Here is a 55254-nt window from a genome sequence, read left to right as displayed (position 1 = left end):
TGCTTGACGGTGGGGCGCTTGTGCGGCGCCCCCTTGCGCACTGTCGATGGCGCTGCCTAGCGCCCGGCAGGGCTCCCGTAAAATGCACCAGTGCGGGGATTCGAAACGATGTAGGTATTGCGTCTTGCCCAAGTCTGGGCAGCCATGAAGACTTCAGGCTCGCGCTGGCTCCAGTCACTCGTCATGAGTGGTGCAGCCTCCTGCTCCGTCGTGGCATACACGACGGCCTGGTGAAGGGCGGCCCGGCCTTGGCTTCCTGGAATGGTAATGGTGCGAATCGTCACGCGCATCGTCAAAGGCCTCAACGTGTTTGGACTGCAAAGTATGGCTGCCTTTCAAGGACAGATTTGTGACAGCGTAGTGTCCTGATCTGCACTGGAAGGCTGCGCCATGGGGGCTTGGCGAAGCCGTGACAATCTGGTTTGCGGCCTCGCGGTGAATAGGGAGCATCCATGCCCGATCATACGCGCAAGCACTATTCGGGCCAACGACATCTGTTGTGGCGCGTCGACAGGCTGGGAACAGCCCGCGGCGGGCGCCGCGGCTATTCGGTTTCAGGGTCCAGCGGGGTTCGTGGCCGGTCTGGGCGAAAAATAGATTATCCGGCACATTTCCACCCGCTGCTAAGTGCGATCTCCCCCGCCCGCGCTCGCGACTAAAGCGCCGCTTTGTCGATCGCCATGCCGAGTTCGCCCGCCATGCGCTCCACCAGCGCCTGGAGCCGGTTCACCTTTTCCGCCAGTTCCTTTTGCTCGGCTTTGAGCGACTCGAATTCGGAGGGCGAGATGCTGTCGTCGGTGCCACCGCGCTCGGGGATATCGTCCACGCTGACTTCGCCGCATAGCAGGTGCATCCAGCGGTTCTCGCGTCCGCCGGGAGCGCGCGGCAGCTTGACGACGAAGGGTGGCTCGGCGGCGGCCAGCTCTTCCAGGAATACCTCGACCGATGAGATGTCGGCAAATGCGTGCAGGCGCGCGGAGTTCAGCCTCAGTTCCGCGGCCGTCTGGGGCCCGCGCAGCAGCAGCGTGGTGAGCAACGCGACCGACTGGCTCGGCACGCCCAGCACGCGTTTCATGTTCTGCTCGAATCGCGGCACGCGGCTGCTGCTGCCTTCCATGGCCAGGCTCAGGCGTTTCAGGCCATCGATGGCAGTGAGGATCTCGGCCTCGGAGGCATTCATCACCGGTGAGCGAGCGGTCTTCTGGTTGCAGCCGGATGTCAGTGCGTTGAGCGACAGCGGATAGGTGTCCGGCACCGTGTGCTGCTTTTCGACCAGCACGGCCAGCACGCGCCCTTCAAGCTGCGTCAGGGAACGGATGGCTGGGCGTGCGGGGGTGTCGGGATTGGGATTCATGAGTGGTATCGCTAGGTGAAGCTGCTTGCCCCGGGCCGATCCGCGGATCCGCTGATCGTGGGCCAGCCGGGAGCGCCTTGTTTGGTGGGCATATGATATCCGGTCAGGGGACGGGGCAATGTGAGTTTGCGCGAACCTGGCGCCCGTCCCGCTTGCCCCTACGGCTGGCCGGCTTCCTGCAGGGCGTTGGCGATCAACGTGACCGCCGGCGCAATTGCCGCATCCCGTTGGGTAATGAACACCATCCGCCCGGAGGCGAACGGCGTGCGCAAGCGCACCTGGTGCACCATGGACGTCTGCGCGTAGTGGCGCACGGCGCTGGCCGGCGCAATCGTCAGGAAGCCACTCGCGGCAACCATCGACAAGCTGCTGTGAAATGAGATCGATTCGATATGCGGCACGGGCGGCAACTGGCCGCTATCGAGAAACGGCTGCTCGAAGATCTCACGCGTGTGAGTGCCGCGCGGCGGCAGGATCCAAGGTCCTTCATGCAATGCCGGCAGGCTGACCTCGCGGCGCCTGGCCAGGGGGTGGTCCCGCGCGCAGGCAATGGCCAGGTGTTCGTCCCATAGCGGCGTGATGGCCAGCCGTTCCCGCGGCTGCGCGGGATGACCGGTTTCCAGCCGGCCTATGACGCAGTCGAGCTCGCCACTGGCGAGCAGCCCGAGCAGGCCGCTGACGGTGTGCTCCCTTACCTGCAAGCGCGGCAGCACACCCTGCCGGCTCAGCGTGGCGATCAGCCTTGGCAGCACGTTGACCCCGACCAGCGGCAACACGCCCATGCGCACGAGCGGGATCTCCGGCCGGGCCGCCAGGGCCTCGCTGGCCGCATCCAGGGCGCCCAGCGCTATGCGCAAGCGCTCCAGGGCGCGCTCGCCCGCCGGGCTCAGGCGGCCACCGCGCGTAGTGCGCTCGATCAGCGTGCAGCCGAAGGCTTGCTCCAGCTCCTGCAGCATCTTGGTCACTGCCGGCTGGCTGATGTGCATGACCTCGGCGGCGGCGGTCAGGGAGCCGGTTCGCGCCACCAGGTCCAACAGCCGCAGATGGCGGATGCGCAGGCGATCGATCCGGTTCGGATGGGCGGCGCGCGCCGCAGCCACGCGCGAAGGGGAAACCGTTGCCATAACCAATCCTGATGGATTTATAAGAACTGGATCATTGTCTCGAATGATGGCGCGGCGTGACAATCGGGCAAAACCAGAAAGGAGACCTGAGATGCCTGCATCCACCCTCCGCACGCGTCGCCTGATGCTGCGGACCCTGCTGACGCTGCCCGTTGCGGCGGCATCCGGCTTGCCAGCTTCGGCGTTTGCCGCGGACAACTACCCCAACCGCCCGATTCGCCTGGTGGTGCCGTATGCCGCTGGCGGCGGCCCGGATATCCAGGCGCGCAAGCTGGCCGAAGTGCTGGGCAGGGAGCTTGGCCAGCCCATCGTGGTGGAGAACAAGGTGGGCGCGGCAGGCATCCTTGCCGCCGAATCCGTGGCGCAGCAGCCGGCCGATGGCTACACCTTGCTGCTGGGCGCCTCCACCCATGTCGCGCAGAAACTCCTGCAGCCATCCGTCAAGTTCGATCCCGCGGCGTTCACTCATGTGATCCGCATCGGCGTCAGCCCGGCGGTGCTGGTGGTGGGGGCGAATTCGCCGTACCGCACCGTGGGTGAACTGGTAGCCGCCGCGCGGCGCTCGCCCGGATCGTTGAACTATGCATCGGGCGGCGTCGGCTCGGCCGCGCATATCTGCGGCGCAGCCTTTGCGTCGGCGACAGGCATCAACGTGGTCCATATCCCCTACAAGGGCTCAGTGGAGATCGTCCCGTCGCTGATCAAGGGCGACACGCAATTCGGCTTTCCGGTAGCGGCCACCGCCGTGCCGCAGATCGGCAATGGCAAGGTGCGTGCGCTCGCCGTGACCTCGGCGCAGCGGATCCCCGGGCTGCCAGGCGTGCCGACCCTGAACGAGGCGCTTGGGCGCAGCGATCTCACGCTGGATTCCTGGAGCGGCATCTGGGCCCCGGCAAACCTGCCGAAGCCCTTGGTGGCGCGCTTGCATGCCGCCATGCTGAAGGCACTGGCGGATCCCGGGCTGCGCCGCTTCTATGCCGAGACCGGGGCGCTCATCGATCCGAGCCCCACGCCCGAATCCTTCTCCCGCCTTGTCGCCGATGAAACCGCCAGGATGCGGCAGGTGATCGAGAAAAACCACATCACGATCGAGTGAGCTTGCCATGCCTATCACCGCTACCCATTCATTCACCCCGCTCGCGGGCATCCGCGTGCTCGATTTCTCGCACGTCATCGCCGGTCCCTTCGCCACCTTCTTGCTGGCGCAACTCGGGGCCGACGTGACCAAGGTGGAAAACGCCAACGGCGGCGATGTCATGCGCCGCGCCGGACGGGGCCGCGAGGGCTTCGTCGCGCTCAACGCTGGCAAGTCGTCGCTTGCCCTCGACCTTGGCACCGAGCAAGGGCGCCAGCGTGCGCTGGAGCTCGCCGCCACCTGCGATGTCTTCGTCGACAACCTGCGGCCAGGCGTGCTGGAGCACTTCGGGCTCGGCTTCGAGGCCGTGCTGGCGCTGAATCCGCGCGTGGTCTATTGCAGCATCTCCGGCTTTGGGCGCGGCGCGCCGGCATGGCGCGGCCGTCCCGCTTATGACCACGTGGTGCAGGCCGCAACCGGCATGGCCTACATGGCGGGCAACGAGGGCGACCCGCCCATCAAGACGGGGTTCCCGGTCATCGACTCCGCCACGGGGCTGCTCGCCGCCTTCGCCATCCTTGCCGGCGTACGCGACAGCGAGCGCACCGGGCGCGGCATGCTGCTCGATATCTCCATGGCCAGCGCCGGCATGCAGCTGATGTACCCCATGACCTGCGACGCGCTCACACGCGGGGCCACGCCGCCCCGGCAGGGCAACCAGGGCTACTCCGGCAGCCCCTCCGCCGATTTCTTCCGCACGCGCGACGGCTGGCTGGCCATCGGCGCGAACACGCCAGCCCAGTTGCTGGCATTGCTCGAAGCGCTGGGTCTTGGCCATCTTGCGCGGGATCCCGCCTTGTTCAATCCGCCGCTGGAGCGCAGCGGCCTGCCTGCCTTTGTGCGCTCGCTCGATCCGGGCGCGCTCAAGGACGCGCTCGCCGCCGCGCTGGCCGATGGTCTGGCCACCCAGCTGGAAGCGCGGCTTAGCGCGTGCGGCATTCCGGCGGCGCGCCTGCGCACCATCGCCGAGTTTGCCGCCGAATCCCGGGACAACGGCAGCCTGGAAACCATCGAGCTGCGCGATGGCGATGCCGCCGTGGTGTCGCCGGGGCTGGGCTTCCGGGTGTGCACCGGGCGCTAGGCCGGGGCGCTTGGCTGCAACCGTGCGTTACCGGTCTTGAGCCCCGGGATGGACGGGCATCACGACCTGTTCATCTCCTTTTCACAATACGAAATCGTGCGCTATAAGGCTGGCGGGTGGTCGATCCGTTTACCTACACTCCGCTAATCGTGTGGATCAGGCTAACTGACGTAGTCCACGGGCGGGGGGATGGAAGATGCGATTGACCATGGCGAAGGCAGGCTTTGCGGGCTTGACGTGTCTGGCGCTGAGCGCGGGGGCTTATGCGCAATCGGCGAGTTCTTGCAGCGGGGGCAGTTGCAACAACTTCAACTACAACAGTAATCGCGGCCAGCTTCTCGATCACAGGACCACGCTGCGCCTGAGCGCGGCCGCGCTGGCCGGCGTTCTCAATGCGAGCGATTCAGGCCGGCAGCTATTGCAGATCGCCGGCACCCCAGCGTGCGACCTGGAGATCGTCTATTTCCGCTACCGCACCATCGGCGGCGCCAATGAGCCCACCACCGCGAGCGGCGCGCTGATGATTCCAAGCGGCGGGCGCGCATGCAGTGGGCCACGCCCGGCGCTGATGTACGCGCATGGCACCACCACCTACCGCAAATATAACCTTGCGGACCTGACGCAGAAGGACCCGGGCAATGGTGATGGCGCCTCGGAGGGCATCAGCGTTGCGGCCATGTATGCCGCGCAGGGCTATATCGTGGTGGCGAGCAACTATGCGGGTTACGCCGGCTCCGAGCTTTCCTATCATCCCTACCTGAATGCCCAGCAGCAATCGGCGGACATGATCGACTCGCTGCGGGCCGCGCGGGTTGCGCTGGCCGGGACGGACTCGGGCAAGGCGGCGCGGGAGAATGGCAAGCTCTTTATCACCGGATATTCGCAGGGCGGCCACGTTGCCATGGCCACGCATCGCGCGCTGCAGGCGGCGGGCATCAACGTGACGGCGGCTTCCACGGGTTCGGGGCCCTATGCCATGGCGGCCACCGGGGACGCGCTGATCGCGGGTGAGGTGGATCTGGGTTCCACCATCTTCACGACCTTGGTGGCGACCAGCTACCAGAACGCCTATGGCAACATCTACCGCAGGCCGGGCGACCTGTTTGAGCCAACCTACGCGCGTGGCATCGAGGATCTCTTGCCGAGCGTGACACCAATCGACACGCTGATCGGCAACGGAAAACTGCCCGCCACGGCGCTCTTCAATCCTTATCCGCCGGCCCCGCAGTTTGCCTCGCTGACGCCGCCCGCTTCGCCCCCGCTGACGCCGCCTGAGCTGACGCCGATCTTTGCCCTCGGGTTTGGCAAGGGCAACCTGGTGCGCAACAGCTTCCGCCTGGGCCTGCTGGAAGACGCGCTGGTGAATCCGGATGGCGCGTTCCCGTACACCACGGTGGCGATGGCGCCGGCGGCCAACCCGGTTGCGCCGCTGCGCCAGGCGTTCAAGCGCAATGACTTGCGCAACTGGATCCCGCGTGCCCCGGTGCAGCTTTGCGGCGGTCGCTTCGACCCGACGGTGTTCTTCTTCAACGCGACCGTGCAGCAGGCTTACTGGCAGAACGCCAAGGTGCCGGCGGGGCTGACTTCGGTGCTGGATGTGGATGCGCCGGTGGCCGGGCCTGCCGATCCGTATGCCCCGATCAAGCAGGGCTTTGCGCTCGCCAAGGCTACGCTTGCCGCGCAGGCCGTGGCGGCGGGCGCGACCGATGGCGGTGCGTCGGCGGTGATCGAGGCCTACCACGGGAGCCTGGTGGCGCCGTTCTGCATGGTCGCCGCGCGCGGGTTCTTCGGGAATTTCTGAGCAAAGCGGCGCGGAAAAGACAGCGGCCAGTCATTGCGCATGACCGGCCGTTTGTCTTGTCGTGGCCGGGTCAGTCGCGGGCTTCCATCTTGCGATTGATCCACAGCGCCAGCAACGTGCATGCCACGCCGGACAGCAGGTAACCGCTAACGGCAAACAAGCCGAACTCCGCCGACAGTCCCAACGCCACCAGCGGCGCAAAGGCGGCGCCGAACAGCCATGCAAAATCGGAGGTCAGCGCCGCGCCGGTATAGCGAAAGCGCGATCCGAAGTTTGCGGTGACAGTGCCCGCGGCCTGCCCGTACGACAAGCCCAGCAAGCCGAAGCCGATCAGGATGAACAGGTCTTGCCGCGCCGGGGTGCCGTTCATCAGGTACGGCGCCAACAGGCCGAAGATGCCGATCAGGACTGCCATCAGCGCCAGCGTGGTGCGCCGCCCGATGCGGTCGGCGATCCAGCCGGAGGCGATGGTGGCCGCCATGGCGATCCCCGCGCCGATGATCTGGATGATCAGCACGTCATTGATGTCCTGCGTGGCGTGCAGCGCGACCCACGACAGCGGGAACACCGTGACCAGGTGGAACAGCGCATAGCTGGCCAGCGCGGCGAAGGCGCCGATGAACAGGTTGTAGCCCTGGGCGCGCAGTATCAGCACCGGGCTGATCGGCTCCAGCTCGCCTTCTTCCAGCAGTTGCGTGTACTCCTGGGTTACCACAAGCCGCAGGCGCGCGAACAGCGCGACCACGTTGATGGCGAACGCCACGTAGAACGGATAGCGCCAGCCCCAGTCCAGGAATTCGTCGAAATCCAGGTTGGCGCGCAGGTAGAGGAACAGCGAGCCGGCAAGGAGAAAGCCGATTGGCGCGCCGAGCTGTCCCAGCATCGAGTACCAGCCGCGGCGGTGCGCCGGCGCGTTCAGTGCCAGCAGCGATGGCAGCCCGTCCCATGAGCCGCCCAGCGCAATGCCCTGCAGGATGCGCAGCGCCGCCAGGATGACGATGGCGTGGTTGCCGAGCGCATCGTAGCCCGGCAGGAACGCTATGCCCGCCGTGGCGGTGCCCAGCAGGAACAACGCGGCCGTCAGCTTGATGCTGCGTCCCCAGCGGTGCTGGATCGCCATGAACAAGGTGGTCCCGAACGGCCTGGCGATGAAAGCGAAGGAGAAGATCGTGAAGGAGAGCAGCAGCCCTTCGAGTTGCCTGACGAACGGGAAGAACACGCTGGGGAAGACCAGCACCGAGGCGATGCCGTAGACGAAGAAGTCGAAATACTCGGACGCTCGCCCGATGACGACGCCGGCGGCGATCTCGGCTGGCGCCACCTGCGCCCGGTGCGCAGCGTCTTGCGCGGGCGTGGGGGAGGACGGTGACGGCTGGTGCTGGTGCGCAACGCCGCCGCTGCTGCTGCTGCTACTACTGGACATCGTCAGGCCCTCTCGTCTCTCGTTGTTCGGGGTGGCGTTTTGTGTCACTCCTTTAAGAATGGCACTTCTTTGACTACAGTGCCATAGGAAATGTTGAGTTTCCGCGGCCAGCCCACCGGCGTAGTTCCAACGATCACTTCCACGGCTATGCAATTTCGCATTCGGATAGTGCCATCCCGCTACGCGACGCGCGGATGTCTGTTGTTTGCTGCCATCCTGCTGCTGACGGGCTGCAATGCTGTCTTGCTAGCCCCGGCCGGGGATCTCGCGATCCGGCAGCGTGATCTAATCATCATTTCAACCGGGCTGATGCTGTTGATCATCGTGCCGGTGATTGCACTGACGCTGCTCTTTGCCTGGCGCTACCGCGAAGCCAACAGGCAGGCCATCTACGAGCCCGACTGGGACCATTCCACCTTGCTGGAACTGGTGATCTGGGCCGCCCCGCTCTTGATCATCATTGCCCTGGGCGCGTTGACCTGGGTCAGCACGCACAAGCTCGATCCCTACCAGTCCTTGAGCCGTATCGACGCCGAGCGCCCGGTGCCCATGGGCATGGAGCCACTCACCGTGGAGGTGGTGGCGCTGGACTGGAAGTGGCTCTTCTTTTACCCCGAGCAGGGCATCGCCACCGTCAACGAACTGGCGGCGCCGGTGGATCAGCCGATCCGCTTCAAGATCACGGCGTCCACCGTGATGAACTCCTTCTTCATCCCGGCGCTGGCGGGGCAGGTCTATGCCATGCCGGGCATGGAGACCAAGCTGCATGCGGTGATCAACCAGCCGGGTGTCTACGAGGGTTTTTCCGCCAACTACAGCGGCGCGGGCTTCTCCGGCATGCGTTTCAAGTTCCATGGCATGAGCGCCGAGGAATTCGCGCGCTGGGTCCAGCAAGCCAAGGCCGGCGGCGGGGCCCTGACCCGCGACGCTTACCTGCAGCTCGAGCAACCCAGTGAGCTTGAGCCGGTGAGGCGCTACGCCAGCGTGGCGTCGGGCTTGTACGACGCGATCCTGAACCGCTGCGTGCAAGCCAACCAGCCTTGCATCAGGGACATGGCCATGAGTGCGAGGCAGGGCCAGGGCAAGGGCAAGGACAAGCCACGGGCCTTCAACGTGGCGGCGCTCGAACGCGGCGCCGCTGGCGCGAGCCCGGGCGCCATCTGCACGGCAGGCGACCCTGCCGGCATTGGCAACGGCCCCCGCGTGGCGTCCGCCAGGACGTTGCCGCAATGACATTGCCCGATGACTTTGCCCGATGATGTTGCAACAATGACCCGCTGCTCCCCGATTCCTGAAACAACGCCCTTGCGGCCCTGGTGACACAATGCCCGAGCACCTCGACCTGACGCAACTGGTATTCGGCCGCCTCACCTGGGAGGCAATTCCCTATCACGAGCCCATCCTGCTGGCGACCTTCGCGGCCGTCGCGATCGGGGGCCTGGCGCTGGTTGGCGCACTGACCTACCTGCGAGCGTGGGGCTACCTCTGGCGCGAGTGGTTCACCAGCATCGACCACAAGAAGATCGGCATCATGTATGTCGTGCTGGGCATCGTCATGCTGCTGCGCGGCTTTGCCGATGCGGTCATGATGCGGCTGCAGCAATCGGTCTCCTTTGGCGATTCGCTGGGCTACCTTCCGCCGCACCACTATGACCAGGTCTTCACCGCGCACGGCGTGATCATGATCTTCTTCGTGGCCATGCCGCTGGTCACCGGGCTCATGAACTTTGTCGTGCCGCTGCAGATCGGCGCGCGCGACGTTGCCTTTCCTTTTCTCAACAACTTCAGCTTCTGGATGACGGTTGGCGGCGCCGTGCTGGTGATGATGTCGCTGTTCGTCGGCGAGTTCGCGCGCACCGGGTGGCTGGCGTATCCACCGCTGTCGGGCGTGCTGCAGAGTCCGGACGTGGGCGTGGACTATTACATCTGGTCCTTGCAGGTCGCCGGGCTGGGCACGTTGCTATCGGGCATCAACCTGCTCGTGACCATCGTCAAGATGCGCGCGCCCGGCATGACCATGATGAAGATGCCAGTGTTTACCTGGACCGCGCTGTGCACCAACGTGCTGATCATCGCCGCCTTCCCGGTGCTCACCGCCGTGCTGGCCCTGCTGGCGCTGGACCGCTATGCAGGCACCAACTTCTTCACCAACGATCTTGGCGGCAACGCCATGATGTACGTGAACCTGATCTGGATCTGGGGCCACCCGGAGGTGTACATCCTGGTGCTGCCCGCGTTCGGCATCTTCTCGGAAGTGGTTTCCACGTTCTGCCGCAAGCGCTTGTTCGGCTACGCGTCGATGGTGTACGCCACGGTGGTGATCACCGTGCTCTCCTACCTGGTCTGGCTGCACCATTTCTTCACCATGGGATCGGGCGCCAGCGTCAATTCGTTCTTCGGCATCACCACCATGATCATCTCGATCCCGACCGGGGCCAAGATGTTCAACTGGCTGTTCACCATGTACCACGGGCGCATCCGCTTCGAGGTGCCGATGCTCTGGACCATCGGCTTCATGGTCACCTTCGTGATCGGCGGCATGACCGGCGTGCTGCTCGCCGTGCCGCCAGCGGATTTTTCCTTGCACAACAGCCTCTTCCTGATCGCGCACTTCCATAACGTGATCATTGGCGGCGTGCTGTTCGGGTTGATGGCGGGCATCACCTACTGGTTTCCCAAGGCCTTCGGCTACCGGCTGGATCCGTTCTGGGGCAAGTGCTCGTTCTGGTTCTGGCTGGTTGGCTTCTACGTTGCCTTCATGCCGCTTTACGTGCTCGGGCTGATGGGCGTGACCCGCCGCATGAGCCACTTCGAGGACGCGTCCCTGCAGATCTGGTTCCAGCTGGCGGCATTCGGCGCGTTCCTGATCGCGCTAGGCATCGGCTGCTTCCTGATCCAGCTGGTGGTCAGCTACCGCCGGCGCGAATCGCTGCGCGACACCACGGGCGATCCGTGGGACGGCCGCACGCTGGAGTGGTCGACCTCATCGCCGCCGCCGCAATACAACTTTGCCTTTACCCCGGTCATCCATGACAACGACGCGTGGTGGCAGATGAAAGAGCACCACTACCAGCGGCCACAGCAGGGCTTTATTCCGATCCACATGCCGAAGAACACCAGCGCGGGCATCATCCTGGCAGGGCTGAGCACCGTGCTCGGCTTTGCCCTGATCTGGCACATGTGGCTGCTTGTGATCGTGTCCTTTGTTGCCATCCTGATCGTGGCGATCGGCCACACCTTCAACTACAAGCGCGATTTCTACATCCCGGCCGACGACGTCGTGCGTACCGAGGCAGAGCGCACGCGCCTGCTTGCCACCCATGGTTGATACCACCGCCCCCTATGGCCCCGGCGATGTGAGCATGCCGGACACCCCGCGCCAGAGCGAGCTAAGCTTCTACGCGACCAGCGAGGTGCATCCGCAGAACGGCACGTTGCTCGGCTTCTGGCTGTACCTGATGAGCGACTGCCTCATCTTCGCCAGCCTGTTCGCCGTGTACGGCGTGGTGGGGCGGCGCTACGCCGGCGGCCCCACGGGCGCCGAGCTGTTCGAGCTGCCGCTCGTGGCGCTGAACACCACCATGCTGCTGCTGTCGTCGATCACCTACGGCTTTGCCGTGCTGGAGATGCAGAAGGCGCAGGTGCGCACCACCCTGATCTGGCTCGGCATCACCGGCTTGCTGGGCGCGGCGTTCATCAGCCTGGAGCTCTACGAGTTCGCGCACCTGGTCCATGACGGCGCGGGGCCGCAGCGCAGCGCGTTCCTGTCCTCATTTTTCACGCTGGTGGGCACCCACGGGCTGCACGTGACGGTTGGCATCGTCTGGCTCATCACGCTGATGGTGCAGGTGGGGCAGCACGGGCTGATCCCGGAGAACAAGCGCCGCCTGATGTGCCTGTCCATGTTCTGGCACTTTCTGGACGTGGTCTGGATCGGTGTGTTTACCTTCGTCTACCTGATGGGAGTGCTGCCATGAACGCGCATGACAATGCCCTTGCAGGCGATCCCCATGGCCACGGGCATGGCCATGACGACCACGGCCACGATGGCGAGGTCAGCCATAGCACCTTCAAGGGCTACATGACGGGCTTCGTGCTCGCGGTGGTGCTCACGGCGATCCCGTTCTGGCTGGTGATGGCCAAGGTTTTCGATAAATCCAGCACCACCGCGTTGTTCCTGCTGGGCTGCGCCGCGGTGCAGATCGTCGTCCACATGATATATTTCCTGCATATGAATGCGAGGTCTGAGGGCGGATGGACCATGCTGGCGTTGATCTTCACGATCGTGCTGGTGGTCATCGCGCTGAGCGGCTCGCTTTGGGTAATGTTCCACCTCGACCAGAACATGATGCCAATGCACGACATGAAGAACCTGCCTTGACGGCCCGGCAGCAGGGCGTAGCCCAATCCAACCCGCCTTCCCGCAAGCGCGCCACTGGCGCGCTTGCGGCGTTTGCCCTGCTCGCCATCGTGGCGGTAGCCGGGCTGCTCTCGCTTGGCGTCTGGCAAGTCGAGCGCCGCGCGTGGAAGCTCGACCTCATCGAACGCGTGAACGCGCGCGTGCATGCTCCCGCCACGGCTGCGCCCGGCGCGGATCAGTGGCCGCGGCTCACCAAGGCCGCCGACGAGTACCGCCGCGTGCAGCTCACCGGCACCTTCCTGAACGACAGCGAGACCCTGGTGCAGGCCGTGACGGAGCTCGGTGGCGGCTTCTGGGTGGTGACGCCGTTGCGCACGGCGGACGGCAATGTGGTGCTGGTCAACCGCGGCTTTGTGCCGCCTGAGCTGAGCGAGCGCGCCAAGCGCGGCGGGGGCGACCCCACCGGCGAGACCACCGTCACCGGCTTGTTGCGCTTCAGCGAGCCCGGCAACGGCTTTCTGCGCACCAACGATCCGGCGGCCGGGCGCTGGTACGCGCGCGATGTGCCGGCCATTGCCGCCGCGCGCGGCCTGCGCAACGTGGCGCCTTACTTCATCGATGCAGACGCGGCCGTGCCGCTCGGGGACGCCAGCAAGCGCACCTGGCCGGTAGGTGGGCTGACCGTGATCACGTTCAACAACAACCACCTCGTTTATGCGATCACCTGGTTTGCGCTGGCGCTGATGTTTGCCGCCGGCGCTGTCTATGCCGGGCGGGAGGCGTACCGCCGGTCGCGGGCCAGCGATACACAGGATGCGCAGGGTGAGGGCAAGGCGGGACGGCGCACGCAGTAGGCGCAGGTCCCCGCTACCCCACGGACGCTTCGAACACCCGGCGGTAATTGCCGCCGAGCACCTTGCCAGCTTCCTCTTGCGTGAAGCCTGCCGCCAGCAGCGCGGCGGCCAGCAAGGGCAACTGATCGTAGGTCCGGAGCACCGGCGGCGAGATGAAGCCGAGCATGTCAGTTCCCACGCCCACATGATCCACCCCAACCACGTCGGCCATGCGCTTGATGCCTAGCGCCATCGCAGGCAGGTCGCGGAAGGTGCCCGTGCTGGGCCAGACCCCGATCACGCCACCGGTGCCCGCGATCACGCGTGCGTGATCGGGCGTGATCAGCCGGCTGCGCAGGCTGGGGCGCGTCGCCAGCGCGGAGTGCGAAATCACCAGCGGCTTGGTGGAGATGGCGGCGGCGCGCTTGACCAGGTCATAGGTGCCGTGCGCGACATCGACGACGATGCCCAAGGTATTGCAGCGCCGCACCACATCCGCGCCGAAATCCGTCAGGCCCCCGTGTACCGGCGCCTCCGTCTGGATGTCGCCCAGCTCGTTGACGCGGTAGTGCGTGAGCTGCAGGTGCCGCAACTGGTGCATGCCGTACGCTTCGTCCACACGCTCCAGCCTGCCCTCCAGAAAGTCCGCGCCCTCCGACGCGATGATCACGCACGGCCCGGCCGGCGCCCGCGTGGCCAGCGTAGCCGCATCGGTCACCACTTGCATCTGCTCACGCTCCACCAGCTGATGCGCGCGCGCGAATTCGGCCACGCCAAGCGCGTAGAGCTCGCCTTCGGACGGGGTTCGCCAGGCTTCGAAGCGCTTGTGATCGGCGGACACACGCGTGACGATGGTATCCGTCACAATCGCCAGGCAGATCACGTTCACGCCGCCCGCGCGCATCGGCGCGGCCAGCGGAAGGAAGGGCCGGTCCGCGCCGATGGCGGGATCGCGCGACACGATCACGCGGCCGGCATGGCTGTGCATGTCGATGACCAGCGCGGTGGGGGAGGGCTTCCAGGCGGAGGCGTCTTTGACGCTGTTAGCGTCTTTAGCGGCCTTGGTGCCGGCTGAACCCTGCGGCTGGGTGTCGCCGGTAAAGCGTCCCTGTGCACAGGCGGCTAGCGCCAGTGCAGCACCTGACGCCAGGAACGCGCGGCGGCTGATGCTGCCCGGTGCCTGCCCAGGCGGCGCATCGGCATCGCCGCCACGGATCGTCGTCCAGTCAATCTGCATCGTCGCTCCACGCGTTTGTGCACCCACCATGATATCGCGGCGCAAAGTGCTTCAGGCGCGCCGCTTGTAGGACGCCGTCCCATTGCCCCGGGCCTGCGCGCTGCCTAACCTTCCTGTAACGCCCGCAGCCGGAGAAACAGATGCTTGGCGATTTTGTAGTGTTCCCCGCACGCGGGGGCTGGGCATTGAAGGTCGACGGGGCCGCCACCGCGATCCTTGAGTATGAAACGCGGGACGAAGCGGCAAGCATCGGCGCCCTGATGGCCGCCAGGCGAGGCGTGTCGCTGGTGATTCGGGACGAAGACGGCGTCTGCGCGCAAGCCTGCGCTCCCTTGGAGTCCGTGGCCTTCACAACACAGGAGATCGACGATGACAATCGAGAACGCCGTGCCTGATGCCAGGCAACGGGCCAAGCCTCGCGCCTGTGGCCATATCGAGCAGCCGGGAGAAGACCGCAAGACCACGCAACCGGGCGAACGCGACCCGCAGAGCCGGCAACCTGCCGATCCGGGGAATACATCCGCCCAGCCGCCGCAGGGGCACTAGCGCAGGCCGCGCGCCAGGGGCGGCATCCCGGCCCTTGGCGGTGCAAGTACAATGCTGGGCGTTGTTCCATCCTGTCCGGGCTCGTCTCGCAATATCCCATTCCATGTCCAATCTCATCGTGCACGGCGGCAAGCCGCTCCGGGGGCGTATTAGCCCTTCCGCCAACAAGAATGCAGTGCTTCCTGTGCTCTGCGCCACGCTTCTGACCGATGAGCCCTTGCGCCTGCATGGCGTGCCCGACATCACCGATGTGCGCAAGATTCTCGACATCTTCCGTGCTTTGGGCAGCAAGGTGCATATGGATGACGCAAGCGGCACGCTGTCGCTGCACCATCAGGAGACCGTATTCGACGCGGCCCGCCATCGCCTGCCGGAAGAGATGCGCTCCTCCATCATGCTGGTGCCGCCGCTGCTCGCCCGCTTCGGCGTGGCCCGGCTGGAGGACAACGTCAAGGGCTGCACGCTTGGCGTGCGCGAGATCGATCCCCACGTCGATGTCTTTCGCCGCTTCGGTGGCGAGGTGGAGCGTGCCGATGGATCGCTGCTGGTGCGCAGTGCCGGCCAGCTGACACCCACCGACCATTGGCTTGACTATGCATCGGTCACCACAACGGAGAACTTCGTGCTGTGCGCGGCCGCAGCGGGTGGCACTTCCACGCTCACCAATGCCGCATCGGAGCCCCATGTGCAGGAATTTTGCCGCTTCATGGCGATGATGGGCGTGCGCATCGAAGGCATGGGCACCTCGCGCCTGACGGTGCATGGTGGCAACAAGCTCACGGGTGGCGACTTCACCTTCGATGAGGATTTTCACGAGATCACCACCTTCCTGGCGCTGGGCGCCATCACCGGCGGCGATGTCGTGGTGCGCAACAGCGCGCCCGGGAATTTCCCGCTGATCGACCGCACCTTCGCCAAGTTCGGCGTGCAGATCACGCACGAAGATGGCTGGTCCCGCGCCACCAGCGCCGGCCCCCTGAAAGTGCAGACGCCGTTTACCAGCAACGTGCTGACCAAGGTCGAGGCCGCGCCGTGGCCTTACTTCCCGGTTGACCTGCTGCCCATCTTCATCGCGCTGGGCGTGCGCGCGCAGGGCAACGCCATGTTCTGGAACAAGGTGTATGACGGCGCGCTGGGCTGGACCGGCGAGCTGTCGAAGTTCGGCGCCCATGTGTTCTCGTCCGACCCGCACCGGCTCATCACCTTTGGTGGCAATCCCCTGACGCCGGCGGTGGTGGAAAGCCCCTACATCATCCGCGTGGCCATCGCCTTGCTCATGGTGGCCGCGAGCATCGACGGCCGTTCGGAGATCCGCAACGCCGCGCCCATCCGCCGGGCCCATCCGCGCTTCGTCGAAAACCTGCGCAGCCTTGGTGTCGAGGTGGAGTGGACCAGCGAGGAGTAACGGATATCGGCGGCTACTAGCGGCTACTAGCGGCTGCCAACGGCCGGTGTGGGTCAGGTCGCCGGCCTGGCAGGCAACAGGCGGTCGAACTCACGTTTGACCACCGCGTAGCATTCGCAGGCATGCTTTTCCAGCGCCGGCCGGTCGAGCACCGCGATATGGCCATGGCTGTAGCGGATCAGCCCGGCGCTCTGGAGTTTCAAGGCCGCCTCGGTCACGCCGGAGCGGCGCACGCCGAGCATGTTCGAGATCAGCTCCTGCGTCATCGTCAGTTCATTGGACGGCAGCCGGTCAATGCTCAGCAGCAGCCAGCGACAGAGTTGCTGCTCGATGGAGTGATGCCGGTTGCAAACCGCGGTCTGGGCCATCTGGGTGATCAGCGCCTGGGTGTAGCGCAGCAGCAAATGCTGGATGGGGCCGCCGCGCGTGAATTCCTGCTTCAGCACTTTGGCGCTCAGGCGATAGCCATGGCCGGCACTCTGCACGATGGCCCGGCTGGGCGTTGTCTCGCCGCCCATGAACAAGGCAATGCCGACAATGCCCTCATTGCCGACGATGGCGATCTCGGCGGAGGCGCCGTCTTCCATCACGTAGAGCAGGGAGACGATCGCCGTGGTCGGGAAATACACATACCCGAGCTGGTCACCGGACTCATACACCACATGGCCCAGGGGCAACTCGCTCAGGATCAGATGCGGCGCAAGGCGCAACCACTCCCCTTCGGGCAATACGGCAAGGAGTTGATTGGCCCTCGGATCGTGAATGGATGCCATCCTTTGCCTCCCAATGCTGAATTGGGTTACGTGCCAGGCAATTTGCGCCAGCCGCGCAAGTGAGAACCCCGGAACGATCCCGGAGCCACATATAAAAATATAGGTCGGCAAAGTGGTAGATCAAAGGCGCCGGCGGCGGGCGGCCAGGCAACGTATTCGTTGCCTGGGAGGTTTGCCTGCTTGCCCAGGCCTGTCCTGGCTAGCGGAACGGCAGAGGGAAGAACAGGCTGATGCCGGGCGCGGGCTGGGGCACGTAAGCTACCGGCGGCGGCGCGTAGACATAGCTCTGATTGTCATAGTAGTTGCCGTGATAGCCGTGATAGCCGTGATAGCCGTGATAGCCGTGATAGCCGCGATAGTCGTGGTGGTCACGGGAGTGATCGTAGTGTTGGTTGCCCTGCCCGTTGCCGTTGTGTCCCTGATAGGACGACACATGCTGGTTGCCATGGTTCCGGCCGGAATGGTGGTCGTCGCCGAGGGCCGGCGTCGTCGACACGACGCCCAGTGCCAGCGCCAGGCCGAATGCCGCGGCGGCCTTCATGGTCGCCGCGCGCATCCAGCCTGATCGCGTTGTTGAGGTGTTCATCTTGCTCTCCTGTTCTTGAGCGAAAGCCCGAACCGTGCCGCGTCGCTTGTACCTGCGGCTGCCGTCCGGGCCCGGGCCTTCAGTTCTTCATCGACGCATGCTGCTGCCGGTTCCGGAAGATCAGGTCGGCATTCTTCTTCTGCACATCTGACATGCTGTCGTACAGATCCCGGAACACGGGGGTGAGCTTCCTGATGCCATCGGCATGCGCATCGGCGATCTCCCCGTAGGACTTGAGGTCGCCGACGGCGGTCATGCCCTTGGCATCCTCAGTGCGCTCCTGCCTTAGCGAGTCCATTTGTCTGTCCGGCACCGGACAAGGATGAACAGAGTGGGGGGGCGTTGCGGCCGTCGCGGTGCGCAAGCTCACCAGCTAAAGCGGTAGCTCCCGGAGGGGTGAAGCGCGCGCCCATTCCCCATTGCCCCTCAACTCCAGCACCTGCTGGTGATACTTCAGTAGAGTGGGACGGTGGCTGACGCTGACCAGCGTTGTCGAACCCGTCGACAGCTGGAAGTAAAGGCGTTCCTCGTTGCCGATGTCGAGCGCGCTGGTGGCCTCATCCAGCATGGCATGGCGCGGTTTGGCGAGCAGCACGCGGGCAAAGGTCAGGCGCCGCTGCTCTCCCGCCGGCTGCCTGGATGGCCCGGCCAACCTCGAGTTCGCCAGAGAGGACGCGGGAAGCCACAGTGGCACTCGGCAGCATGATGGTGAGAAATGCATAGCCATATTGGAAAAGATTAAGGTTCAGCCGCCATCGGATCAGTTTGTTGAGGTTGGTGAAGAGATTGTCGAAACGGCCCCGCACGTGCTGGGATTCCTGGGTCTCGCCGCGATGAAAGGTAATCGACTCGGCGTTCTCGCGCCCCCGGATCAAGCTAAAGCGAAAATCCGCCTCTCGCTTCAGCTGATGGAAATTCAGCCCGATCAGGATCCGACCGAACAGGAAGATCGAGATCGACGTGCCAGCAATCGCATAGACAACAAGAAAAAGCACCAGCTGCCTGGAGATCGACCAGAGCACACCGCTGAACGCAATCAGCTGCAAAAGCGCCCCCAGACTGAGCAAGAGAAAATACAAGGATTGATTTGCAAACGTGTCGATGTCTTCCGAGATGCGCTGGTCCGGATTGTCGATCGAGGCGCTGGCGTTGAGCTTGTAGAACGCATGATTGCTGAAATACTTATCCAGGTAGTGGCGGGTCAGCCGGCGCCGCCAGTGAACGCCAAGCGTGTTCCTGACGAAGTAGTAGAAGGCGTAGACCGGCACGGCGGCGATCAGCACATAGACGCAAATCAGAATGGAGTGCCAGAATCTGCCGGCATCCCTGGCGGCTAGTGCCGATGTGAACTCCCCCGATTGTTCATTGAACAGTACGTTCGCCCCGGTTTGCCCAAGCAGTAACAAGACCAATAAAAAAAGGAGCATCCTGGCCTTCCATTTCTCCTGAGAGAACCAGGGTTGCGCCCGTTTGGCCGGTCGCGCCCATGTAGCCGGTATTGCCGGTGTTGCCTTGTGCTCCGGTGCCACCCGTTGCGCCTTGCGGCCCGGCCGGGCCCGTGCATGCCGTCACAGCGAGCGCCATCAGCGCCGCGATTCTCGATGCCTAGCACAAAGCTCTTGCGCTGGACGTCGAGCGTGAGCGCGGACCAGGGCACGGCGAAGAGCTTTCCGCCCATGCCGAGGAAGCCGCCAAAGGACAGCACCGCATAGGCGATGCGCCTGCCTGGTGTTCAAGCAAACTGGCCTTGACGTTGGTTGTGATGGCGGTGTCGCTCATGGCGTCGCCAACCGGCTCATGGGTGGGATTGATCGACGACATGGGCGACGGCCCGGTGTCGTTCGTGGCGCCAAGGCTCAGCGGAGCGTACAGGCTGGCCGCGAGGGTGATGCACGCGGTGCCGATGGCATATTGCAGGGGATGGATGGTTTTCACGTCAGTTACCTCGATTCAGATCCAATCAGTTGTCACATGCCGGAGCGGCTCGTTGGGCGAGCCTGCCCCAGGCAAATGCAACCGTGCGGCATGGCCTCGCGAGGGATCGTATCTCCCTGCAAGCGGCATCCGATGGATCGAGACTGACATGGATCGGCCATGGCGTCGGTACGATGGCGGACACGGAGATGGCTTACATGGCACTTCGCTTTGCGCAAGCACTTGCCTGACGGGCACTGCTCAGGCACTGCTCAGGCGCGCATGGTCACCAGCATCGCGCAGACAGCCAAGGCCATCATCAGCGTGGCGAGCCAGCCTAGCACCTTCAGCCTTGTGCTGATGACGAACTCGCCCATGATGTCGGTGCGCGCCGCCATCAGCATCGTCACTGCCATGATCGGCACGGAGATCACGCAGTTGATGACGGCACTCCAGTACAACGCCTTGATCGGGTCGATCGCGGTAAAGCCCAGTGCGATGCCGATCAGGGTGGAGACGGCGATGATGCCGTAGAAGGCCTTTGCCGTCAGCGGCGTGCGCTCCAGGCTGTTTTTCCATTTGAAGGCGCCTGCCATGGCATAGGCGGAGGATCCGCCCAGCACGGGAATCGCCAGCAGGCCGGTGCCGATGATCCCGGCGCTGAACAGCATGAAGGCGAAATCGCCGGCAATGGGGCGCAGCGCGGTGGCTGCCTGTGCCGAGGTCTGGATATCAGTGACGCCATGCAGGTTGAGCGTCACCGCTGTCGTCAGGATGATGAAAAACGCCACCAGGTTCGAGAAGCCCATGCCGATATAGGTATCGATCTTGATGCGCCGCAAATTGGCTTGCGCCTGCCAGGGCGCATTGATCAGGGGCCGGCCCCGGGGGCTGGCGAGCTGATCCTCGACTTCCTGCGATGCTTGCCAGAAGAACAGGTAGGGGCTGATGGTGGTGCCGAACACCGCCACCACGGTCGTGACGTACTCGGGCTTCGAGGATATATGCGGCAGCAGCGCCTTCGACAGCACCTGCGACCACGGGATATGCACGACAAACACCGTGGCCACGTAGGCCAGCAAGGCCAGCGTGAGCCATTTCAGCAAGCGGACATAGCGGCGGTAGGGAACGAACACCTGCAGCAGCAACGAGATCGTGCCGAACACCACGGCATAAAGCTGGGCCGGCCCGCCCACGATCAGCCGCAGCGCCTCGCCCATGGCCGAGACGTCGGCCGCGATATTGATCGTGTTGGCAACCAGCAAGAGGCTGACCACGGCATACAGGAGCCATGCGGGGTAATGCCTGCGGATATTGGTGGCCAGCCCATGGCCGCTCACCCGCCCGATCCTGGCGCTCACCACCTGGATGCCCACCATCAGCGGATAGGTGAGCAGCACTGTCCACAACATGTTGAAGCCAAACTGCGCGCCCGCCTGCGAATAGGTGGCGATGCCGCTGGGATCGTCGTCGGCCGCGCCGGTGATCAAGCCCGGGCCAAGCTTGCCGAGCCATGATTGTTCAGCGTCTTGCGGGGCGGATGCCACATCTTTCACCGATGCCTCCAGTAGCTGGCTTGCCGCTAACATAGCAGGTTCCGCAGATGCGCACGCCACGTTATGGATACGTGCGGGATACGTGTGCCGACAGCGCGCGCAGGCTCAACCGCATCGAACCGCGTGCCCGTGCCTTTGCCTATACTTAGAGCCGCAGGTCAAGCGCATCATTCGCCAAGCGCCGTGCGCGTTCCGCACGCCAGTTGCCGGGGGCATTCATGGAGTACAAGGATTACTACGCGATGCTCGGGGTGGAGCCCACGGCCACGCAGGATGAAATCAAGCGCGCTTACCGCAAGCTGGCGCGCAAGTATCACCCGGATGTCAGCAAGGAGCCGGATGCGGAGGCCCGCTTCAAGGATGTGGCCGAGGCGTACGTGGCGCTGAAAGACGAGGAGAAGCGCGCCGCCTACGACGACGTGGGGGCGCGGTACAAGAGCGGCCGCGAGTTCACTCCGCCGCCGGGATGGGATAGCGGCTTCGAATACAGCGGCGGCGAGGCGGATTTCGAGCAAGACCTGGATCGCAGCGATTTCTTCGAGTCGCTCTTCGGCGCCAGGCATGCGCAGTCTCGCGGCGGGCGAGGCGCCGCCCGCATGGCAGGGAGCGATCACCATGCCAAGGTGCAGATCGATCTGCAGGACGTCTACCGGGGCGGGCGCCGCACCATCACGCTGCGCACGCCCCAGGCAGACGCCAGCGGGCACGTGCGATTGCAGGAGCGGCAGCTGGAAGTCAATATTCCCAAGGGCATTCGCAGTGGACAGCATCTTCGGCTTGCAGGCCAGGGCGGCCCCGGACTTGGAGACGCTCCCGCCGGCGACCTCTATCTCGAAATCGAGATCGCGCCGCATCCGCTGTTCCGCGTCGTCGATCGCGACGTCTACCTCGACCTGCCCGTGGCCCCATGGGAGGCTGCCCTGGGCGCCAACGTCGGCATACCCACGCCGGACGGCAGCGTGCAACTCAGCGTGCCACCGGGCTCGTCGGCGGGCCGCAAGCTGCGGCTCAAGGGCAAGGGCCTTCCCTGCACGCCGCCCGGCGACCTGTACGCGGTGCTGTCGATCGTCTTGCCGCCCGCGGACACGGAGAAGGCCACTGATGCGTACCGGGAAATGGCCAAGACCTTTAGCGGTTTTTCCCCGCGCCGTTCACTGGAGGCTTGATGCGATGAGCGATCAAGGCATATCGAAGCTGCATGGCGTCCTTGTCGAAGAAGAGGTGCAGTTCACGCTGGTGGAGCTGAGCGTGGCCTGTCATGCCGACATTGGACAGGTGGTGGCGCTGGTGGAGGAGGGCGTGCTGACGCCGCGCGGAGAGGACGCGCCGCGCTGGCGTTTCGACGGCGCCACGCTCAAGCGTGCCCGCACGGCGCTGCGGCTCGCGCGCGACCTGGAGCTTGGGGTGGCGGGCGCGGCCGTCGTGCTCGACCTGCTGGACGAGATCGAGACGTTAAGGGCAAAGCTGCGGCGGGCCAACCTGGCATGAAGAAGAGCGAGAAGAGCGCTTTGCACTCCCGGTTAATTGATTACTTTTTCTTCTGAAAGGATAGAAAAAATAAGCTGGACGCAATCGGTCCGGCAGAGAAGAATCCGCCCACGCGGCACGTGGCGTTCAGGTTCCCGCGGCCATACCAACAGGCATCAACCGAGGAGACATGGATGTCATTTACTACCCGCACTACCCGCACTACGCGCACGGCCAACCGCAGCAGGTTCGTACTGGCGGCGTTCGCAACCCTTTGCCTTCCCGCTCTGGCTATTGCGCAAGCCGCGCCTTACCCTGCCAAGCCGATCAGCCTTGTCGTCGGCAGTGCGCCGGGCGGCTCCGTCGATCTCTTCGCGCGTGCCATCGGCAAGCATCTGCAGGACGCATTGGGGCAACCTGTGCTGGTCGAGAACAAGCCAGCGGGTGGCGGGGTCATTGCAGGTACCTATGTCGCGAGAGCGCCGGCGGACGGCTACGCCTTGCTGATGGTGACGTCGACCTTCACGACAGGGGCGGCCATCCGCACCAACCTGCCTTATGACGCGGTGAAGAGCTTCAAGCCCGTGGGCATGCTCGCCAAAGGGCCCTTGCTGGTCACGGTGTCCGCCAATTCACCGTTCAAGTCGGTGGCCGATCTGGTGGCCAACGCAAAGGCCAATCCGGGCAAGCTCAACTACGGGACTTCGGGGGCGGGCAGCATCAACCAGTTCGCCAGCGAGCTGTTCGCGGACGCGGCCGATATCAAGCTGACCCATGTCCCGTACAAGGGCATCTCGCCGGCGGTGACCGACATGGTGGGCGGCCAGATCCAGATGATGGTGGCCAGCGCGCCGTCCATCCTCTCGCAGGTCAAGAGCGGGCGGGTCCGGGCGCTGGCCGTCACCACGGCCGGGCGCTCGCCCGTGGCGCCGGATCTGGTGCCGTTGGAGCAGGCCGGCTACAAAGGCAGTGCCGTGGAATTGTGGTGGGGCATACTGGCGCCCGCCGGCACGCCGCAAGCCCTGGTGGACAAGCTCAACGGTGAGATCGGCAAGATCGTCCAATCGCAGGACATGAAGGCGTTCCTGCTCAAGGAAGGCGCGGAGCCGGCGGTGATGAAGCCGGCTGAGTTCGCCACCTTCATCGCGTCCGAGGTGGAGCGCTGGAGGAAGGTCGCCAAGGCGGCGGACATCCGGCCCGAGTAGGCGCCGGCGAGCATCGCGGCGTTATGCCCGCCCGCCGTTACGCCATGTCCCTCACCCTCAGCCGCACCGCCGGGTCCCCCAGCACCACGTAGTTGCGCGCATCGTCCCGTGCCACCCAGCGCAGCGCGATGTCGGCGTCGGGGACGTCGGCGCCCGCGTTGCGGTCCCGCAGCAAGTCGGCCAGTTCGGTGCTCAGCGCGGCCCAGCGGATGTTGAAGCGGTCTGTCGCCTGGCCAATGCGCTCGCCGCGCAGCAGGCTGCCGATCACGTCACGGAACCCCTGGGTTTGCGCGTCGGCGCGTTCGGACTGGAAGCCGTAGGCCCACGCCCTGTCGATGTGCCCGAGCACCGCCAGCGCGCCGCCATGCGGATGCGCCAGCAGCCGCTGCGGCAGGCGCGCGGTGAAGGGCGCGGGCGCTAGCCGGGTGGGGGCGTGGCCGAAGTTGTCGAAGTCCGGGCAGCCGGCACCGTAGCAGGCAAAGCAGAACTGGATAAGGCCGTGGCACTGCGCGTCGTCGGGGACATCCTGCGCGGCGAACCAGTGCTCGGGGCTGATCGCGCCATAGCCTGGCCAGTCCTGGCAGACGATCGCGCCCTGGGTGTCGGCAAGCCGCGCGTCGTCCGCGCGAAAACCCATGCCGTGGGAGCCGGTGAAGAGCAGGGCGGGTGGCCCGTCCGGTCCTTTGCCGCGCAGTACATCTGTCAGCGCGGCTTTAGTGGCGGCCTCGCCCAGCAGCGCCTGCATGGCAAAGCCCTGGCGCTCACCCAGAGGCTTGGCTTGCGCAGTGCCCTGGCTGAGCGGGGTGGCCAGCTGCCGCGTGAGCAACTGGGTGGCGCGATCGAAATCAAGGCAGGTGGCAAACAGCGCGATCCTGCGCCGCGCGGCCACGCTGGCCATGGTCTCGTAGGCGGTCACGCTGTCGGCATAGCTGCGAAAGTCCGCAAGTTGCGGAAAATCCAGCCGTCCCACCGCCCAGTACAGGTCCAGTGTGTACTGGAAGGCGAACGGGATCTTGTCCGGCGGCCCGACCAGCACAAGGTAGTAGGGCACGCCCAGCGCCGGGTCGACCACGTTGAGCGAGACCCCGTGCCGCGCCAGCCAGGTGGCGGCGCTTTCGCCGGGCAGGCAGCCGTCGGCGCCCTGGAATACCGTGACCTGTCCCGCCTCGCGGTGTCGCCAGGCGATCAGCGGCGCGAGCGCGTCCAGGTAAGGCGCCGGATCCACGTCGGAGGGAAACAGCAGGCCCCAGCCGGCCTCGTCGAGCTTGGCGCCGTCGACATCGCCGAGCACCGCATAGGTCTCGGCCTGCCGGGCTTTCTCCGCGGCGCGTTCCGGTGCGCGGCGCAAGGTGTGCTCGCGCGCGGAGAACCCGGCGATGGCCTGTGCATCGAGGCTGGCGAGCGGGCGTCCGGTGTCGGCCTGGATGCCGAGCGGCATGGGCATGGCGTCGTCGGTCATGGTCGGGGCTCTTTGGGTTCGTGCTCAGGCCAGCGCGGCTTGCCAGATCAGGTGGGCGACTTCCGGCCCGGCGATATCGTTGTGCGCGCCGGCGATGCCGCTGCCGTTGCAGATGTAGTCACTGGCTTCGATGTTCAGCACCTTGCCGGCCGTCATGGCGTAGTTGCCGTCATACGGTTGCATCGGTGCGTCCGTGGCGGCGTCGGTGCCCTGGATGCCAAACGCACCGATGGCGCCAAAGGTGGGATAGGTGGGATAGGTGGGATCGGTGGGGGATGACTGGGTGGCGTCGAACGCCACCTGGCCCGCCACGCCGGCCGCCCAGGGATACAGCGTGCTAACCGCGCTGTCGTGCCGCGAGCGGGTGACCACCAGCGGCCCGCTAACCTTGCCATCCGGCAGCAAGTGGTGGCAGTAGCCCGCCGTGCCCGGGCGCACCGGGATGTCCGGCGCGTACGCCCAGAGCGACATGGCGCCCTGCACCAGCACGCAGGAGGCTGCCGGGCGCCGCAGCGCGGCCGTGCCGCCAGGGCCGCCCAGCGCGGCGGACATGACCACGGCGCCGAAGCTGTGGCCCATCAGGTGGATATGCGCCGCCGGCAGCGCGTCGCCGATGCTGTTGAGCAGTGGGAAGACGCCGCACTCGCCCACGGTCTGGCCGCGCTTTTTCATGGTCCAGAACGAGAGTTGCCGCAGCGGCGCCAGCAGCCCGCCCAGCACCGGGCCGCCAAACGCGGCGCCCAGCTGGTTGGCTTCGGCGAAGGACGCCGCGGGATCGAAGGGCAGGCGGTCGGCGCCGGCGTCGCCACCCGGGCCCTCGCTGCCCAGCGCGAGGGCCTGGTCGAGTTGCAGGTAGGCCTGGCGCACCGGGTCGGGCAGCGTCACGGCATCCGCCTGGGTGCGCGCGGCTTCGAAGATGGCGGCCAGCGCGGCGCGTACCTGTGGCGTATCGCCCAGGCGCTGCGCATAGGCGTCGATCATGGCTTGGGCGCCCGGCCCGGCCAGCGGCGCAAAGCTGGCGCCGTCGCCCAGTTCTTCGTCGCCCCAAGGCTGGCTGGGCCAGTGCACGCCGATATGGGCAATGGTGAAATCCGGGTGCCGGGCGCGCATGGCCTGCTCGTCGCCGGCGCTGCGCGCGAACGCGCCGATCCAGCGGTCGTACTGGATGCGCGCCGCGGGCAGGTCGCCCTGCCAGCCGTGGCTCCACAGGAATACATCGGTGGGCGCGGCGGCTTGCCATTGCGCCAGCAAGCGCTCGGACATCCGTCCCGCGATTCCGTCCGGGTCGTCGCTGCGTTCGTTGCCGGCGGCGTCCAGCGCCAGCAGGGCGTAGGTGGCGCTGGTACCGGCAATGGTCTGGAATGGCATGGCGTGCCTCCCTGGCGTGTCAGGTTCAGTTGATAGATGCAGTGGATGCGGTCAATGCGCCTCACACGCGGTAGGTGATGGCGTATCGCCTTTGAAGAACTCGGCCTTCTGCCTGGGCGTAAAGCCGCCGCCGACGATGGCGCAGGCCGCTTGGCGCCATTGCGCCATGTCCAGGTCCCAGATCGCAGCGATCCTGGTGCCCGCCGCGAACAGCCAGCGCCCGTCGTCGCTCACGGATAGCGCGGCCACCGGCTGCCGCGGGTCGCGATAGAGCGCTTGCGCAATGGGCAGCGGTCGATCGGCCTCGGGATCGAGCAGGAACAGGTTGCCGTGGTCATCCCCAGCGACGACGAATGGCGCATCGGGCGCGGCCAGCGCGGTGATCACGCCTGCGGCATCCTGCTTGAGGATGGTGGCCTTGGCCGGCACCGGCTGGCCCGGCGTGGTTGCCGAGGGCTTGGGCAATGCCAGGCGATAGACCTTGCCGAGGTAGTTGCCGGCCACCAGCGTGTCGCCGCGCGCGTCAAAGACCAGGCTGGTGATCTGCCCGCGCGGCAGGCCCTCGAAGCGCTGGGCCATGACGGCCTTTGTTTTCGCGCAATCGGCGTCGGCCCCGCCAACCTGCCACAAGCTGATGCCGTCGTCGTCGGTGACCGCGAGCTCCGCGGTGCCCGGCCGGAAGGTGGCGTACGCAGCATGGGACAGGGCCTCGGGCAGCGGGATGCGGCAGGCCGCGGCTTCGGGCGTGGGTGGCATGGATGTCGTGGATGCGGATAGTGCCGCGTGCCCGCCCGCGCCCTGATCCGGCGCCAGCCGCCACAGCTCAAGCCGCCGGTTCTCCGCGGGTTCACCCGAACGGATTGCCAGCAAGCGTGCGTCGTCGCTGATCGTCAGGCGCGTGCTGGCGTCGGCCATCACACCGGGCAGGATCGCATTGCCCGTGCCATCGGACCGCAGCATCCAGACCTGGCCATTGTCGTCCGCCGCTACCAGGCGCTGCGCGCGGCGTGCCCAGTCGAGTGCCCGCACCGGCGGCGCCAGCATGTCGATGGGGCGCCGGATGGCCTGCTTGCCCGGCTCGGCTTGCAGCAAGGCGAGTTTGCCATCTTCGGTCGCAGCCACCAGGGGCGGCGTGATGCCCGTGAGCGCTAGCAGCAGGACAGGCACGCCTTCCTGCCGGCGCGAGACGATGCGGGCCATCGGGTGCCGTGGCGCATCGAAGCGCATCTGCAGCAATTCGCCCTGCTCGGTGGAGGCATAGAGCCGCTGGTCGCGGCCGGCCAGGGCCAGTCCGGTGATCTGGCTCGGCAGGTCCAGCAGCTCGGTGCGCGTTGCCCGCATGTGTTCCGGGTCGAGCCGCCAGCGGATCACGCGGCCATCCCAGCCGCCGGAGAGCAGTTGCCGGTCATCGGTGAACACCAGCCGCACCACGGCGTCGTCGTGCCCCAGCAGCGCCTGTGGCCAGAGTTCGCCGTCGGCGGTGCGCCACACGCTGATGCGCCCGCCGCGCGTGCCCGCCACGGCCAAGCTGCCATCGGGGCTGACGGCGATGCTGTGGTAGCCCGCGAACCAGTCGGTGTTGTCCGCGGGCGCCGACAGTTCGTGCGCGGGCGTTGTCAGCACGAAAGGATCCGCCGGGTTCGCCTGCGCGTCCGCCGGCAGGTGCCACAACCTAGCCTTGCCGTCCCGCCCCGCGGTGGCGAGCTGCCGCCCCTGGTCGAACAGCGCCACATCGGTCACCCGCAGCGCATGCGCGCGCCCGCTGGCAATCGGATGCCGCCTGGCGTCCTCACCCTTGGCCAGGTCCCACACTGCGATGCGGCCGCGGTCGTAGCCCGCGACCAGGCGCTGCCCGTCGCTGGATAGCGCGGAGACCGGGCCCCAGCCGCCTTCGCGCCTGGCGCCCGCCGGCAACAGCAGCACCGTGGCGCGCGCGGGCTGGGCAATGTTCCATAACGCCACGCTGCCGTCCTGCCCACCGGTGGCCAGCGTGCCGGCGCCCGTCAGGGCAAACACGCGCACACCCTCTGGGTGCTGGTTCCTGAGCGCGGTCTCGTCCAGGCGCACCGTTGGGGCACCGGGAGCAATCCCGGTGATCTCCATGAGCCAGCGATTCCCGCCGAGCCGGGCGCTTACCCGATAGCCGGCGTCGCCCTGCACCTCCAGTGTTTGCTCGTCCGCGCGCGCCAGGTAGGCCTCGATATGCCGGGCACGGTTCATGGCGCCGACCAGTGCGCGCCGAAAATCGAAGCCCTCCGGCGGCGCATGGTTGCGCTGGCCGCGCGTGCCTTCCACCGACGCCAGCAGCGCCGCGTCCGGTGCCGGGCGCGAGCCGAGCAGCGAGAACAAGGCGTTTTGCCGTGCGATGTCCTGCCTGGTGGCGCGCAGTTGCCAGGCCAGGATCACCACGCCAATCAGCACCAGCAGCGCGATGAGCCCGAGCGCATAGCCAAGCATGCGCCAGCGCCGCGCGCGCTCCCGCTCCATGCGATGGCGCTGGTAGGCCGCCAGGAACCGGTTCTCCGCTTCGCTGTGCCGGTCTTCGGCCTCGAGCAAGGTATCGTCGAGTTCCGCGGTGGAGGTGAGCTTGCCGAAGACGCCGGGATTCTCGCCGGACAGCGCCCAGGCCCGCGCCAGCTGTTTCCAGTGCGGCAGGTACTGGGTGCGCCATTGCGCGTTGCTGGCGCGCAGCGGCTCGATCAGCCGGTCGTGGGCCAGCTCCAGCCACTGCGCGTCCTGGCGGCTTTGCGCGCGCACCAGGTGGTACTGCTGCAGGATGTCCAGCTCGGCCGCGGTTGGCGCGCTGCGCGAGCCTGCATCCAGCGTCGCCTGCGCGCGCATGTTGGTGGCGGTGATCAGCCGACTCTCGATCCAGTCGCGCACCACCCGTTGCCGGATGCGCGTGCCGGTGGCCGCGTCCAGGGCCGTGTTGCAGTAGGAGGCGAGCGCAGCGCTGGTGTCCAGGCGCTGCACCTGCTCAAGCGTGATGGCGCCCGTGCCCGCCGGCGGCCCGGCCGGGCCGAAGCACGCCTGCCACAGGCTCAGGCCAACCACCTGCAACTGCACCGGTTCGACATAGCGCCCCTCGCGCAGGCTCACCTGGCCCGCGGCGTCGCGCGTGCGGACCTGGGCCAGATCCTTCACGAGCTGCCGCGCCGCGTCCCCCTGGAAATCCACGCCAGCTTCCCGCGCGGGGCCGCGCAGCGCTTCGAGCGCCTGCTCGCGCGAGAGCAGGTCGATCCGCATGGTGTTGGTGAGCCGTGTCGGCACCAGGTCGCGATAGGCATCGAGCCAGGAGAAGTACTCCTCACGCATCGCCACCAGCGCCCAGACGGGACTCCCGCCGCGGCCGAGCAATTCGCCCAGCTGCGCAAAGAACGCTTGCTTGGCGCCAGTGTCGGTGGTGTCGAGCGTGAAGATCTCCTCGAACTGGTCGAGCACGACCAGCAGGCGTCGCGCGCGGCCGCCGTGGGCGGGGTCTTCCAGGCGGGCCAGGCAGGACAAAAGCGTATCGTCCGCGCGCGGCTTGAGTTCGGCGCGTGCGGCCCAGCAGTGCAGCACGCTGGTGACGTAGCGGTTGGCGCCTTCATACGGCACGCTCACGCGGGCGGTCGGCAACACGTCGAAACGATTCGCCAGGCGCTTGCGCAGCCCCGCCTCGATCAGCGAGGTCTTGCCCGCGCCGGATGGCGAGTACAGCAACACGATGCGGTCGGCGATCAGGCGGTCGCGCAGCTCCTCGATCTCCGCATCCCGCCCGAAGATCGGGTCGGTCTCGCCCAGCGGCATGGGGCCGATGTACGGACCGTGGGCGCGCCGCGCGGCGCTGTCGCGGGCAGGATTGGCAGCCATCTCAGGCCTCCAGGCGCCGCAGCAGTTCGGCAGTGAACATGCTCACGTCGCCCCAGTACAGCTTGAGCCGCGCCTTGTCCTGGAAGTAGCGCTCCAGGTAGCGCCGCGCGCTCACGGGGTCGACGATGCTATTGGGGTCCAGCTGCGCCGAGAGGTGCTGGTACTCCTGGCGCAGGTCCGCGCCCTCCAGGTTGAGGATGCTGCGAAACAGGATGCGGAATTCCCACGACTGCACGTCGAAGCCGACGAACAGCAGCGCGCTGTCGTTCAGGCGAGCGCGCACGGCCAGCGGGATGGCGGTGCCGTTCGTCGATACGCTGGTGAGGTAGTCGAAGTACTGGTCCTCGGTCAGCACCAGCGAGCCGGGCTCGCGCAGGTCGCCAAACAGCTTGAGCACCATCGGCGTCTGCGGGGTGGGATTGGCGCGCTTGCAGCCTTCGGCCAGCGCGTCGTCGCAGGCCTGCGCCTGGCGGTTCCAGCGGCACAAGCGGATGCCGGGATCGGCGCCACCCTCGCGCAGCGCATCGGCAAGCAGGTCGCTCGGGTCCGTCGTCAGGTAGACCGGCAGCTTGAGCCGCGCCATGGCGCGGTAGGGGTTGTCGGGGTCCTGCTGGCGCTGCGCGCGCCCCACGGTGCAAACCACTTCGCCAAGCTGGGCGATGATGTCTTCGTTGCGCAGCGCCGACAGCTCGGCCGGCAGGATGTCGTGGTACTGCTGGCTCAGGTGCTGGTAAGCAAACTTGAAAAAGAGCCGCCGCGGAAACACGCCTTGCTGGGACACGGCCAGGTACTGCGCCACCTGCGGCAACTCGTCGCGCTCGTGCGCCGCCATTGGGAAGTGATAGGCCTCGGCCCACATCTGCGCCAGTTTCAGGCGCGAGCCGAACACCGTCTCGCTCATGGCTGGCCCGAGGATCGGCGTGGTCTCGCCGTGCTGGATGTTCTCGATGACCGCGCGCCAGGCGTCGGCACCGTCGCCTTCGTCGGGACCGAAGCCCGGCGGGTAGAAGATCCGGCCACTGTCCAGGCGTGTAAATACCGCCGGCATCCACCAATCCGGATACTGGCTGACGGCGGCGCGCGCAACGCCCGCGGCGCGGTCCACTTCGCCGTGGTCGCGCAGTTCGGCAAAGAACACCGGCATGAAGGCGGCCATGGTGGCCACGCTCACATTGCCCTGCATGGCCAGCACGGCAGGCACGCCAGCCTGCGCCAGCAACGGACCCAGCGCCATCAGCGTGCTGCTGCCGCGTGCGGCCCCTGTGCCTGCGCTCTGGCACGAGCACAGCACCACCAGGCTGGGCGGGCGTTCCAGCGCGCCGATGCGGTTCACCAGCACGCTGCCAGCCACCAGGTCGCGGGTCCCGTCCATGTGTTCGAGCCATAGCATGGGTTCATCGTCCACCAGCGCCCCGTGGCAGACCAGGTAGAGCACGTCCACCCCGTCGCGCAAGCCGCCAAGGATGCGTTCAACCGTGGCGCACCCCGGCTCGGCCAGCACGGTCACGGGGACCGGGGCCAGCGCGGCGCTGGCACGCGCGGCTTCGCCCGCGGCATCGATCGGCACCATCTCCGGGCCCAGGCCGCTCGGGTTTGACACGACTACCAGCGCCGTCACGTCGCTCTTGGCGCGCAACTTGGGCAGGCGCATCTCACGCGCAAACAGGTAGCGCGAGAAAAAGCAGCGTTGCCCGATGAACAGAGGGTGCTCGCCGGCCGGGTCGAACAAGGTCTCCCAGGGCAGCGCATGCAGCTCGCACGCCTGCACGCTGATGCGCAGGCGCACGCGCAGGTCCAGGCGCCGCTCGTCCGCGGCGTTCTGCGCAGTGACAAAGGCATCGCGCACGACCGGCGCGGCAAACAGGCAGGCGGCCAGTGCGCGCCCGCATACCTGCGGATCCGCATCGCGCAGCGCCGGCGCACCCGGCGACAACGCCAGCGGCACGCGCGGCGTGATGGCGTCGCCCTCCGGCACCCGATGGCGGGCTTCCACCGCGTACCTGGCATCGCCATCGCTGTCGATGACGATCTCTAGCTCGGAGTAGTTGCGTGGCATGGGCCGTTTTGCCGGAGGGCGTGACGCGCGATGCGTTGCCGGCTATGCGCCATCGCGCGAATCGCATCCACAGCACGGATTGCACGGCTTGCCGTCCCGGCACGGTGCACTGGTCAGCGCAATGGTGGCCATGTTCCTCCCCCGCAGATCTGCCATCCACGCAGGGTGGATGGCAGCAAATCGCTTCTGTCGCGGCAATGCCATGCCGGCGGTCCGCATGCCGGCTTGCCTTGTGCTTTGGCTTTGGCTTTGAGTTGCCTAACTAATGAAGATGATATTTGCGAAAAATGCAATTTGCGTCGCCGCCGCCATCGTGCCGATCTTGCCGATGGTGATGCAAGCGCCATCCGGCGCGGGCGGGGGAGACAGGCAAGACTAGCGCCGCATGGGACGCTTCGGGCGCATACGGCTGGGGTATCCAGGCAACCGGATCGGCAAGCTGAGCGGCGCATCCGCGCGCTTGGCGCAAGCCGGCGCTGGCAGGCTCACCTCCAGCAACTCCGCCAGCGCCGCCGCCAGCCGCGCCTCAATATGATTTGCTTGACGGATAGTACGTGTAACGTATTATATGTGGGTGGCGATGCACCGAATCAATCGCATCCATCCCGGCAGCGCTGTTTCACGCCACCTCACATTCAAAAGAAAGGAGCCAGACATGGCTATAGAAATTCTCGAACTTCACCACCACGCAGTCTGCATGCCTCTCGACAAGGTCGAAGCCATGGGCGCCTTCTACGGCGACGTACTGGGCCTCGACACCGACACGGGCCGCTGGAACATTCCCGGGGTGCCCGGCTATTTCCTCGACATGGGCAACGATTGCCAGATCCACCTGCTGGGCAGCGACGGCGTATCGCCCTATGCGCAAGCTCCCGGCCGCGATCCGGTCGGCAATCACGTGGCGCTGGCCGTGCGCGATATCGTCGCCACGGAGGCGGAGCTGCTGCGCCTGGGCGTGGATTTCTGGCGGCAGGAGAACGTCGCGGCGCCCGAGTTGAAGCAACTATTCATGCACGACCCGGCCGGCAACATGATCGAGCTGCACCAGATCGGCCGCTGCCGCTGCAAGCGCAGCGACCGGCTGTTTGCCGATCAACGCGGCGCGGATGGCGCCACGCCAGCGACGCAAAGCTGAGTCTCGTGCTGCACGGCAGGTCTGATACGATACCCGCACTATATGCCAACCGTAGCAGGCGGCCGAAGCCAGCACCCAACCCGATGACCAGCAAGTCCGAACCCACTGAACCTGCCGAGTCCGCCAGCGCGGAGCAAGCCATCGCGCCGCACCTGAAGCTGCTGGCCGCCACCGCGGAACGTGGCACCAGCCGCAGGAAGGCCGCGGCCGGGCTGATGCTGCTGTGGCTCAGCGATGACGTCATGAGCGGGGTCAACGCCGGGCTGCGCGAGCACGGCATCACCGAGAACAAGCTGCACGTGCTGATCCTGTTCTCGCTGGACGAGCGCGGCATGCTGGACCTTGGCCCGCTGACGCCGTCGGTCATCGCCGACTACTGCGGCGTGACCCGCTCCTCGGCAACCGGGCTGCTGGACTGGCTGGAGACGCGCGAACTGCTCGCGCGGGAGCATCGCAAGGACGACCGGCGCAGCCTGGAGCTGGTGCTGACCGACAAGGGCCGCGAAATTCTCGACCAGGCGCTGCCGTCCTTCTGGCGCGCCTGCGCCCACCTCACCCGCGAGTTGAGCGACGAGGATTGCCAGACGCTGCAGACGATCCTGGCCAAGGTCTGGCGCGGCATCAAATAGGGCCGGTAACCTTTTGCCTTAGCCTGCTTCCAGCACGCGCGCCTGGCGTGCCTCATGCGCTTGCAGGGCAAGCGCCGCCGCAAGGCCCGCGCCGCAAAGCGCGGCCGTGAGCAAGAAGGCGCGGCCGCCCACGCTGGCAAACAGGTAGCTGCCCAGGAACACGCAGGCCGCCGTCAGCAAGCCGGCACAGGCCGAGTAAAGGCCCGTGCCGCTGGAGATGACCTGCGCCGGCACCCGGGTGCGGATGTACTGCGCCGCGCCCAGTTGCGTGAAGCCTAGCGTGGCGCCTTGCAGCAGTTGCGCCAGCATGGCCACCCCGGCGCTCTCGGCCAGGCCGATCATCGACCAGCGCAGGATGCCCGCGGCGCAGGCCAGCGCGATCAGCGCTGGCGCCGACACCCGCGCCAGCAGCCGCGAGCCGAAGGTGAACGCCGTGATCTCCGCGATCACGCCCAGCGCCCACAGGTAGCCAATGGTCGATGCCGGGAAACCCACGCTTTTCCAGTACAGCGCGCTGTAGCTGTAGAAGAAGCCGTGGCACGCCTGCGACATTGCGGCGCTGGCCAGGAACAGCGAGAAGCCGGGCAGCCGCAGCACCTGCTGCAACGGCGCTTTCACCGCATGGCGCACCGCCACCGTGTCGTTGGGCAGCGCCAGCACCAGCAGGCCCTGCGCCAGGTACGCCACCACGAACACGATCGCGATCACCTCGGTCCCCGCGCGATCCACGAGCCAGCCAAGCACGATCGACATGGCCACCACCGACATCGACCCGGCGCTGCGCAAGCGGCCAAAGTCAAAGCCATAGCGAGGCATGCCGGTCAGCGCCATGGATTCGCTCAGCGGTAGGAGGCCTGCCGAACAGGCCTTGATGGCCAGGAAGACCAGCAGCACGCCGATGAAGCCCTGCGCGCTGAACAGCAGCCCGGCGCTCAGCGCGGAACCGGCCACCAGCACAAGCAGGATCACCTTGCGGCTGCGGTACTGGTCCGCCATTGCGCCCACGGCCGGATTCACCAGCACCGCCAGCGCGGCGCCGAGCGCCAGCACCATCCCGGTCTGCTGCTCGCTCAGGCCCTGGGCACGGATCCAGAGGGGGAAGAAGCTGATGGTGATCGCAACCGGGGCATACAGCGCGACGTAGTAGAGATAGAACGACGCGATGGCGTTCCGGGCGGGTTGGGCGTGGGCGGTCACGGGTAAAGGCCGGGTGGCTTGGAGAGATAGCTGCGATAGGTGGGGGCAATGCGCAGCATGCATCATCGCGCCAGAGCGGGCGCAGGGCAAGCCATTGCGCCGCTGCCTCCCGCTTCCCGTTCGGCGATGGTCCTGTCGCAAGCATCCCCGCTGACCTAGAATCGCAATAGCGGCACGGGCGAGCGGTCCTTTGAATTGGCGGGAGACTGAAAATGGCGCTTGATGGCGGGACTCCGGGCGATTCGATCCAGGTGGGTCAACTGCACATCCAATACCTGATCGATGGTGCCGCGACGGGTGGGATGGGGGTATTCGAATTGACGGTGCCACCTGGCGCGCAGGTGCCGCCAGCGCACAGCCACACGCACAACGAAGAGTGCGTCTATGTGCTGGCGGGCAGGCTTCGGTACGCTGTCGATGGGGTGGCCAGAGACCTGGCGCCGGGAGAATGGATGCATACCCCGCGCGGATCGGTCCATCAGTTCAGCAACCCGCACGGCGACGCGGCGCGCGCACTGGTTGTTCTCACGCCGGACATCGGGGCCCAGTACTTCCGCGACGTCGCCGATGTCGTCAATGCCGGCGCGCCACCCGAGCGCGCGGCGCTGGTTGCGGTCATGTCCCGCTACGGGCTAGTACCAGCAGCCCCACCGGCCGCACCACCGGCTGCACCGGGTTGAGCGCAATCCAATGCCTAGGCCTGTGTCCAGCCCATCTCCACAAATACCCGGCACAGTGCTTCCATGCCCGCCGCGTCTTCCTCATCGAAGCGGGCCATCCTGGTCAAGCCCAACCAGATCGGCACCTTGAGCGAGATGCTGGATACCGTGGGCGTGGCACACGCGGCCGGGTACAGGGCGGTGATGTCGCGGCGCGCGGCCATCACGAGCCCGCCACCTTCAGCAGGACCGGGTCGTTGCGATACAGGTCGGGAAACATCTGCTTCAGGTAGCCGATCTTGGGCATGTCGTTGATGACGATGTACGGGTGCGAAGGATGGAGGGTCAGGAAATTCTGGTGATAGCCCTCCGCCGGGTAGAAGGCCTTGTAGTCCTCGATGCGGGTGACGATGGGTGCCTTGAACGCATTGGCCTTGCCCAGTTGCGCGATATAGGCCTGCGCCACGCTGCGTTGCTCGGCGTTGAGCGGGAACACCGCCGAGCGGTACTGCGTGCCGTGGTCCGGGCCCTGGAAGTTGAGCTGGGTGGGGTTGTGCGCGACCGAGAAGAAGATCTGCAGCAGGCGGCCGTAGCTGATCTGCGCCGGGTCGAACGTGACCTGCACCGATTCCGCATGGCCGGTGCCGCCGCCGCTGACGGTCTCGTACTGGGCCGTGCTGGCCGCGCCGCCGGCATAGCCGGACGTGACCTGCTTCACGCCGCGCACGTGCTGGAACACGCCTTGCACGCCCCAGAAGCAGCCGCCGGCGAATACGGCCGTTTCCGTTGGCGCCGTGCTGGCTTTTTCATCGAGCGCGGGCGGCGGGATCTTGACGGCGTCTTCGGCCGAGTTGGCCACGCGCTGCCAGGCCAGCAGGCCCGCCGCCAGCATGACGAGGCCAGCGACTTTTGCGGCGGACGAGCGCGTCCACCAGGAGAAACCGGTTGAAGTTTGCGTGGTCATGATTGCCTGTCCTTGAACGTTGCTGTGTCGTAATCAGTGCGTGGAATATGGTGGCTTGCGTGCGCGTCATCCGAAGGTGAAGGCATAAGCCTCCACGCCGGGGTCCAGGAATTCGATCGTGAATGTGCGGTCGGCCACCTTGCCCGTCTGCCGCACCAACTGGTATAGCCGCTGCTCGGTCACCGTGCCGCTGCCATCCGCGGCCACATCGGTGCCGCGCGCTGCGCCTGGCGCGCCGCCGTCCACGCTCACCCGGAACCGCACCGGCTTGCCGTCCTTGCCCGGCCCCAGCACCAGATGCAGGTCGCGCGCGTGAAAACGGTAGACGATCCGCCCGGAGGCGCCCGCCAGCGTGGCCTGCTCCGCACCCACTTGCCAGGTGCCGGCCAGGCCCCAGTCGTTGAGCGCAGGGTTTGCGGGCGCGGTATAAGTGTGCGCCTTGTCTTGCGCCTCGCCGCCGGGCGAGGCGAAGTTCTGCGCCCGCTCATAGCCAAGGTAGGTTTCGCCGGACTGGATTTCCGCCTTGTCGGCAGCCATCTGTACGCCTTGCAGGCTTTGTGCATAGCCATGGCTGATGCCCATGGCCACCTTCGCCGCATCGGCATGGCCCGCTTGCGCCAGCAGTTGCTGGATCACCTGCTCGGATTTCGCGTATTCGCCTTCGCCGAAGTGGTGAAAGCGGATCTGCCCCTGCGCATCGATGAAATAGTGCGCCGGCCAGTACTGGTTGTTGAAGGCGCGCCAGATCGCGTAGTTGTTGTCGACCGCCACGGGATAGTCGATGCCGAGCTCGCGCGTGGCCTTCTTCACGTTGTCGAGGTTGCGCTCGAAGGCAAACTCCGGCGCATGCACGCCGATCACCACCAGCCCCTGGTCGCGGTACTTCTGCGCCCAGGCCTTCACGTAGGGCAGGGTGCGCAGGCAGTTGATGCACGAATAGGTCCAGAAATCGACCAGCACTACCTTGCCGCGCAGCGCCTCGGCCGTGAGCGGCGGCGAGTTCAGCCACTCCACGGCGCCGCCCAGCCCGGGCAGCTGGCCTTCCACGGGGAGTGCCGCGGCGGCGCTTTCGCTGGTCTTGCCAGTCTTGAGGCTGGTTGCGCGCATCATCGCGGCGGACGACGTGGCCATGGCCGCGCCGTTGCCGGCTTCCGCCTGCTTAGCCGAGAGCTTGTCGACCAGCTGTTGCTCGATGCCGCCCGTGGCCACGGTCGAGACGCGGGCCAGCACACCGGTGTCCAGCCCCAGCCCGATGGCAACCACGCCGAGCAACATGGCCGCGCCAATGCCGCGCCGGACCCATTCCCCCGCGCCCAGCGAGCGCTTCATCGCGGTAAAGACCCGGCCGCCAATCAGCAGGGCCACCGCCAGCGACGTGGCCGCGCCCCCCGCGTAGGCGACCAGCAGCAGCGTGGTGCCGGCGCTGGCGCCGCGCAGCGCCGCACCGGTCAGCACAAGGCCGAGGATCGGGCCAGCGCAAGGCGCCCACAGCAGGCCGGTGGCAATGCCGAGCAGGAACGACGAGCCGGGCCTGACCTGCCCGCCATCGGCCTGCGCAAACGCGGACAGCCGGCTGCCCGCGCTTACCAGCGGATGCATCAGCCGCTCGGCCAGGCGCGGCAGCAGCAGCGTCAGGCCGAACACGGCCAGCAAGGCAATGGCCAGCCAGCGTCCGTACTGGTTGGCCTGGGTTACCCAGCCGCCGCCAACCGCCGCCAGCGTTGCCACCGCCGCGAAGGTCAGCGCCATGCCGGCCAGCAGCGGCAGGCCGCTGCGCACAAAGGGCTGGTCGGCCCGCGAGAACACGAAGGGCAGCACGGGCAGGATGCACGGGCTGAGGATGGTGAGCGCGCCACCTAGGTAGGCGAGGATAAGGAGGAACATGGAATGCTTCAGTCAGGTTGTTGTCGGTGTTGGAGGCCCGCGCGGACTCAGGCGGCTTGCGGCTTGAACGTCATCGCCACGCCGTTCATGCAGTAGCGCAGCCCGGTCGGCTTGGGGCCGTCGTCGAACACATGGCCCAGGTGGCCGCCGCAGCGCCGGCAATGCACCTCCGTGCGAGATATGCCGAAGGAGCGGTCCTCGTTCGTGCGCACGGCGTTCTCCAGCGGCGCCCAGAAGCTGGGCCAGCCGGTGCGGCTGTCGAACTTGGTGCGCGACGAGAACAGGTCGAGCTGGCATCCGGCGCAGGCGAAGATGCCGGCGCGATGCTCATCGTTCAGCGGGCTGCTGTAGGGCCGCTCCGTGCCTTCCTGACGCAGCACGCTGTACTGGCTTGCGCTGAGCATCTGGCGCCACTGGGCGTCGGAGCGCACTACCTCGAAGGTTTCGGCGGGCTTGCCCGCGTTCGCCGCGTTTGCCGGGCCGGCGGCCAGCGCGCGCCAGCCGCTCGCGGCCGCAAGCGCCGCCACGGCGGCACCGCCCGATACCAAAAAGCGCCTTCTGCTTCCCATGATGTGCTCCTTGCCTCAATGTATCGATCGCGGCGACCGACTTGCCGTCGATCGCTGCCATGGATCGTTGGCCGCATCGTATGGCTGGCACCATCCCGGAGTCCTCACCAAAGGTTAAATTAAATGTGATAACTCGCCGCCTCAAAATTTTGCACAATAGCCAGGCCGGCGCTTTTCCTGTGCCTCCCCTGTCATGCGCGAGCCGGCTCGCGCCTCTAGGCTGAACATGGATCACCCCAAGCGCATCCTGATCGTCGAAGACGACGTCGACATCGCCAACGTACTGAGCCTGCACCTGCGCGACGAGCGCTATGAAGTCGTGCACAGCGCCGACGGCAACGAAGGCCTGCGGCTGCTGGCGCAAGGCAACTGGGACGCGCTGATCCTCGACCTGATGCTGCCCGGCGTGGACGGGCTGGAGATCTGCCGGCGCGCCCGCGCCATGACGCGCTACACGCCGATCATCATCACCAGCGCGCGCGCAAGCGAAGTCCACCGCATCCTTGGCCTGGAGCTTGGCGCCGACGACTACCTGGCCAAGCCGTTCTCGGTGCTCGAACTGGTGGCCCGCGTGAAGGCGCTGCTGCGCCGCGTGGATGCCATGGCCAAGGACCTGCGGATCGATGCGGGCAGCCTGGAACTGGGCGGCCTGTCGATCGATCCGCTCACGCGCGAGGCCAGCGTGGACGGCCGGCGCATCGAGCTCACCCCGCGTGAGTTCGACCTGCTGTATTTCTTCGCCCGGCATCCCGGCAAGGTGTTCTCGCGCATGGACCTGCTCAACGCCGTCTGGGGCTATCAGCACGAGGGCTACGAACATACCGTCAACACCCATATCAACCGGCTGCGCACCAAGATCGAGGCCGACCCGGCACAGCCCAGCCGCATCCTGACCGTGTGGGGGCATGGCTACAAGCTCGCGGCGGGAACCCAGGGAGGCGCGCCGTGAGCTTTGACCTTGGACTGAACCTGAGCCGCCGCCTGACCCTGACGCAGCGGCTGTCGCTGGTGTTTTCCGTGCTGCTGCTGGCCTGCTGCGGCGCCTCCGCGTGGCTGCAGTTCCGCTCCAACGACATGCGCGAGAAGGAAGTCATCCAGGACCTGTCGCGGGGGCTGGCCGGCCATATCGCCCGTAATGCTTCGCTGATGGACGCCAACGGGCTCAAGCCGGATGCGCTGCGCCGCCTGTTCGGCCAGTTGATGGTGGTGAACCCGAGCGTGGAGGTGTACCTGCTGGACAGCCAGGGCCGGATCCAGGGGCACGATGCGCCGGCCGGGCACCTGCAGCGCCAGCAGGTAGACCTCCAGCCGGTGCAGCGCCTGCTGGCCGGCGAGCCGCTGCCTATCCTTGGGGACGATCCGCGCAGCGCGGGCGGGCGCAAGGTGTTCAGCGCCGCGCCGCTGCGCGTGGGGGGTGCCGAGCCCGCCGGCTACATCTATGTGGTGCTGCTGGGCGAGGCGCATGACGAACTGGCGGCGCGTGCCTCCGCCAACTCGGTGCTGCGCACCACGCTGTGGTCGATGGGGCTGGTGGCGCTGCTGGGTTTGCTGGCGGGCCTGATGGCGTTTGGCCTCATCACGCGGCCGCTGCGCCGCCTGACCGAGGCGATGCGGCGCTTTGATGCCGACGGCGCGCCCGAGACGCAGCCGCGCGTGCCGCGCTCGCCGTGCGGCAATGCACGCGATGAAATCGTCGCGCTGGAAGCGGCCTTCGCGCAAATGGCGGACCGCATCGCCGAGCAATGGCGCGCGCTGACCAAGCAGGACCAGGAGCGGCGCGAGCTGGTTGCCAATATTTCGCATGACCTGCGCACGCCGCTGACCTCGCTGCACGGCTACCTGGAAACGCTGTCGCTCAAGGCCGATACGCTTAGCGAGGCCGAGCGCCAGCGCTACCTGGCCATCGCGCTGGCGCAAAGCGTCAAGGTGGGGCGGCTGGCGCAATCGCTCTTTGAGCTGGCGCGGCTGGAGCACGGCATCGTGCAGCCGGCGCTGGAGGATTTTTCGCTGGTGGACCTGGTGCAGGACGTGTTCCAGAAGTTCGAGCTGCCGGCCGAGGCGCGCCATGTGCGGCTGCGTGCCGGTATCCCGCAGCGCCTGCCCGCCGTCACGGCCGATCTCGGCATGATCGAGCGCGTGCTGACCAACCTGCTGGATAACGCGATCCGCCATACGCCGGCCGAAGGCGCCATCGATGTCGATCTCGCCCTGCGCGACGGCAAGGTGGCGGTCACCGTCAGCGATACCGGCCCCGGCATTCCCGCGGGACTGCGCGAAAGCCTGTTCCAGCGGCCCTTCAGCGCCGGCGGCGCGCATCGCGGCGGCGGGTTGGGGTTGCTGATCGTGCAGCGCATGCTGCAGTTGCATCACAGCCAGATCCGGCTGGTGGAGCGCGCCGGCAGCGGCACGGTGTTCAGCTTTGAGTTGCCAGTGTCCGGTGGCGCCGGCGGTGCACGCTAGCGGCGCGAAGCCTTAGCCCGCGGCCTGGCCGGAGAAGCGCTCGATCAGCCACGAGGCGGCGGGGCCGGGTGGCGTGTCGGTGCGGTAGATCGCATCGAAGGGGTAGAAGTTGCTGTGATTTTCGGGCAGGTCGAGCAGCACCAGGCGCCCCGAGTCGAGATCTTCCTGCACCATGGGCACCGGCATATTGCCCCAGCCGATGCCTTCGCGCAGCAGCATGTGCTTGGCGCCAAGATCGCCCAGGCGCCAGGTATGCGTGCTGATCACCGCGAAATCCTTGCCGCGCGTCAGCGCCGAGCGGTCCGACAGCACCAGTTGCACATGATGCCGTCCGGCGCCCGGCAGGTTCGGGCTGCCGCTGGCCAACGGATGGCCTGGCGCCGCAACCGGCCGCAGCATCACATCGCCGATCCAGATGCGCTCGATCCCCGCCACGCCCGCACCAAGCGGCCCGCTGACGCCGATGGCGGCAGAGCCGTCCAGCACCATCTGCGTCACGGCGCCAAGTGCCTCCATGTGCAGGTGCAGCGCTACCGTGGGAAATGCCTCGCGGAAGGCCTTCAAGGCGTCCACCACGCGCGCCGCGGGCAGCATCACGTCCAGCGCCAGGTGGACCTCGGCCTCCAGGCCTTGCAGCAGGCCCTTGACCTTCGCGCGCAGCCCGTCGATGCCCATGGTGACCGTGCGCGCCTCGGCCAGCACGGTGCGGCCCGCCTCGGTCAGTTGCGGCTTTTTGGTGGTCTTGCGGTCGAACAGCGCCACGCCGAGCTGATTCTCCAGGTTGGCGATCGTATAGCTGATGACCGAGGTCGCCCGGCTGAGCTTGCGGGCCGCGCCGGCAAAGCTGCCGACGTCCACCACGGTCAGGAACACCTTCAGTTGATCCAGCGTGGGCGTACCGGGATTGGGCATCTTATCGACTTTATCGAACGTTTCGATCCATATTATCCCAGTTTCGCGGACGTAAAAACCCGCCTACATTTAGGCCCATCGGTTGCAGTACCCGATTCAGACCCTGAACCCGAACCCGAACCTTGATCCCCTGACTCAAGCGGCCTGCCATGACTGTGCGGCCGCCTCGAATGGAGAACCACCATGTCCCAAGCCGCCAAACCCAACGCCCAACTTAATGCCCAGGCCAACTCCCGTGCCGGCACACCCGCCGCAGCCGGCGTGGCAGTGCTGGGCCGTGTCCTGATCAGCGCCATCTTCCTGCTCTCCGGTGCGTCCAAGCTGGCCGCGCCGGCCGCCATGATCGGCTACATCCAGTCGGTCGGCCTGCCGCTGCCGCAAGTGGCGCTGGCCATTGCCATCGTCGTGGAAGTGGTGGGCGGCATCGCCCTGGTGCTGGGATACCGCACCCGCCTGGTAGCTGCCATCCTGGCCGTCTTTAGCGTGGCGACCGCGCTGGCCTTCCATGCCAACCTGGCGGACCAGAACCAGTTCATCCACTTCTTCAAGAACATCGCGATGGCCGGCGGCCTGCTGCAGATCGTGGTCTACGGTGCAGGCCGCTTCAGCCTGGATGCACGCCGCGGCAACGCTTAACGCGCGGGGCGGGTTTCAAGCGCAGCCATGCGCATGGGAAACGCCAGCACGAAGAGCAGCGCGGCCAGCACCAGGGCCGCGCTGAGGATGTACAGGCTATCGGTGAAGCCGCCGGTGGCCGCCTTGATGGCGCCCACCATGACCGGCGCCACCAGGCCCGCGCTGCTGCCGATCGTGCTGATCATGGCGATGCCGGCAGCCGCGCCCCGGTCCGCCAGGATGCTGCCCGGCACGGACCAGAGAATCGTGAAAGCGCTGGAGATGCCCGCCGACGACAGCGCCAGGCACAGCACCGCCGCCAGCGGGTTGTGCATGAACAGCGTGGTGAGCGACAAGCCCAGCGCGCCAACCAGCGCCGCCACGGCAAAATGCCAGCGCCGCTCCCCCGTGCGGTCCGAATGGCGCCCCACGACGATGGACGCCGCAATCCCGGTGACTGCCGGCACCACCGCGTAAAACCCCACCTGCAACACGCTCAGCCCCATCATCTTCAACAGCGTGGGCTGCCAGAACGACAAGGCATAGATGCCCAGGATGGCGAGAAACGAGATCAGGCCGAGCATCCACACGCGCCGGTCGCGCATCGCGGCGCCAAAGCCGTGGGCCGCACGGATGCCATTGGCGGACTGGTCCTCCTCCAGCAGCCGGGCGACGCGTTGCCGCTCAGGGGCGCTGAGCCACCGTGCCTGCGCAGGACCGTCCGACAGGATGAAGAAGGCCAGGATGCCCAGCAGCGCGCTCGGTATCCCCTCCAGCAGGAACAGCCACTGCCATCCCTGCAAGGACCATGCGCCATTGAGGAACGTCATCACCAGGCCCGCCAGCGGCCCGGCCACGATTGGCGCGGCGCCATAGGCCATGAAGAACAGCGCCGTCACCTGTGCCCGGCGGCGCGATGGATACCAGAGCGTGAAGTAGAACAGCACCCCCGGCGCGAACCCGGCCTCCAGCACCCCGATCAGGAACCGCAACGCATAGAACTGCGTGGGCGTGCTCACGAAGATCATGGCCGCGCACGCTAGTCCCCACAGCCCCATGATGCGCAGCAGCGTGGCCCGCACGCCGATCTTCGCCAGCATCAGGTTGCTGGGCACCTCGAACAGCGCATAGCCGAGAAAGAAGATGCTCGCGCCCAGGCCAAAGACGGCATCGCCAAAGCCGAGGTCCTCGCGCATCTGCAGCTGCGCATAGCCAACGTTGGTCCGGTCCAGGTAATTGAAGACATAGCACACGCATAGCAGCGGCAGCAGCCGCCATGTGATCTTGCGGAACAGCTCGGCGTCGCTGGCCGGATCGGCGGTGGCCGTGCCGGCCGGCTTGGTGAGGGTAGCGGTGTTCATTGCGCGGGCCCCCGGTCTGCCCGCGTGCCGCTCGGGTGGCCGAACTCGGTCTCGCCCCACAAGTGGCTGGACGGCGCGCCTGGGAACAGCCAGTACGGCGTGCACTCGGACGACGGCATGACGTTGCAAAACGGATGCGCTTCGGAGGCACCCGCGATGGTTTTCTCCAGCACCATGGACAGGTACTGGTCGTTGCTGCCCTCCTGCGTATTGCCGTTCAGGATCACCTCGGCCCCGGTGGCGCGCGCAAAGCGCCGGATGCCGTTGTGGCGCGAGTGCTCCGGCGACCAGCTGTCCGCGCTGACACCGTTCTCGCTGCTCACGCGGATGCCGTCGGGCGTGCGATAGACCAGCGAGTGATTGCCTTCGGTGTGCCCTGGCGTGTGCACCAGCGCCAGGCCGTGGCCCAGGTGCACGCTGCCGTCGAAAGCGACGATGCGCTCCCGCGGCACGTCCGCGAGGCCATTGGGGCAGTACCAGTCGGCCTGCACCGGCAGCAGGCCGTGCACGCTGGCCAGCTCCTGGCGGTGCACCAGAAGCCTCGCGTTGGGCAGCAATCCGCGGCTCGCGCCGCTGCCGAGCCAGCGGCGCACGTCCTGCGTGTGCAGGTGATCGTAGGTGATGTAGTCGATCTGCTCGGGGGCCACGCCGCAGCGTGCCAGCGCTTGCAGCACCGTGCCGTAGACGGGGGCGATGGTGTTGTGCAGGAACCGCGGCGTCTGCGTGCTCATGCGCTTGAAGTAGGGCGTCTCGGTGCCGGCCTCGAAGTCCGCGGGGGTAAACAGCAGCGTGCGCAGGCACCCCGCGAAGTCCTCGTACTGGATCAGCACCGTGCGCGACAGCAGGTGGATCAGGTGCGGCTTGAGCATCTGCTGCGAGTACACGCCGTTGAAGGCGTACCAGGCCGGGTAGGGAACCCGCAGCAGGTTGAAGCTGCGCGCGAACCGGACCGGCGGTGCTTCCAGGAACTGCTCGCGAAAGCGCGCCGCGCCGCTGCGCAGCGCGCGCAGGCGGTCCTGTGGCGCGCTGGCGCTGCGCGCGCCGTCAAAATCGGAGATCGGCAGCAGGCCTGTCGGATCGGGTTCGCGTTTCATGGGTTGTCTCCTGTGGTTCTTGTTTTTCTTTTTATGCGGCTTCGGCCTGGCGCGCTTCTGGCTGGCCCAGCAGGCCGCCGATCAGCTGGCGCAGCATGTCCGGCGGCGTGCCGGCCAGCAACTGGCGCAGCATCGTCAACGTGTCGAAATACACGCGCTCGCAAACCAGGCGCTCGCCCTCGAAGATGAACAGCGCGATCATGCGGCAGCGAAACGCATTGCCCGTCGGCGGCAAGCCGCGCAACGGGCCACGGTGCGTGCCCAGCAGCCAGAACTCCACGATCACGGCGTCGTCCGTGTGGCGCAGCTGGATGATCTCGTGGCGCTGGTCGGGGAAGGCCAGGCGGCTGTCGATGTAGTACTGGCGCACGGTGTCGATGCCGTCATGCACTTCGCCGCTGGGAATCAGCTCGTAGTGCGGGTGCGGGAAGGTGGCGAGCACTGCGTCGAAATCCTGGCGGGTCTCATCGGCGAAGTGGTCAAGCACCAGGCGCTCGCGGCGCGCCTTGAGATCGGGGGAGAGGGTTGTGGTCATGCTGAAAGCTCCGTGGCGGGCAATCTGCGGAACACTGCGGCCGATGCCGCAGTCCGTTGCCTGGAGCGATTATCTGCAGCGTGCCGGCGCAAGACTGTCGCCGCTTGGCAGTTGCCGATCCGGATAAACCCCGGGTTTGGCGCGCGCGTGCCAGGCGCCCATTACTTCTGTTTGATTGGCGATGGAGCCGGGGGGCGTTACGTAACGCGTAACGGAACAGGTGGGCGAAGGGCGCGCTTCAAACGCGCGAGCCCGGCTTCATCCATTTCCCGCAAAGCCAATCCACAAGCGGGTTCCAAGGCTACGAGCACAGTCGCGCGCAGCACGAAAAAGACGTCTTTCACCTCGGGCATAACTATTGCGTCTAGGCCACCACTTGACGATTCAACGCAATAACCAGAGAGGTCTGACCGTGCGCAATCAGCAATATTTCCTTGGTATCACATTGGGCGCGTTGGTGCTGCTTGGCGGCTGTGCCAACGGATCCGACGGCGCCATGGGCAAGACAGGCGCCACTGGCCCGACGGGCAATACGGGAGCGGCGGGCAATGCCGGCGCTACGGGCGCGGCAGGCAACGCAGGTGCCAAGGGCGATGCCGGTGCTACCGGCGCCACGGGGACTAACGGGGCGAACGGCGCAGCGGGAGCCACGGGCGCAACGGGTTCCGCAGGCGCTACCGGTGCCACGGGCGCGACGGGGGCGGGCGGCGCCACGGGAGCTACGGGTCCCTCGGGCCCCGCTGGCGCCACCGGATCGGCGGGCGGCACGGGGGCCACCGGCCCGGCGGGCGGCACGGGACCCACCGGCGCAACCGGCGCCACCGGCGGCACGGGGCTCACCGGCGCGACCGGCCCCTCGGCACTCAATCAACTCGGCACGGCAATCAGCGGCGTGGGCAGTGCCGTCGGCGCGGTGGGCTCCGGCCCGCTGGCTGCCGTCACCACGCCTGTGGGATCCATCGTCAGCCAGGTTGGCCAGATCGTGGGTGGCGCGGGACCGCAGGCTATCACCAATCCGGTGACCCAGATCACAGGCACGCTCGGCCAGGCGATCGTGCCGCTGACCTCCACGCTGACCGGCGCCACGCAGACCCTGGGTGCAGCGACCGGCCTGGGTTCCGTCGTCGACAATCTGCTGCGCACGGTCGGGGGTACGGTGGGTACCGTTGGCACTACGATCACGCAGACCAACGCGCCGGTGGTATCCAGCCTGGGGGGCATCGTGACGTCCACCGGCAATACGGTTTCCGCGCTGGGCGGACTGGTCAACGCCCCCACGGGCGGCACTGGCAATAATCCGCTGGCCCCGGTCACGAACCTGCTTGGCGGGCTGACGGGCGGTCTCACGGGTGGCCTGGCACCGGGCAATACGCCAGCGTCGGGCCTGCTCGCGCCAGTGACCAGCCTGCTCAACAACACCCTCGGCACGGTGACGCATGCCACGGGCAGTGGCGGCGGCGCGCTGCCTGGTGCCTTGCCTGGCTCGCTGACCAGTGCATTGGCTCCGGTCACCAATGTGCTGGCAGGCGCCACTGGTGCAACTAGCGCGGCGGGCGCCGGCAACGCGGGCACGGGTGGCCTGCTCGGCGGACTGCTTGGCGGGCTGGGCGGTACCAAGCCCTGATACTTGCCGACAAAGCCGGATCTGCCTTGCCGTGCTTCCCGCTCCCGCGTGGGGAAGAGGGTGGGCGCTCGTTACGCCTGCGTGCTGGAAAACACAAAAGGCTTCGCTTCAAGTGGCTCCTAGCTAAGCCACCCCTCTCCCTGGCCCTCTCCCCCTGAGGGGCGAGGGAGAGACAGCCGTCGTCATGGCGCGCGGCGTTTGCCCGTTCGGCGGCTTCGGCTAAAGCTTCAGGTTTGTCAGCCTTCTGAAGCCGATACCCTGGCGCAGGCTTCTTGCTACGCCGCTGCGCTGACGCGCGTGGTCAACTCGACAAAACTGGCCACGCTGGCGCTTCGCAAGGGATAGTAGGCCACCTGATGGCGCTCGCAAACGCGCTTGAGCATGCTCATGGAGTCATGGTCGATGCAGTCGACGGGAAACACCACCATGTCCGCGCGGGCCACGGTTGCCGCCAGCAGGCCCTTCCTGTCCTCGATGCCGCCATCGTGCAGCACGAGTTGGCCGCCGGTGGATTCCACCAGCGATTTCAGGGTGTGGTTGGAGCCGGGGCGTCCGCCGACATAGACAATGCGTTTTCCCCGTAGCTGGCGCAGCCCGGCGTGGCGCTCCGCCCCTTGTGCCGCGGCGGGGAGCACGGCGCGTTCCATCGCTTCCGATTCGGCGCGGCTGATCTTCAGCTGGGCCAGTGCGTCGTCAAGCTGCGCGCGCACGGCTTGCATCTGCTCGTGTTCGCGCATGGCGTGTTGCTCCGCGGCTTCGCGCCGGCTTGCTTGCAGTGCGAGTTCCGCATCGCGTGCCGCCAGGCTCTCGCGCAGCATCTGCAACGCCGTATCCGTATCTGTACCCGTGTCGCGCGGCCCCGCTTGCTGGTCCGCGCGCGCGTTCAACTGGCTGAGCTGATCGCTCATCTGGCGGATCGCCATTGCATGCCGCATGTTCAATGCCTGCAGGCGCTGCTGCTGGCGCTCGAGCTTGTCCCGCAGCGCGGCATTTTCTTCTTCCAGCGCGATCAGCCGGCGGATGTCGGCGCGATTCGCCGCACCCACCAGGTGCGACAGCATATGCACCTCGCCAAACGCCGCCTGGCGAACCGCGGTGCTGGCCTCAGGGTGCGTCACCACCGCCCAGTAAGCTGACGGGATGTCGCCGCTGCCGACGGCGTCGTCCCAGAGCTTGCGCACGGCATCCGCATCCTTGGCCGCGCCGAAACGCTTCAAGGCGCTCGCGTAGCGCTCGTCGAGCGCTTTCTGGAATGCTTTGCAACCCTCGCCGCCCGCGCTGGAAAGCTTGACCGCTTCGTGATGGATTTCGAGGTCGGTGGCGCGTTGCCGGTCCAGCGTGGTGAAGCGCGGTACCAGCTTGCGCAGCTCGCTGGTGGTCATGCAGGTGCCGATCACCGAGCAGTGCAGATGCGAGTCCAGTTCGGCCAGGCGCGTGCGCCGCCGTACCGCGCGGCTCTGCGGCTCGGCTGGCGTGCAACAACCGGCGGCCGGTGGCTGCTCGTGGCCGAGCGCTGCACCAATGCCATTGGCGCGAGCAAGGCGAAACGGTGGCGTGTGCATGCGGACCTCACGTGGGAGAAGACGGGCAGGGTGGCGCGTTGCCATGCCTCGGAGAGGGGCAACATCAGGATTCCCGTTTGGTCAGCGAAATATACCATTGAATATAACGGGTGTGCAGCGGCGACGCAGCGCGCCGCAGGCGCGTAAGGTATGTCAAGCAGCGCTGCCAGCAACCACCAGGCATGCCCTAGAATTGCAGCGCCAGACAGGCAGATCAAAAGGAGTGGCAATGACGGTGGATGCGAAAGATACGGCTGTACTGCTTTTTTCCTACGGGACGTTGCAAGACAAGGCGGTGCAGATCGCCAACTTCGGCCGCGAACTGGCCGGCCGCCATGACGCCATCCCCGGCTACTCGCAATCGATGGTCGCCATCGATGACCCTGCCGTGGTTGCTACCAGCGGAAAGACGCATCATCCGATCGTCCAGCCCAGCCCGGATCCCAACGATGAGGTGGCCGGCATGGTCTTCGAGATCACCGCGCAGGAACTGGCCGCGGCCGATGCCTATGAAGTCTCGGACTACAAGCGCATCGCGGTGACGCTGAAATCAGGCGTTCAGGCGTGGGTCTACGTCCGGGCCTGAGCAAGAATGGTTGTCAGGACGGACAGCGTGGCGAAGGGATGTGAACGCGCTATGATCCGGCGATCCGGCACCCGGGCGCCACAGGCCGGGACCCATGCGGCCGGGCGATGGCCGCGGACATGACGAGGCGAGGACAAGATGAAAACCAGCGCAAGAAACCAATTGAGCGGCAAGGTCAGCGCAGTCCACAAAGGCGCGGTGAACGACGAAATCGAGCTCGAGATTGCCGGCGGCGTGCGGATCGTGGCGACCATCACCGCCGAGAGCACGAAGCGCCTCGGGCTGGCTGTCGGCAAGGAAGCCGTCGCGCTGATCAAGGCATCGTCCGTGATCGTGGGCGTGCCCGACCCGGACATCCTGCTCTCCGCGCGCAACCAGCTCGCCGGCACGGTATCGGGCATCAAGATCGAGGCGGTGAATACGGAGGTCTCCATCGGCCTGGCGCAGGGCGGCGAGATCGTGGCCATCATCACCAATGACAGCGTGACCAGCCTCGGGCTGGTGCAAGGCGGCGCGGCCGTCGCCATCTTCAAGGCCTCCAGCGTCTTGCTGGCCGCGCGCGCATAAGCGTGCCGCGCAATGGCGCCGATTGGGCGGCCGGCGCCGCGAACACTTGTAACGCTTTGCGGATCGCGTATGGCGCTACCCGCATAGGCGCTATTTGCATAGCGCGCATATTCCGCTGGGGATGCCGCCGGGGTACCATGCCGCCATGGTCAAACTTGCTCGCTCCCGAACCTCGGTCAGCCCGGATACGCCGCAGGCGCTGTTTCGCATGCGCGTGATGCTGGGCGATACCATCGCCATTGGTCCCGGCAAGATCACGCTGCTGGAAGCGATCCGCGAATGCGGCTCCATTTCCGCCGCGGCGAAACACCTCGACATGTCCTACAAGCGGGCCTGGGATCTGCTCAACGAAATCAACCGCTCGCTGGCCAGGCCGGCCGTGGATTCCGAGCATGGCGGCGCGCAGGGCGGCGGCACCGTGCTCACGCCGGTGGGCGAGGAAGCGATCCGTCTCTACCGCGCCGCCGAGCTACGCGCGGCCAAGGCCTGCGAGGCCGAGATCAACGGCCTGATCAAGCTGCTGGCCAAGCCTTGAGCTTGCGGCCCAAGCCCTGAGCCGTGAGCCCTAATCCGGCCAATGCCGGACCTTGATGCCACTCGCCAGTGCTGGCGGACAGTACTTCGAATGGGCGTATCAAGTGCAGCGGCATTTACGCTATGCTTGGCGCCGCGCACGCCGCACATCTCCCATGGACTGCTGTTTCTCCGAGCCACAACGCATGCAAGCACCGAACGCCACCGCGCTCCCCACCCCACGTTTTGAAGCCGGCCGCACCTTCTGGATAGCGGGCCTCGGCGGGCGGTTCACCCTGGAAACGAACAGCGGCATTCCCGCGCTCTGGGATGCGTTCGGCCCCTCCATTGGCGAAGTCCCGGGCCAGGTGGGCGGGATGACCTACGGCCTGTGCTGTAACCCTCGGGACGATGGCAGCTTCGAGTATGTGGCCGGCGTGGAAGTGAGCAGCCCGGACGGACTGCCGCCGTCGTTTCGCTGCATCAAGGTCGAGCCGCAGCGCTACGCTGTATTCGTGCATGCAGGCGATGTCTCGACGCTGCACGAGACGTTTCACCGCATCTGGCATCAATGGCTGCCGGCGTCCGGGTTCCGGGCCGGACATGCGCCTGAGTTTGAGCGCTACAGCGCGGATTTCGATCCGGTGGCGGGAACGGGCACCGTGGAAATCTGGCTGCCGGTCAGGGGTGGGGCGGATGCGGCGGCGGCCTGAAGCGTTGCCCGTCACGGGCGCGAACACCACCATGCCGATAAAGACAGTCAGCGCAGTGATCCTGGCATTGTTTTCCGCAAGCAGTTTTTCCACCACGCAGTGCCCGCCCGATGCGCCGTGCGGCCCGTTGCCGCCGGAATTCAAGGTGGCGATGTACGCCTCCATCGTTGCTTTCCCGATGGCTTGCGCGAAGCTGGATCCCGCGAACGCGCCGCGCTACGAGGCAGCCTTGTCGGCGGAGCTTGGCAAGCTGGGTGCCGACGACCAGGCGGCCATGGACGAGGCAAGGCGCGATCCTGCCTTGCCCGCGATGCTGATCGCTGCGTCGCAGGCGCTTGAGGCAGAGCAATCGCCTGCGCGGCTTCTGCGCAAATGCAGCCGTGCGCTCCAGCGCACCGAAGCGGCGGAGCCTGCAAGCCCGAAGTGAGCGCAGGCAGGATTGCGCGTCGTGCCTTGTTACCTCGCCCGCCTTGAGTCCCACGCCGCGATGAACAATACTGGCCCGTAGGCCGCTGCGGCGCGAGCGGGCCGGTTTTGTTTCCGCATGGGCGGAAGTGATTTCAAGGAGCAAGCCATGTTGCGCGACAGTCACGCATTCAGCGGATTCTCGGTCGACGACATCGCCAAGGCCACGAACTTCTATGGCGGTACGCTGGGGCTGGAAGTCTCCGCGAGCGGGGGCTTGCTGACCCTGTATATCGCCGGCGGCAACAACGTGCTGCTTTATCTCAAGCCGAACCACGTGCCTGCGACGTTCACGGTGCTGAATTTCCCGGTGAAGAGCGTGGACAAGGCCGTGGAGACACTCGGCAAGCTCGGCGTGCGCTTCGAGACCTACGACCTGCCCGGGCTGAAGACCGACGAGCGGGGCATCTGCCGCAGCGAGGGCGGCCCCGTCATCGCCTGGTTCAAGGACCCGGCCGGCAATATTCTCTCTGTGCTTGAAGCGACATAAGCTGTTTTGGCCAGGCACCATGCGACTCGCGGTTCGCTTTATATGCCTCCCAAGATCATTTCAATAATTGTGGAAATATTAAAATGATGGCGTTATGATGCGAGCATGAACTCGAAACTGGTCGTACGGGCCCTCGGTGCCATCACAACTCCCGACAGCGGTACATCGCGCAATACGCTCGCGATGATTCGCAACGCCGGGATCGAGCCTGAAGTCATCGCGCACCTCACGCAACCGCCGCAACGCAGTGCCTTTGCCAAGGAAGACGGCGAGCGCGTGATCGATGCCGACGGCCGGAGGGTCTGCCGATGACGGATGCGTTGCGTAACGTTGCACTGCCGCTGCTGGACATACCCACCGAGCAAAAGCTGGAGCCGCGCAGCGTCTCAACACATGCGCCGCGCATTCTCCTGCTCTACGGCTCGCTACGCCCGAACTCCTATAGCCGCCTGCTCACGCTCGAAGCCGAGCGGATCCTTAGGCACCTCGGCGCGCAGACCAAGGTGTTCGATCCGCATGGCCTTCCCGTCACGGACAGCGTGCCGGCGGATCATCCGAAGGTGGCCGAGCTGCGCGCGCTGTCCGCGTGGTCGGAGGGCCAGGTCTGGTGCAGCCCCGAGCGGCACGGCACGCTGACCGCGGTGTTCAAGAACCAGATCGACTGGTTGCCGCTGGAGATCGGCGGCATTCGTCCCACGCAGGGCCGCACGCTGGCCGTCATGCAGGTGTGCGGCGGCTCGCAGTCCTTCAATGCCGTCAATGCACTGCGTGTGCTCGGGCGCTGGATGCGCATGGTGACGATCCCGAACCAGTCATCCGTGCCGAAGGCCTACCAGGAATTCGACGCGGATGGCCGCATGGCACCCTCCGCGTTTTATGACCGGGTGGTCGACGTGATGGAGGAACTGGTCAAGTTCACCTTGCTCGTGCGTGACCGTTCCGCTTATCTGACGGACCGGTACAGCGAGCGCAAGGAGAGCGCGCCGCCGGTTGCGGCGGCGCTCGCCCAGGCCGCGATGGATCACGAGCGCGCTGCGCAAGCGCTGGGACGCAACGATAGCAGCGACGGCGACGACAGCGAAGTCGAGTAGCGCCGCCGATGTGGCCGCGGCGCGGGAAACATGGCCTGAAACGCCATCCGCTAGGCGGCGGCCAGCCCGAGCGAGCGCAGCTTAGCCCCCTGGTCGAAGTACGGCCGCTCGCAAACGATCTTGTCGCTGTCGGGCGCGAACTCGAACGACGCGGCCATGCGCACGCGAAACGCGCGGCCCGTGGGCGGGTAGACGGTACCATTCGCCTTCAAGGGCCCAAGGTGGGTGCCGGTGAGCCAGAACTCCACCAGCACCGTGTCGCCGGCCGCGGCGATGCTGATGATCTCGTTGGCCTGGTCGGGGAAGGGCGTGCGCGAAGACGCGAAGTAGCCGCGCACCGCTTGCTCGCCGTCGAAGACCGCGCCGCCTCCGTGCATCTCGTAGCGTGGATGGGCAAAGGTGGCGATGACAGCGTCCCATTCCTGGGTGCACTCCAGGGCCATATGGTCGCGCACAGTCTGGATGCGGGCGAGTGACAGACTATCCATGTTCAGGGCTCCGTGATTCGGGGTTTTGGGGTTTCTTGCAGGCTTGTCGAGTGATTGATGCACTGACGCGTGCACTGACGCATGCATGCGCGCAAAAGGCGCTTAGTCCTGCGTCACGCCGGCTGTCTTCGCTACTTCTTTCCACGCCGGGATATCGCGCGCATTCAGCTTGCCGAGTTCCTCGCCGCTCATCGGCGTGGCCGCGATGCCCATCTCCAGCAGGCGGGCCTTGATTTCCGGCGTCGCCAGTACCTGGTTCAAGGCGTCCGACAGCTTCTGTACGATTGGCTTGGGCGTGCCGGCGGGCACATACAGGCCCCAGCGGAATACTCGGTCAAAATCGATGCCCTCGTCGACATACTAACTTTTCAGAAAGTATTGTCAGGCCGCAGCGTATTGGCACTCCGGCTGGCGAAAGAACGACTTGACTAACTCAGGCAGTCGTTGAATGCGACGTAACGCACTTCTCGCCAATTTCTTCATTTCGTTCTTTCCCTGGACTAAACGCTTGGAGACTTGCCGCTTCACGTGCGCCCACACCTGCTCGTCGGGGTTCAGGTGAGGAGAATACGGCGGCAGGTAGAACAGCTTCAGCCGGCCTTGCTC

General features: G+C 66.3%; 55 protein-coding genes and 1 pseudogene. 30 read left to right on the top strand and 26 right to left on the bottom strand.

Annotated features, from left to right (window positions below; genetic code table 11):
• Positions 1-655: 655 nt before the first annotated feature.
• Complete coding sequence (locus A9975_RS12155) at positions 656-1354, bottom strand: YceH family protein (protein ID WP_183032894.1); 699 nt, start codon at positions 1352-1354, stop codon at positions 656-658.
• 158 nt (positions 1355-1512) lie between these two features.
• On the bottom strand, positions 1513-2478 hold the full coding sequence (locus tag A9975_RS12150) for a LysR family transcriptional regulator (RefSeq protein WP_183032893.1): 966 nt from the start codon (positions 2476-2478) through the stop codon (positions 1513-1515).
• Between the two features lie 91 nt (positions 2479-2569).
• Here A9975_RS12150 and A9975_RS12145 point away from each other — a divergent pair, with 91 nt between their 5' ends.
• From A9975_RS12145 to A9975_RS12135, 3 genes are all read left to right on the top strand, one after another.
• Complete coding sequence (locus A9975_RS12145; RefSeq protein WP_183032892.1) at positions 2570-3574, top strand: tripartite tricarboxylate transporter substrate binding protein; 1005 nt, start codon at positions 2570-2572, stop codon at positions 3572-3574.
• A 7-nt stretch (positions 3575-3581) separates the two neighbouring features.
• Complete coding sequence (locus A9975_RS12140) at positions 3582-4694, top strand: CaiB/BaiF CoA-transferase family protein (RefSeq protein ID WP_183032891.1); 1113 nt, start codon at positions 3582-3584, stop codon at positions 4692-4694.
• Positions 4695-4890: 196 nt separating this feature from the next.
• Entirely contained in the window at positions 4891-6495 is a 1605-nt protein-coding gene (locus tag A9975_RS12135; RefSeq protein WP_183032890.1) for a S9 family peptidase, read from the top strand.
• Positions 6496-6565: 70 nt separating this feature from the next.
• Here A9975_RS12135 and A9975_RS12130 read toward each other — a convergent pair whose 3' ends face one another.
• On the bottom strand, positions 6566-7918 hold the full coding sequence (locus tag A9975_RS12130) for an MFS transporter (protein ID WP_183032889.1): 1353 nt from the start codon (positions 7916-7918) through the stop codon (positions 6566-6568).
• Positions 7919-8065: 147 nt separating this feature from the next.
• On the opposite strand from A9975_RS12130, the gene cyoA reads away from it, so the two are divergent.
• The 5 genes from cyoA (at position 8066) to A9975_RS12105 (ending at position 13132) form a co-directional block, all read left to right on the top strand.
• The gene (cyoA, locus tag A9975_RS12125) at positions 8066-9151 is read left to right on the top strand and encodes a ubiquinol oxidase subunit II (RefSeq protein WP_183032888.1); all 1086 of its coding nucleotides are present in this window, start codon (positions 8066-8068) and stop codon (positions 9149-9151) included.
• A gap of 91 nt (positions 9152-9242) precedes the next feature.
• Entirely contained in the window at positions 9243-11246 is a 2004-nt protein-coding gene (cyoB, locus tag A9975_RS12120; protein ID WP_183032887.1) for a cytochrome o ubiquinol oxidase subunit I, read from the top strand.
• A complete protein-coding gene (gene cyoC, locus A9975_RS12115; protein ID WP_183032886.1) occupies positions 11239-11895 on the top strand; it encodes a cytochrome o ubiquinol oxidase subunit III in 657 nt (218 codons plus the stop codon). Before cyoB ends, cyoC begins: the two co-directional genes overlap by 8 nt.
• Positions 11892-12299 (top strand): cytochrome o ubiquinol oxidase subunit IV, encoded by a 408-nt coding sequence (gene cyoD, locus A9975_RS12110; RefSeq protein WP_043353083.1) that lies wholly within the window; start codon positions 11892-11894, stop codon positions 12297-12299. Before cyoC ends, cyoD begins: the two co-directional genes overlap by 4 nt.
• Positions 12296-13132 carry an SURF1 family protein gene (locus A9975_RS12105; RefSeq protein ID WP_183032885.1) on the top strand — a complete coding sequence of 279 codons (837 nt, stop codon included), beginning with the start codon at positions 12296-12298 and terminating at the stop codon, positions 13130-13132. Before cyoD ends, A9975_RS12105 begins: the two co-directional genes overlap by 4 nt.
• A gap of 13 nt (positions 13133-13145) precedes the next feature.
• On the opposite strand, the gene A9975_RS12100 is transcribed toward A9975_RS12105, so the two are convergent.
• The gene (locus A9975_RS12100; protein WP_183032884.1) at positions 13146-14348 is read right to left on the bottom strand and encodes a dipeptidase; all 1203 of its coding nucleotides are present in this window, start codon (positions 14346-14348) and stop codon (positions 13146-13148) included.
• A 140-nt stretch (positions 14349-14488) separates the two neighbouring features.
• Here A9975_RS12100 and A9975_RS12095 point away from each other — a divergent pair, with 140 nt between their 5' ends.
• From A9975_RS12095 to A9975_RS12085, 3 genes are all read left to right on the top strand, one after another.
• On the top strand, positions 14489-14743 hold the full coding sequence (locus A9975_RS12095) for a DUF2188 domain-containing protein (protein WP_183032883.1): 255 nt from the start codon (positions 14489-14491) through the stop codon (positions 14741-14743).
• Complete coding sequence (locus tag A9975_RS12090) at positions 14718-14894, top strand: hypothetical protein (RefSeq protein WP_183032882.1); 177 nt, start codon at positions 14718-14720, stop codon at positions 14892-14894. The genes A9975_RS12095 and A9975_RS12090 overlap by 26 nt, the downstream gene beginning before the upstream one ends.
• 103 nt (positions 14895-14997) lie before the next feature.
• Positions 14998-16299, top strand: a complete 1302-nt coding sequence (locus A9975_RS12085; protein ID WP_183032881.1) for a UDP-N-acetylglucosamine 1-carboxyvinyltransferase — start codon at positions 14998-15000, stop codon at positions 16297-16299.
• 53 nt (positions 16300-16352) lie between these two features.
• On the opposite strand, the gene A9975_RS12080 is transcribed toward A9975_RS12085, so the two are convergent.
• The 6 genes and pseudogenes from A9975_RS12080 to A9975_RS12055 form a co-directional block, all read right to left on the bottom strand.
• On the bottom strand, positions 16353-17072 hold the full coding sequence (locus tag A9975_RS12080) for a Crp/Fnr family transcriptional regulator (protein ID WP_183032880.1): 720 nt from the start codon (positions 17070-17072) through the stop codon (positions 16353-16355).
• 199 nt (positions 17073-17271) lie between these two features.
• Positions 17272-17658 (bottom strand): hypothetical protein, encoded by a 387-nt coding sequence (locus A9975_RS12075; RefSeq protein WP_183032879.1) that lies wholly within the window; start codon positions 17656-17658, stop codon positions 17272-17274.
• Between the two features lie 79 nt (positions 17659-17737).
• Complete coding sequence (locus A9975_RS12070) at positions 17738-17956, bottom strand: hypothetical protein (protein WP_255503173.1); 219 nt, start codon at positions 17954-17956, stop codon at positions 17738-17740.
• Positions 17957-18215: 259 nt separating this feature from the next.
• A complete protein-coding gene (locus A9975_RS12065) occupies positions 18216-19085 on the bottom strand; it encodes an SbmA/BacA-like family transporter (RefSeq protein WP_370564440.1) in 870 nt (289 codons plus the stop codon).
• Positions 19086-19260: 175 nt separating this feature from the next.
• Positions 19261-19378 (bottom strand): annotated as a pseudogene (locus A9975_RS12060) (PRC-barrel domain-containing protein); the annotation flags it as partial.
• Positions 19379-19844: 466 nt separating this feature from the next.
• A complete protein-coding gene (locus tag A9975_RS12055; RefSeq protein WP_183032878.1) occupies positions 19845-21161 on the bottom strand; it encodes an NRAMP family divalent metal transporter in 1317 nt (438 codons plus the stop codon).
• Between the two features lie 185 nt (positions 21162-21346).
• On the opposite strand from A9975_RS12055, the gene A9975_RS12050 reads away from it, so the two are divergent.
• The 3 genes from A9975_RS12050 (at position 21347) to A9975_RS12040 (ending at position 23800) form a co-directional block, all read left to right on the top strand.
• Positions 21347-22294, top strand: a complete 948-nt coding sequence (locus A9975_RS12050) for a DnaJ C-terminal domain-containing protein (RefSeq protein WP_183032877.1) — start codon at positions 21347-21349, stop codon at positions 22292-22294.
• A 4-nt stretch (positions 22295-22298) separates the two neighbouring features.
• Positions 22299-22616 carry a chaperone modulator CbpM gene (locus A9975_RS12045; protein WP_220810712.1) on the top strand — a complete coding sequence of 106 codons (318 nt, stop codon included), beginning with the start codon at positions 22299-22301 and terminating at the stop codon, positions 22614-22616.
• A 173-nt stretch (positions 22617-22789) separates the two neighbouring features.
• Positions 22790-23800 (top strand): tripartite tricarboxylate transporter substrate binding protein, encoded by a 1011-nt coding sequence (locus A9975_RS12040; RefSeq protein ID WP_183032876.1) that lies wholly within the window; start codon positions 22790-22792, stop codon positions 23798-23800.
• A gap of 37 nt (positions 23801-23837) precedes the next feature.
• On the opposite strand, the gene A9975_RS12035 is transcribed toward A9975_RS12040, so the two are convergent.
• Genes A9975_RS12035 through A9975_RS12020 form a run of 4 tightly spaced genes read right to left on the bottom strand, consistent with a single transcriptional unit; the run spans position 23838 to position 32535 of the window.
• Entirely contained in the window at positions 23838-25259 is a 1422-nt protein-coding gene (locus A9975_RS12035; RefSeq protein WP_183032875.1) for a C25 family cysteine peptidase, read from the bottom strand.
• A 24-nt stretch (positions 25260-25283) separates the two neighbouring features.
• Positions 25284-26627 carry a hypothetical protein gene (locus A9975_RS12030; protein WP_183032874.1) on the bottom strand — a complete coding sequence of 448 codons (1344 nt, stop codon included), beginning with the start codon at positions 26625-26627 and terminating at the stop codon, positions 25284-25286.
• Positions 26628-26678: 51 nt separating this feature from the next.
• Positions 26679-30479 (bottom strand): hypothetical protein, encoded by a 3801-nt coding sequence (locus A9975_RS12025; protein WP_183032873.1) that lies wholly within the window; start codon positions 30477-30479, stop codon positions 26679-26681.
• Position 30480: 1 nt separating this feature from the next.
• Positions 30481-32535: a CHAT domain-containing protein gene (locus A9975_RS12020; RefSeq protein ID WP_183032872.1), complete on the bottom strand. Its 2055-nt coding sequence runs from the start codon at positions 32533-32535 to the stop codon at positions 30481-30483.
• Between the two features lie 655 nt (positions 32536-33190).
• On the opposite strand from A9975_RS12020, the gene A9975_RS12015 reads away from it, so the two are divergent.
• The gene (locus tag A9975_RS12015) at positions 33191-33670 is read left to right on the top strand and encodes a VOC family protein (RefSeq protein ID WP_183032871.1); all 480 of its coding nucleotides are present in this window, start codon (positions 33191-33193) and stop codon (positions 33668-33670) included.
• Positions 33671-33753: 83 nt separating this feature from the next.
• Positions 33754-34299 (top strand): MarR family winged helix-turn-helix transcriptional regulator, encoded by a 546-nt coding sequence (locus A9975_RS12010; RefSeq protein WP_183032870.1) that lies wholly within the window; start codon positions 33754-33756, stop codon positions 34297-34299.
• Between the two features lie 18 nt (positions 34300-34317).
• Here A9975_RS12010 and A9975_RS12005 read toward each other — a convergent pair whose 3' ends face one another.
• Positions 34318-35496, bottom strand: coding sequence for an MFS transporter (locus tag A9975_RS12005; RefSeq protein WP_183032869.1), 1179 nt, complete (start codon positions 35494-35496; stop codon positions 34318-34320).
• Positions 35497-35708: 212 nt separating this feature from the next.
• Between A9975_RS12005 and A9975_RS12000 the strand changes: the two genes are divergently transcribed.
• Together A9975_RS12000 and A9975_RS11990 are read left to right on the top strand one after the other, a co-directional pair.
• The gene (locus A9975_RS12000; RefSeq protein ID WP_183032868.1) at positions 35709-36176 is read left to right on the top strand and encodes a cupin domain-containing protein; all 468 of its coding nucleotides are present in this window, start codon (positions 35709-35711) and stop codon (positions 36174-36176) included.
• Positions 36177-36275: 99 nt separating this feature from the next.
• The gene (locus tag A9975_RS11990) at positions 36276-36470 is read left to right on the top strand and encodes a hypothetical protein (protein WP_255503182.1); all 195 of its coding nucleotides are present in this window, start codon (positions 36276-36278) and stop codon (positions 36468-36470) included.
• On the opposite strand, the gene msrA is transcribed toward A9975_RS11990, so the two are convergent.
• The 3 genes from msrA to msrB all read right to left on the bottom strand — a co-directional run bounded on the left by msrA (position 36379) and on the right by msrB (position 39572).
• Positions 36379-37119 carry a peptide-methionine (S)-S-oxide reductase MsrA gene (gene msrA / locus A9975_RS11985; protein WP_183032867.1) on the bottom strand — a complete coding sequence of 247 codons (741 nt, stop codon included), beginning with the start codon at positions 37117-37119 and terminating at the stop codon, positions 36379-36381. The genes A9975_RS11990 and msrA overlap by 92 nt on opposite strands.
• Positions 37120-37185: 66 nt before the next feature.
• Complete coding sequence (locus A9975_RS11980) at positions 37186-39003, bottom strand: cytochrome c biogenesis protein DipZ (protein ID WP_183032866.1); 1818 nt, start codon at positions 39001-39003, stop codon at positions 37186-37188.
• A 47-nt stretch (positions 39004-39050) separates the two neighbouring features.
• Entirely contained in the window at positions 39051-39572 is a 522-nt protein-coding gene (gene msrB / locus A9975_RS11975) for a peptide-methionine (R)-S-oxide reductase MsrB (RefSeq protein WP_183032865.1), read from the bottom strand.
• A 226-nt stretch (positions 39573-39798) separates the two neighbouring features.
• Here msrB and A9975_RS11970 point away from each other — a divergent pair, with 226 nt between their 5' ends.
• Together A9975_RS11970 and A9975_RS11965 are read left to right on the top strand one after the other, a co-directional pair.
• Complete coding sequence (locus A9975_RS11970; protein ID WP_043353109.1) at positions 39799-40521, top strand: response regulator transcription factor; 723 nt, start codon at positions 39799-39801, stop codon at positions 40519-40521.
• Entirely contained in the window at positions 40518-42032 is a 1515-nt protein-coding gene (locus A9975_RS11965; RefSeq protein ID WP_183032864.1) for a HAMP domain-containing sensor histidine kinase, read from the top strand. The genes A9975_RS11970 and A9975_RS11965 overlap by 4 nt, the downstream gene beginning before the upstream one ends.
• Before the next feature lie 12 nt (positions 42033-42044).
• On the opposite strand, the gene A9975_RS11960 is transcribed toward A9975_RS11965, so the two are convergent.
• The gene (locus A9975_RS11960) at positions 42045-42944 is read right to left on the bottom strand and encodes a LysR family transcriptional regulator (RefSeq protein ID WP_150984349.1); all 900 of its coding nucleotides are present in this window, start codon (positions 42942-42944) and stop codon (positions 42045-42047) included.
• A 183-nt stretch (positions 42945-43127) separates the two neighbouring features.
• Here A9975_RS11960 and A9975_RS11955 point away from each other — a divergent pair, with 183 nt between their 5' ends.
• Positions 43128-43580, top strand: coding sequence for a DoxX family protein (locus tag A9975_RS11955; RefSeq protein ID WP_183032863.1), 453 nt, complete (start codon positions 43128-43130; stop codon positions 43578-43580).
• On the opposite strand, the gene A9975_RS11950 is transcribed toward A9975_RS11955, so the two are convergent.
• Genes A9975_RS11950 through A9975_RS11940 form a run of 3 tightly spaced genes read right to left on the bottom strand, consistent with a single transcriptional unit; the run spans position 43577 to position 46549 of the window.
• Complete coding sequence (locus tag A9975_RS11950; RefSeq protein ID WP_183032862.1) at positions 43577-44920, bottom strand: MFS transporter; 1344 nt, start codon at positions 44918-44920, stop codon at positions 43577-43579. The genes A9975_RS11955 and A9975_RS11950 overlap by 4 nt on opposite strands.
• A complete protein-coding gene (locus tag A9975_RS11945; protein ID WP_183032861.1) occupies positions 44917-46014 on the bottom strand; it encodes a hypothetical protein in 1098 nt (365 codons plus the stop codon). The genes A9975_RS11950 and A9975_RS11945 overlap by 4 nt, the downstream gene beginning before the upstream one ends.
• A gap of 31 nt (positions 46015-46045) precedes the next feature.
• Positions 46046-46549 (bottom strand): ester cyclase, encoded by a 504-nt coding sequence (locus A9975_RS11940; RefSeq protein WP_183032860.1) that lies wholly within the window; start codon positions 46547-46549, stop codon positions 46046-46048.
• Between the two features lie 412 nt (positions 46550-46961).
• On the opposite strand from A9975_RS11940, the gene A9975_RS11935 reads away from it, so the two are divergent.
• The gene (locus A9975_RS11935; RefSeq protein WP_183032859.1) at positions 46962-48173 is read left to right on the top strand and encodes a collagen-like triple helix repeat-containing protein; all 1212 of its coding nucleotides are present in this window, start codon (positions 46962-46964) and stop codon (positions 48171-48173) included.
• Positions 48174-48448: 275 nt separating this feature from the next.
• Here A9975_RS11935 and A9975_RS11930 read toward each other — a convergent pair whose 3' ends face one another.
• Positions 48449-49735: a DUF2325 domain-containing protein gene (locus A9975_RS11930; RefSeq protein ID WP_183032858.1), complete on the bottom strand. Its 1287-nt coding sequence runs from the start codon at positions 49733-49735 to the stop codon at positions 48449-48451.
• A gap of 229 nt (positions 49736-49964) precedes the next feature.
• Here A9975_RS11930 and A9975_RS11925 point away from each other — a divergent pair, with 229 nt between their 5' ends.
• From A9975_RS11925 to arsH, 8 genes are all read left to right on the top strand, one after another.
• Entirely contained in the window at positions 49965-50321 is a 357-nt protein-coding gene (locus A9975_RS11925; RefSeq protein WP_174427487.1) for a gamma-glutamylcyclotransferase family protein, read from the top strand.
• A gap of 138 nt (positions 50322-50459) precedes the next feature.
• The gene (locus tag A9975_RS11920; RefSeq protein ID WP_183032857.1) at positions 50460-50888 is read left to right on the top strand and encodes a molybdopterin-binding protein; all 429 of its coding nucleotides are present in this window, start codon (positions 50460-50462) and stop codon (positions 50886-50888) included.
• Between the two features lie 145 nt (positions 50889-51033).
• Positions 51034-51423, top strand: coding sequence for a winged helix-turn-helix domain-containing protein (locus A9975_RS11915; RefSeq protein WP_255503172.1), 390 nt, complete (start codon positions 51034-51036; stop codon positions 51421-51423).
• Positions 51424-51607: 184 nt separating this feature from the next.
• The gene (locus tag A9975_RS11910; protein WP_183032856.1) at positions 51608-52114 is read left to right on the top strand and encodes a GyrI-like domain-containing protein; all 507 of its coding nucleotides are present in this window, start codon (positions 51608-51610) and stop codon (positions 52112-52114) included.
• 31 nt (positions 52115-52145) lie between these two features.
• Positions 52146-52541 carry a hypothetical protein gene (locus A9975_RS11905; protein WP_183032855.1) on the top strand — a complete coding sequence of 132 codons (396 nt, stop codon included), beginning with the start codon at positions 52146-52148 and terminating at the stop codon, positions 52539-52541.
• Between the two features lie 147 nt (positions 52542-52688).
• The gene (locus A9975_RS11900) at positions 52689-53069 is read left to right on the top strand and encodes a VOC family protein (protein WP_150984339.1); all 381 of its coding nucleotides are present in this window, start codon (positions 52689-52691) and stop codon (positions 53067-53069) included.
• A gap of 105 nt (positions 53070-53174) precedes the next feature.
• The gene (locus A9975_RS11895) at positions 53175-53381 is read left to right on the top strand and encodes a hypothetical protein (RefSeq protein ID WP_183032854.1); all 207 of its coding nucleotides are present in this window, start codon (positions 53175-53177) and stop codon (positions 53379-53381) included.
• Positions 53378-54160 (top strand): arsenical resistance protein ArsH, encoded by a 783-nt coding sequence (gene arsH, locus A9975_RS11890; protein ID WP_183032853.1) that lies wholly within the window; start codon positions 53378-53380, stop codon positions 54158-54160. The genes A9975_RS11895 and arsH overlap by 4 nt, the downstream gene beginning before the upstream one ends.
• 50 nt (positions 54161-54210) lie before the next feature.
• Here the strand turns inward: arsH and A9975_RS11885 are convergent, their stop codons facing one another.
• From A9975_RS11885 to A9975_RS11875, 3 genes are all read right to left on the bottom strand, one after another.
• Positions 54211-54648, bottom strand: coding sequence for an ester cyclase (locus A9975_RS11885; protein WP_150984336.1), 438 nt, complete (start codon positions 54646-54648; stop codon positions 54211-54213).
• 102 nt (positions 54649-54750) lie between these two features.
• Entirely contained in the window at positions 54751-54993 is a 243-nt protein-coding gene (locus tag A9975_RS11880; protein ID WP_370564519.1) for a tripartite tricarboxylate transporter substrate-binding protein, read from the bottom strand.
• A gap of 36 nt (positions 54994-55029) precedes the next feature.
• Positions 55030-55254: transposase (locus A9975_RS11875; RefSeq protein ID WP_183032474.1), on the bottom strand; the 225-nt coding region annotated here is incomplete at its 5' end.

Source organism: Cupriavidus sp. UME77, from assembly GCF_014170355.1.
GTDB lineage: Bacteria > Pseudomonadota > Gammaproteobacteria > Burkholderiales > Burkholderiaceae > Cupriavidus > Cupriavidus basilensis.
This window is presented reverse-complemented; position numbering and strand designations above follow the sequence as displayed.

Coding starts and splice junctions, on each gene's coding strand:
- A9975_RS12155 (WP_183032894.1), bottom strand. CDS start 1,354: ATGAATCCCAATCCCGACACCCCCGCACGCCCAGCCATCCGTTCCCTG.
- A9975_RS12150 (WP_183032893.1), bottom strand. CDS start 2,478: ATGGCAACGGTTTCCCCTTCGCGCGTGGCTGCGGCGCGCGCCGCCCAT.
- A9975_RS12145 (WP_183032892.1), top strand. CDS start 2,570: ATGCCTGCATCCACCCTCCGCACGCGTCGCCTGATGCTGCGGACCCTG.
- A9975_RS12140 (WP_183032891.1), top strand. CDS start 3,582: ATGCCTATCACCGCTACCCATTCATTCACCCCGCTCGCGGGCATCCGC.
- A9975_RS12135 (WP_183032890.1), top strand. CDS start 4,891: ATGCGATTGACCATGGCGAAGGCAGGCTTTGCGGGCTTGACGTGTCTG.
- A9975_RS12130 (WP_183032889.1), bottom strand. CDS start 7,918: ATGTCCAGTAGTAGCAGCAGCAGCAGCGGCGGCGTTGCGCACCAGCAC.
- cyoA (WP_183032888.1), top strand. CDS start 8,066: ATGCAATTTCGCATTCGGATAGTGCCATCCCGCTACGCGACGCGCGGA.
- cyoB (WP_183032887.1), top strand. CDS start 9,243: ATGCCCGAGCACCTCGACCTGACGCAACTGGTATTCGGCCGCCTCACC.
- cyoC (WP_183032886.1), top strand. CDS start 11,239: ATGGTTGATACCACCGCCCCCTATGGCCCCGGCGATGTGAGCATGCCG.
- cyoD (WP_043353083.1), top strand. CDS start 11,892: ATGAACGCGCATGACAATGCCCTTGCAGGCGATCCCCATGGCCACGGG.
- A9975_RS12100 (WP_183032884.1), bottom strand. CDS start 14,348: ATGCAGATTGACTGGACGACGATCCGTGGCGGCGATGCCGATGCGCCG.
- A9975_RS12095 (WP_183032883.1), top strand. CDS start 14,489: ATGCTTGGCGATTTTGTAGTGTTCCCCGCACGCGGGGGCTGGGCATTG.
- A9975_RS12090 (WP_183032882.1), top strand. CDS start 14,718: ATGACAATCGAGAACGCCGTGCCTGATGCCAGGCAACGGGCCAAGCCT.
- A9975_RS12085 (WP_183032881.1), top strand. CDS start 14,998: ATGTCCAATCTCATCGTGCACGGCGGCAAGCCGCTCCGGGGGCGTATT.
- A9975_RS12080 (WP_183032880.1), bottom strand. CDS start 17,072: ATGGCATCCATTCACGATCCGAGGGCCAATCAACTCCTTGCCGTATTG.
- A9975_RS12075 (WP_183032879.1), bottom strand. CDS start 17,658: ATGAACACCTCAACAACGCGATCAGGCTGGATGCGCGCGGCGACCATG.
- A9975_RS12070 (WP_255503173.1), bottom strand. CDS start 17,956: ATGGACTCGCTAAGGCAGGAGCGCACTGAGGATGCCAAGGGCATGACC.
- A9975_RS12065 (WP_370564440.1), bottom strand. CDS start 19,085: ATGCTCCTTTTTTTATTGGTCTTGTTACTGCTTGGGCAAACCGGGGCG.
- A9975_RS12055 (WP_183032878.1), bottom strand. CDS start 21,161: ATGTTAGCGGCAAGCCAGCTACTGGAGGCATCGGTGAAAGATGTGGCA.
- A9975_RS12050 (WP_183032877.1), top strand. CDS start 21,347: ATGGAGTACAAGGATTACTACGCGATGCTCGGGGTGGAGCCCACGGCC.
- A9975_RS12045 (WP_220810712.1), top strand. CDS start 22,299: ATGAGCGATCAAGGCATATCGAAGCTGCATGGCGTCCTTGTCGAAGAA.
- A9975_RS12040 (WP_183032876.1), top strand. CDS start 22,790: ATGTCATTTACTACCCGCACTACCCGCACTACGCGCACGGCCAACCGC.
- A9975_RS12035 (WP_183032875.1), bottom strand. CDS start 25,259: ATGACCGACGACGCCATGCCCATGCCGCTCGGCATCCAGGCCGACACC.
- A9975_RS12030 (WP_183032874.1), bottom strand. CDS start 26,627: ATGCCATTCCAGACCATTGCCGGTACCAGCGCCACCTACGCCCTGCTG.
- A9975_RS12025 (WP_183032873.1), bottom strand. CDS start 30,479: ATGGCTGCCAATCCTGCCCGCGACAGCGCCGCGCGGCGCGCCCACGGT.
- A9975_RS12020 (WP_183032872.1), bottom strand. CDS start 32,535: ATGCCACGCAACTACTCCGAGCTAGAGATCGTCATCGACAGCGATGGC.
- A9975_RS12015 (WP_183032871.1), top strand. CDS start 33,191: ATGGCTATAGAAATTCTCGAACTTCACCACCACGCAGTCTGCATGCCT.
- A9975_RS12010 (WP_183032870.1), top strand. CDS start 33,754: ATGACCAGCAAGTCCGAACCCACTGAACCTGCCGAGTCCGCCAGCGCG.
- A9975_RS12000 (WP_183032868.1), top strand. CDS start 35,709: ATGGCGCTTGATGGCGGGACTCCGGGCGATTCGATCCAGGTGGGTCAA.
- msrA (WP_183032867.1), bottom strand. CDS start 37,119: ATGACCACGCAAACTTCAACCGGTTTCTCCTGGTGGACGCGCTCGTCC.
- A9975_RS11980 (WP_183032866.1), bottom strand. CDS start 39,003: ATGTTCCTCCTTATCCTCGCCTACCTAGGTGGCGCGCTCACCATCCTC.
- msrB (WP_183032865.1), bottom strand. CDS start 39,572: ATGGGAAGCAGAAGGCGCTTTTTGGTATCGGGCGGTGCCGCCGTGGCG.
- A9975_RS11970 (WP_043353109.1), top strand. CDS start 39,799: ATGGATCACCCCAAGCGCATCCTGATCGTCGAAGACGACGTCGACATC.
- A9975_RS11960 (WP_150984349.1), bottom strand. CDS start 42,944: ATGCCCAATCCCGGTACGCCCACGCTGGATCAACTGAAGGTGTTCCTG.
- A9975_RS11955 (WP_183032863.1), top strand. CDS start 43,128: ATGTCCCAAGCCGCCAAACCCAACGCCCAACTTAATGCCCAGGCCAAC.
- A9975_RS11950 (WP_183032862.1), bottom strand. CDS start 44,920: ATGAACACCGCTACCCTCACCAAGCCGGCCGGCACGGCCACCGCCGAT.
- A9975_RS11945 (WP_183032861.1), bottom strand. CDS start 46,014: ATGAAACGCGAACCCGATCCGACAGGCCTGCTGCCGATCTCCGATTTT.
- A9975_RS11940 (WP_183032860.1), bottom strand. CDS start 46,549: ATGACCACAACCCTCTCCCCCGATCTCAAGGCGCGCCGCGAGCGCCTG.
- A9975_RS11930 (WP_183032858.1), bottom strand. CDS start 49,735: ATGCACACGCCACCGTTTCGCCTTGCTCGCGCCAATGGCATTGGTGCA.
- A9975_RS11925 (WP_174427487.1), top strand. CDS start 49,965: ATGACGGTGGATGCGAAAGATACGGCTGTACTGCTTTTTTCCTACGGG.
- A9975_RS11920 (WP_183032857.1), top strand. CDS start 50,460: ATGAAAACCAGCGCAAGAAACCAATTGAGCGGCAAGGTCAGCGCAGTC.
- A9975_RS11915 (WP_255503172.1), top strand. CDS start 51,034: ATGGTCAAACTTGCTCGCTCCCGAACCTCGGTCAGCCCGGATACGCCG.
- A9975_RS11910 (WP_183032856.1), top strand. CDS start 51,608: ATGCAAGCACCGAACGCCACCGCGCTCCCCACCCCACGTTTTGAAGCC.
- A9975_RS11905 (WP_183032855.1), top strand. CDS start 52,146: ATGCCGATAAAGACAGTCAGCGCAGTGATCCTGGCATTGTTTTCCGCA.
- A9975_RS11900 (WP_150984339.1), top strand. CDS start 52,689: ATGTTGCGCGACAGTCACGCATTCAGCGGATTCTCGGTCGACGACATC.
- A9975_RS11895 (WP_183032854.1), top strand. CDS start 53,175: ATGAACTCGAAACTGGTCGTACGGGCCCTCGGTGCCATCACAACTCCC.
- arsH (WP_183032853.1), top strand. CDS start 53,378: ATGACGGATGCGTTGCGTAACGTTGCACTGCCGCTGCTGGACATACCC.
- A9975_RS11885 (WP_150984336.1), bottom strand. CDS start 54,648: ATGGATAGTCTGTCACTCGCCCGCATCCAGACTGTGCGCGACCATATG.